Below are 57,170 nucleotides of genomic sequence, written 5' to 3'. Positions count from 1 at the left end.
GTCAGCTTCGTGCTGTCCGCCAGCGGGCAGTTTCTGACGACCGGCGTCGAATTCCTCGGCATCTGGGCCCTGTTCGCACGCTTCGACCAGCTTCAAGCTGGACGCTGCCGGAGATCGCGCTGTTCTACGGCACGCTGAGCGTGGCCTTCGCCTTGGGCGACGCACTGGGGACGGGCTTCGATCGCATGGGCGCGATGGTGCGTGGCTGTGACTTCGACCGCGTGCTCGTGCGACCCCGCGCCACCATCCTCCAGATCATGGGCAAGGAACTCGCGCTGCGACGTGTGGGTCGACTTCTCCAAGGCCTGATCGTGCTCGGCATCGCAATCTATTTACTGGACATCGCCTAGAGCCCCGCCATGGTGGGACTACTGCTGCTGACAATCGCGGGCGGCGTGTGCATGTTCCTCGGGCTGTTCATCCTGCAAGGCACGCTCACGTTCTGGACGATCGAATCCGTGGAAGCGGTCAACGCCTTCAGCTATGGCGGGATGACGGCCGGGCAATACCCCATCACGATCTACGCCGACTGGTTCCGGCGGTTGTCCACCGTTCGATGCACTGGACGCTTCACAACGTATAACAAGCCTCACGATCGCTGCCAGAGGATTGCTTGGTCGCGGAAGGCCGACAGCATTTGCCGACATGCGTACTGACGCCGCCGTCGCTGCCACGATGATTTACGTTCAACAGGCAATGGATGGGCGAACGCGATTTGAACCGGACTTGTCCGTGCGTTGGGACCGACTGATCCGTGCGGCGGGCTTCGAGGAGAGAGGCAGCCTCTGGTGGCGAAGGCAGGGACGCAAAGCGCCAGGTCGGATGGTGCAGCTATTGCGAAGACAATGGACGACGCTTGATTGGCGGTGGGTCGAGCGCTCTACCTCGCCCCGTGAGGCTTGGACGGCTTCGGGCCATTATCTCTTTCTCGACGACCGTTTCGCAAAGACACTGCCTGATTCGTTTTTCTTTTCGCCGCTGCCGGAGACGACGATGCGAGAGAACGAACGGAACTGTTCTTATCTGTTGGCCTTAGCCGGTGGAGGCCGCAGGCGCACACCACGTTGAGTGCCGTCATTAGATGTCAGTGCAGATGCGAGCATTCAGCGTACGCACCGGGTCGCAAGACGTATCGACCTTTGATCATCGCCCGTGGTGTGTTGCGGTTGAAAGTACACAGATGAAAGGGGTCATGAGCCATGACGATGCCTGAAACTCAGCCTCTCGATGACGTAGCAGCGATGGTTGAGACATTATGGTCAGAACCTGACACAACAGCTGGCAGCTTTCGCTGTTGAAGCATCATGGTTCAACGACGAGGTGAGCAAGTCACAAGGCGACGCTTGGCTGCTCCTTTGGCGAAGCGAGTCGCAGGAGTGGAACTGTACGGGCCGGATCGCGAGAAGTAGAAGCTTTGACGATGGTCGGGCAGACGAGTTGCGCCCGCGTCGTCTTGTCGGTAGGCGTTGCCGGCCGGGTCAGGTGCTGACCGAAGGACCGGAGATCGCAAGAGCGGAGGTACTGTCCGACGATATCCGAGGATGCATCGAGGCGGGGCAGGTAGAACTCGCCGGTATGATGCACCTTGCCCTGACGTTGAACCGGGTTGCTGGGCTCGCGGTGAAGGTGGATTCATCGTTTGCCCTGCGGGCTCCCTCCGAGGCAGCAGAACAACCGAAGACGATCCACCTTAATTCATCCAATACGCGCCCAGTTGGCGGGGAGGCGTCCAGTGCGGGGCTTTCGGAACCGCATTTGCCGCACTCGATCTTCGTCGTAGACGAAATCACGCATCTATAAATTCACTGGCAATACTCACTGGCAATTTTGCCGATGTCGTAATTGCTATTTCAGCCGTCCGGCCGGATACATTCTCACGCAGGGCCGGGTTGTACAGCTCACCGGTCGAACTGCGCGTCGAAGGCGATATCGCTTTGTTTGAAGTCCATATCCTGGACGAACGCGCAGGCTTCGGCCGCGCCGTGTTCGCGGTCCATGCGGGAGTCTTCCCATTCGACGCTGAGCGGGCCGGTGTAGCCGATGTCGTTCAATGCGACGATGATCTGCTCGAAGTCGATGTCGCCTCGGCCGGGCGAGCGGAAGTCCCAATATCGGCGGCGGTCGGCGAACTCGCTGTGTCCGCCGAACACACCTACCGTGCCGTCGCCGCGGTTCCACCAGGCGTCTTTAATATGGACGTGGTAGATGCGTGAGGCGAAGTTGTAGATGAACTTCACATAGTCGACGTGCTGATAGCCGAGGTGGCTGGGGTCGTAGTTGAAGCCGAAGCGTTTGTGGTTTTTGATGGCTTTGAGAGCGCGCTCGGCGGTGGCGATGTCGAAGGCGATCTCAGTCGGGTGCACTTCGAGCGCGAAGTTGACGTTGGCTTTGTCGTACGCGTCGAGGATGGGCTTCCATCGCTTGGCGAAGTCGTCGAAGCCGCGTTGCAGATAGTCCTGGCTGGTGGGGGGGAAGGCGTAGAGGGCGTGCCAGATGCTCGAACCGGTGAAGCCGTTGACGACGGCGGTCTTGACGCCCCAGTCTTTTTTCTGCGGCTTGGCGTCCATGAAAGCGCGGGCGGCCTTGCCGGTGTCGATCATGCGCTTGGCGGCGCGCTTGCGGACGCCTTCGGGGTCGCCGTTGCCCCAGATGTCGTCGTCGAGGATGGCCTTGTGGCGGTCGTCGATGTTATCGCAGACGGCTTGGCCGACGAGGTGGTTGGAGATTGAGTGGCAGGTCAGGTCGTGATCAGCGAGGATTTCCCATCGCTGTTTGAGGTATTTCTTATCTTTGACCGCTTGCTTGACGTCGAAGTGATCGCCCCAGCAGGCCAGTTCCAAGCCGTCGTAGCCGAAGGCGGCGGCCTTTTGACAGATGTCTTCGAAGGGCAGGTCAGCCCACTGGCCGGTGAAAAGGGTGACAGGTCGAGCCATGATTTGCGAGCCTCCTTCGTGAGTTCGAAGTTAATTTCCGCCTCGTAGTGTCGGAGCTTTCGCGCATTTGAGCAAGTGGGGGCTTGAGGCCTGAGGCCTGGGGCTTGAGTTTGAGGATGAACGACTTCAGTCGCTTCGCCTGAAGCCTGAGACTTTAACACCAGCTCTGCGGATCATCGGCGTTGTCGGGCGCGGTCGAGCAGGTCGCCGGCGAAGTCGTAGAACTGTGAACGCTCCTCGGCGTTGGTGGTGGCGAGCAAGTCCTGGCGGAATCGTTGCATCTCGCCGGCCATGTGATCTCGGCCGCGGTTGATGCTCTGCTGAATGGGCTGATTGTCTACCCACCGATGAAACTCGCGCTGCATCGGGCTATCACTGAACTCCAGCATCATGATGACACGATCGAGGAACGGCCCGCGGTCCGCCTCCGGCAGGTCGAAGTATCGCGTACTGACACTGCGCAGCACAGTGACCGCCATTTGCGCCTCGACCTGCCGGCGCAGGGCCGTGCTGCCCCGGACGCTTAGCCATTGTTCGTCGAACTCGGCTCGCTGCTCCTTCGTCATGCGCAGATAGCGATTGCTCAGATCGCGCACGTACCGCTCTCGCTGTTGCGAAGAAAGCTGCGTGAACTGATCGCTGGCCATGAACGCAACGACGTCGTTAGCGTCGGCCGAATCCGGTGCGGGCATTGTCGGTGTCAGCATCACACGCGCCACCAGCAGGCAGGCGAGCACAAGCAAGGTGCCACTGGCTACCGCGAGCAAGATCCGTCGACCTCGCGATTGAGGCATCCATTTCACATCGCTGGACCAAACCATCAGTTGACCTCCACCGGAAATGGCAACGCGTCCAGATCAATCAAGCCGCTCACATGGCCATCGTAGTACACGGTCTGGTGAAAATACGGCTCGGCGCTGGTGGGGTGAAATACGGCCGCATCCGACAGCACCGGTGCGAGGTCCGGGTTCTGCTTTGCCCATTGCGCCGCGATCCGTTCGGCGCCGGGTTCCAAGGAAAGTAACGCGAAATGGTACTCGTAGCTCGTCCCCATTGACTCGAAGTAATTGCGGTCGTCACCGGGGCAGCGGAACGCCTGCGGTTCGTCGATGTAATACTCGAGCACTTTGATGATCGTAATATCATCCGGCTGCGCTTCGTCGTGCGGGCGTGGCAGATTCCGCGCCACCGGCAACACATCGGGGAAATCGTCGGTGTACATCACCCAGCCTGCGCCGATCTGCTTCAGCGCCGCCGCGCAACCAACCCGCTGCGCCGAACGGCGGGCCTGCGACAGGGCTGGCATCAGCAAGCCGATGAGCAGGCCGATGATGGCGAGCACCACCAGCAGCTCGATGATGGTGAACCCGCTGCGGGGTCGTCCCGGTCGTTGATCTTTGTCGTTCATATTTCAACCTCCGCCTGAGGCGGTACCCTGTTGCTGTCCCCCGGCCCCTTGGAAGCCCGTGCTGAACGTTTCGCCCACGCCCCCCGGCAACCTCGGGCACCCGGCTTGCCCAGCGGTCTGCGAAACGCCTCGGAAGCTTCTTGAGGAGCTTTGGCTCCCGGGAAAGGTTTCGCCGACGGTCAGGCAAACCCCCCGCGAGCGTTTCAAGTTTTTTTTCGCGAGGGATTTTAGCTGGCCGACGCGAAGATGAAGCAGTAAGAGGAACCGACGCACTTGGGCGAGACCGACGGCTCTCAGCATGACGAGGCGCAGTCGACGTGGCAGGCCGAGCACTGGCCCGACGTCGAAGCGGTGTATCGCGCGCATGTGGTCGACGTCTGGCGGTTCGTCTGCCGTCGGCTGCATGGCAATCGTGATGCCGCGGATGATGTGACCAGTCAGGTGTTCATGGCCATGGTCGAGCACGCCGACCGCTTCGACCCGACCCGGGCGAGCATCGAGAGCTGGCTGTTCGGCATTGCCCGGCACAAGCTGGCGGACCACCTGCGACGGGCCTACCGCGAGCAGAAGCACCACCGCGCGTGGCAGGCCATGCAGCCTGACTTCGAGCCGGGGCCGTTGGAAGCCCTCGGCGGGCCGGACACTGCGGAGATGAACGCCGTGCTCGACAAGCTGCCGACCAACGAGCGCGACGCGCTGGTGTGGAAATATTGCGATCGGCTGAGTACTCGTCGCATCGCCGACCGCATGGGCCGATCGGAGAAGGCCTGCGAAAACCTGCTCTATCGCGCCCGGCATCGATTCCGTTCGCTTTACAACCGCCTCACTGAGGACCAAGACCATGAAGTCCGACGATGAACGACAACTGCAACGCGACCTCGCCGGGCTGGACCAGCCGACGCCCGACGACACGTTCGTCGAGGGGCTGCGGAATCGCCTGCAAGCGGCACACGCCCGCCGTCGGCCGCGCGGGTTGCGCTGGCCCCAGCGGTTGCTGCCGTGGACGGCGGGGGGGGCGCTGGCGGCGGCGGTGCTGCTGACGGCGACGCTCTGGCTCAGCAGCGACATGGGCTTCGCCGACGTGCAGCAAAGCTTGCGCAACGTCACGACCGCGCAGTTCCAGGCCCGGTTCGTCGTTGACCGCACCGACGGCTGGCCGGACGACATGCTGCTGCTGAACGTCTGGTTCGACGTCTACGCCGGCGCACGCTCGCGGGCCGACCTGCTCGGCCAACCCGTGCTGGAAACCATCACACGCTGGGACGACCAGGTCTGGGTCATCAACCACCTCCGCGGGCAGACCACCTCCTGGTCGCACGGCCAAGAGGTCGACCGATGGGTACGCGAGCTCGACCCCGCCACGCTCATCAGGCAACTGCGCGACACGCCAGGCGTCGTCGCCCACGAACGCGAGCCGCAGACCCTCTACGGCCAGCGGACAAGGCATTTCGAGCTCACCGGCGAGGCACTCGACCTCCAGCCCGGCGCAAGCCTCGACCTGTGGGTCGACGCGCGGACAAGCCTGCCGTTGCGCGTCGAGTTCACCTTGCCCGAAGCCCCGCAGGGCAGGCTGCGTCTGGTGGTCGACGATTTTCAGTGGAACGAGTCCATGCCGGTCGAGTGGTTTCTCCCGCCTGCGACGATGGAGCAGGTCGACTCGCTCGAAGCGTTGCTGCCCGAGGTCAACACAGTGAGCGTCATCGACACGCTTCGCCGATTCAGCGACCGCACGGGCGGTTACTACCCCGGCCACGCGATGGCCGAGCCGATGCTCGCCTTGCTGATGATGCAACTGCACGCCGGGCCTCAGACGTCGCGCGAGGACGTGGCGTTGCTGGAAGACCTGCTCGCGGCGGGGGTGTTCCTCGTCGAGCAGGTCCGCCGAGGTGCCGAGCCGGTCTACGCCGGGCGGAGCATCAACGCCCGCGACGCCGACGAGCCGCTGCTGACGTGGACGCCCGCGCCGGGCCAGCAGCGGGTGGTGTACGGCGACCTGCGTGTCGAAACGATCGACGAGGCGGGGGATGAGGGGGCATCGGCAACAGTTCACATCGACTGAAATTTGGGCTTTACCGGGGGTGGCCGTATGATGTCGCGCCATGAGCGAAACTTCCCAAACGTGGCGTCACGTGATCGCGGCGCTGGTGACCAACGAGCCGGGCGTCTTGGCGCAGGTGGCGGGCATGTTCGCCGCCCGCGGGTTCAATATTGACTCGCTGGTGGTCGGACGAACAGATAACCCCGAACTGTCGCGGATGACGATCGTCGTCAGCGGCGACGACGCCGTGCTCGAGCAGGTGCGCAAGCAGTTGCAGAAGCTCGTGCCGGTGGTGAAAGTGGTCGACTACCAGGACACGGCCTTCGTCGAGCGCGATCTTATGCTGGTGCAGGTCGCGGTGGGCGATGCCCACAAACGGCAGGAGATCATCACCATTGCCGACCTGTTCCGCGCGAAGGTGGTGGACGTGGCGTCCGATCGGCTGATGGTCGAACTGGCGGGCACGGAGGGCAAGATCGAGGCGTTTATTGATCTTGTGCAGCCCTATGGCATTGTGGAACTGGCACGGACGGGCATTATCGCCATGCCGCGCGGCCGGGCGACCTCGTCCGACCGCCCCGCCTTGGCTGGCACGGCCCGCCGCGGCAAGCCCAGCGAAGGCCCGGCCGACAGCGGCGTGGACGACGCCGACCTGCCGCCGGGCTGAATTGGGAATTTGGGGATTTCGAATTTCGAATTTCGGATTTGTTTCGAGCTTGGCGGACGGGTTGTTCCCGCATAAGACTTGCTGGCTGAATTGGGACGATACATGAAGAAATCCGAAATCCGAAATTCGAAATCCGACATTCAAAACCCCCTCACCCTCGCCCACGTGACGCACGAGGCGGTGGAGCAGCTTGGCGGCATCGGCACGGTGCTGGAAGGGCTCATCACCTCGCCGGTGTATCAGCAGTCGGTGAAGCGGTCGATCCTCATCGGGCCCACGGCGACGCACATTCAGGCCGACCCCGCCAACCGCCTCGGCGAGCATGGCGAAGTGCTCTACTCGTCCATCGACCAGATCGACAAGGCCGGGCTGGCGGGCAAGTTCCGCCCGGTGGAGTGGGCGTTCAACGTTGCGATCGTCTACGGCAAGCGCTATTACGACCCGCCGGGCCAGGACCGCAAGGGCGAGTCCGAAGTGCTGCTGATCGACGTGTTCCGCGCCAACCCCGACCGCCTGAACGTCTTCAAGCTCCGCCTCTGGGAACGCTTCGGCATCGACAGCGGCCGATATGAAAAAAGCTGGGACTACGAAGAATACGTCCGCCTCGCCGAGCCCGCCTTCTACGCGTTGCAGGGCTTGCTGAGTGAGGAAGACTGGCCTTGCGTGCTGTTCGCCCACGAGTACATGGGCATGCCCGCGGCGCTGCAGGCCATCCTCGACGGCGGCGACAAGTTCCGTACCGTCTTCCACGCCCACGAGTGCGCCACCGCCCGTCGACTCGTCGAAGACAACCCCGGCCACGACACGATGTTCTACAACGTGCTCCGCAAAGCACGCGAGCAGGGGCTCTACGTCGACGACGTCTACGGTAGCCAGGACGCCTTCCTCCGCCACGCCCTCATCAGCCGGGCGCATCTGTGCGACGGCGTGATCGCGGTCGGCGACCACACCCGCGACGAACTGCACTTCCTCAACCAGCCGTTTGATGAGCACCCCGTGCAGCTTGTCTACAACGGCATCCCCGCGCCGGCGATCACGCTGAAGCAGCGGAACGACAGCCGGGCGATGCTCGCCGAGTATTCGAAGAAGCTCGTCGGCTACGAGCCGGACGTGCTCATGACCCACGTCACCCGCCCCGTGGTCAGCAAGGGCCTCTGGCGTGATGTGAAAGTCTGTCACGAACTCGACGCGCAGCTTGGCAAGAAGAAAAAGAAGGGCATCCTCTACATCCTCACCTCCGGCGGCGGCGTGCGGCGGCCGCAGGACGTGGCCCACATGGAGCAGCAGTACGGCTGGCCCCGGCATCACCGCCATGGCTTCCCCGACCTCGTCGGCCCGGAAGTCGACATCCAACACATGATCGAGCCGTTCAACGCGAGCCACGATCATCTGCAGATCGTGCTCGTCAACCAGTTCGGCTGGTCGCGCGATCGCATCGGCAGGCGGCTGCCGAAGGACATGACCATCGCCGACTTCCGCCGGGCGACGGATGTTGAGTTTGGCATGGCGACCTACGAGCCGTTCGGCATCAGCCCGCTTGAGCCGTTGGGCTCGGGGGCGGTGTGTGTGTTTTCGAATGTGTGCGGCTGCCGTGGGTTTGTCGATGCGGTGATCGATGGCGATCGGCCGGACAACGTGATCGTCGCCGACTTCACGCAGATCGACCACGACGGCACGCTGCACGACATGCTCGCGATCGACCAGACGCAGCGCGACATCATCGAGGCCCGCGTCGCCCGCGAGGTGGCGGACGACCTGATGGCTCGTATCCCGTTCAACGACAAGCAGCGGGCCGCCCTGATCAAGTCCGGCCAGGCCTTGGTGAAGAAAATGGGCTGGGACCAGGTCGTCGAGCACCGCCTCGTCCCGCTGCTGCACGGCCTGCGTGGCCTGACGCCTGAAAACGGCAACGGCGTCGGCCCCTACGCTTGACCGCACCCCAAGGCTAAGCGACTTAAGTCGCTCAGCCGAGCGCCTCAGCTGCATCGCCTCGCCCCCAGTCTTCCGCTATAATGGTGGGTCCCGCGGACACGATCCCCGCGAAAGGCTGCTTATGTTGCGCAAGATGTTACGAGGCAAGATTCACCGGGCGACGATCACCCAGTGTGACCCGGACTACGTCGGCTCGATCACGATCGACGCCGACCTGCTGCGCGCCAGCGGCATCCGCCCCAATGAGGCGGTGCTGGTGTTGGACATCGACAACGCCGTGCGTTTCGAGACGTATGTCATCAAGGGCGAGCCCGGCTCGGGCGTCATCGGCGTCAACGGCGCCGCCGCGAAGCTTGTCGAGGCCGGCCACAAGATCATCATCGTCTGCTTCGGCCTGATGCAGGAAGACGCCCTGGACGCGCACAAGGCAAAGGTCATCATCTGCGACGAGCACAACCGCGTCGCCGAGTCGCTCGAATACGGCAGCACCCTCGACGAAACCCTCGCTGCCATCAACTGACGCCCGCCTCTGGCCCATCGTAGAATACCCGCATGATCCAACCGGTTCGCGTGAGCCTTGCGAACAAGTGTCAACTGCTGTTCGGAGCGGCGGTGATCCTCATCCTCACCGCGGCGCTGGCGGTGGTGTGGCTGCGCATGCATACACTGGTCGAGCTCGGGCCACAGAAGCGGGCCGCCGACCTCGCGGAGATGTGGCTGGCGGGCCAACTGCAACTCGGCGGGGCCGCGCTTCGTCCGGACCGGTCGGTGCAGTCCCTGCCACCCGAGGTTCAACTGACGCTCACGCTGGTGGAGCGGTCGGACTTCGATCGCGTCGTTGAGCGTGACCCGTTCCTCGGCCAGGCGATCGAGCGGTTCGAGCTACGTCCGTCTGCAAACGACTGGTTCGGCCGAACGGAAGACATCGCCGGCGACGTCTACTACCGCTATGTCCGTGCCATTCGCGATACGCCGACCGCGGTCGATGCTGACGCCGACGCCGACGACGCTGCTGCCGGTCACGCGCTTCGGCAGGTGCTTGTGATACACCTGCGCGATCGCGACGCTCCGGCGCAGCACATGGTCAACCGCATTTACACCATCGCCGCGGGCACGTTCGCGGGTCTGCTGGCCGTCGGTGTGTTCTGGTTCATTACCACCCGGCTGATCCTCTCCCCCGTCCGCCTGCTGCGCGATGTGACGCGCAAGGTGGCCGACGGCGATCTGAACCTCCGCTCGGATATCAACACCGGCGACGAGTTCCAGGAACTCTCCGACGCGTTCAACACCATGCTCGAACACCTCAACGAGCAGCAGCAGCAGCTCCGCTCGGTGAACAAAAGCCTCGACCTCAAACTCGGCGAGCTGGCGGAGAGCAATGTCGCGCTCTATGAAGCGAACAAGGTGAAGGGGGAGTTTCTCGCCAACGTTTCACACGAATTGCGCACGCCGTTGAATTCGATGATCGGCTTCGCCGAGGTGTTGCAGGAAACGCTTGCCGACCGCGAAGGTCCGATGGATGAGAAGCGCAAGCGATACGTGCAGCACATCATCACCGCCAGCCGACGGTTGCTGGAGTTGATCAACGACCTGCTGGACCTGGCCAAGATCGAGGCCGGCCGTGCTGAGCTGAACATCGCCCCCGTCAGCCTGGCGGACACCTGCGAAGGGCTGATCAACCTCATGCGTCCGCAGTCGAGCAAGCGGAATGTGCTGTTGAAGCAGAAGATCGAGCCGAACCTGCCGCTTGTGCATACTGATGCCGGCAAGTTGCAGCAGATTCTGTTCAACTTCCTCGCGAACGCCGTGAAATTCACCCCGCCCGCAGGGGTGGTGACGTTGTCGGTGAAGCACATTCCGCCGACGCGGCCCGGCGGGCACGCATTCGTCCGCCTCAGCGTCAGCGACACCGGCCCGGGTATCGCGACGGAAGATCAGGAACGCATCTTCGAGAAGTTCACTCAGCTCGATCCATCCGTGACCCGCGAAGTTGGCGGCACGGGCCTGGGCCTGACCATCAGCAAGGAACTTGCCGACCTGCTGCACGGCCGCATCGAGGTTGATAGCGACGTCGGCCAGGGCGCAACGTTCAGCATCACCATCCCCGTCATTTTCGAAAAACGCAGCGCCCCCCTGATGCCCGAAATCGCGTAAGCGTTTGAGTGTGAACGCGGCGATGTGCCTTGGCCTACGAAGAACGTTCCGCGTGACGGCAAAGGTCTCCGCGCCAGTGGCATTCGTCTGCCGGTGACGGAAAGACTCAGCACGGCTTAAAAGCGGTGGCAGCTAAACAAAGTGTATCACTGCTTCATGCTGACTCGACACCGGTGAAATCAGGCGGCATGATATCGATGGTAACCTCATGCCAAACGCTCTTCATCGCGTCAGTGGGGGAGGGGCGGGCTTCGCGGCCGACCATCAGTCGTTGGTGTCCACACGATAAAATGATTGAGCGAATGATCAATGGGCCCGCAATCGCTTAAAGGCGCCTCCGCAGAGCCGATGCTGTATGCACAGCACCAAAGCCCGTGCCTGAACGAGGCATTCGACAACCGGGAGGTAGCGACGCTGCTGGAGCATGTGGCCGCCGACGACCGCATGGACCTGATTCAGGAACTGCCACCCGAGCAGCAGCGGGCCATTCTTGCCGAGATGGCCGAGCCGGAGCGGCGGGAAACCGAGCGGCTGCTCACACATCTGGGACTCGAAGTCGGCGTGACCGCTATCAGTTGGGAGGTCGCGCAGACACACGACGAGGAACTCAGTTCCTCTTGAATTTGAATCGAAGTTTTGTAGTTCATTCACCCTGAACCCTCAACACAACGAGATATTGAAATGACCAACAATCGAATGGCCTATTGGAGCGCCGCCGGGCTGGTGGCGATAGGCCTGACCGCGACCACATGGGCAGACAACGCGTCCAACGGAACCTTTGACCGGTTCGCGTCCAGCCTGTCGCTGACTGCCACTGACACGGAGGACATGCCGGGGCGATCGGGCGTGACATCTGGCGGGCAGTACAACCTGTTCACCAACCCCGCCCCGCGTGATTTCCATCGGCCGTTGGCCCCAGAGCCGCACCCGTACACCACTGAACCGGGCCGGGTGCAGGTCGAGATCGACCCGCTGAGCTACGCGTACGATCGGCACAACCCCGATCGCGAAAACATCCGCGTGCGGGCATGGGAAGTGCCGGTGACCATCAAGCTTGGCGTGCTGCACAACGTCGACTTTCAGGTCGGCGTCGACGCGTTCGTCTGGGAACGCGAAGACGATGTCGACGCCGGCACACGCTCGCGCGAGCGAGGCTTCGGCGACATCACGCTGCGCTCCAAGATCAACCTCTGGGGCAACGATGAAGACATGGATCATGCCTTCGCCGTGATGCCGTTCCTGCAACTGCCCACCGCGCGTCACGACTTGGGCAGCCGGGCGGTGCAGGGCGGTGTGATGCTGCCGTTCGCCTGGGTCTTCGCCGAGGGTTGGGAAGTGGAGTGGACGCCGCACTTCGCCGCCATCCGCGATGGTGACGACGAAAGCTACGAGTTGGAGGCTGGCAGCCTGCTCGTGCTCAACCGTGTGATCGTGGAAAATCTCGAAGCGTTTGTGGAGTTCGAGGCCATCGGCGACACGGAAAGCGGCAGCCCCTGGGCCGGCACGGTTGCCACGGGCCTGACGTACGAGTTGACGCCGGACACGATCCTCGAAGGCGGCGTGGGCTTCGGCGTCACACGTGCTGCCGATGATTTCACGACCTTTATCACGATCGTTCAGCGGTTCTAAACGGCCGCTGGGACGGGTGTCTCGATCAGTCGTCAGGGGCCGAAAGGCTCCTGGCGATCTTTACCATCTCACACTCGCCGGGCGAGACGGCATAAAACGCGTCTGTGAAACACTTTGAATGCCACGGTCTCAGGCCGTACTCTGCGCCACTCAGCACGGCTTGATAGCCGTCGGACCCGATCAACATCGACCATTGCTCAAAATTCGTTGACTTGGGTTGAGCGTCGTGTTACGGTTATGCAACCGGTGGCGTACTGTGCAACCGGTGGCGTAAGGGGATGGCCCCAAATCAGGATTGGCAGCCCATGAAGCCCACGATCTCCGATGTTGCACGTCTGACCAACAAGAACCGTTCGACGGTGTCGCGGGTGCTGCGCAACGACAAGCGGTATACGATCAGCGAGGCCTGTCGTAAGCAGATTATGGAAGCGGCGGCCAAACTGAATTACGTGCCCCAGCATTCGGCGCGGTCGTTGGCGACGGGCAAGAGCTATTGCGTTGGGGCTTTGCTGGGCACGCCGGAGAAGGATCTCGCTTCGCCGGTGGCGTCGCGCATGTTCTTGCAGATGGCTCACACGCTGTTGCGTTCGGGTTACCACTTCACCTTTTTGCCGATGATGCCGGGTCGGTCGGCCCGCCAGCACATACTGGATGTGTTGCAGCAGGGTCGGGTGGACGGACTGTATGTCGGCACGCGCATGATCCAGCCGGACATGCTTGAGGATGTGGCGAAACACCGCATTCCGATGGTGACGACGGATGCGTTTGCGGAAGTGCGTGACTCCGGCCTGCTCACGGTCGTCGACCGCGATCATCGGCCGGGCATGAAGCAGATGGCCGAGGCGCTGGTCCGTCACGGGCATCGGCGTGTGCTTTACGTCATTTCGCAAAGTCAGGTGGACAATGATCGTTGCTTCGCGCATCGTGTCGAACGGTTTCAGGAGGCTGCCGAGCAGGCGGGCATCCGCGAAGTCGACGTGTTTATCTACACGGAAGAGATTCGCGGATTTTTCGCGGACCGGGCCGAGGCAAGGCTTGCAGTTGAGCGGGAGATCGATCGCTTCGCCAGTTACTCGGCCGTCGTTGCCAATTCAGACCTGGTGGCCTACGGGGTGATGGACGCCCTGCGTGCAGCCGGGATCGAGCCGGGCAAAGACATCGCAGTGACCGGCGGGGACAACCTCGAAACCGGGCCGAACTATCCAGTTAAAGAACCGTTCCTGGCCACGATTGAAACGAATATGCCCCTGCGTGGTCAGCGTGTCGCTGAGACGCTGCTGGAGCGGATGCAGAAGCCTGATACGCCCGTTCGCACGGTGCGTGTCCCCACGACCTTTATTGCCAGGCCGAGTTTGACCAGTGCAAAGGGGGCCGCTGCCTTACGGTGATCGAAACTCGTGCAGGCAGTTGTAGCCACCTTGAAATCTTATGTGTTCGAAGGAACTTTATCATGTATGCAAGCACATCACCTACCGTGGGATCGAAAAAAGCATTTACGCTCATCGAGCTGCTCGTGGTTATTTCGATCATTGCGATACTTATTGCATTTCTCATGCCAGCCTTGACTGCCGCCCGGGCGACCGCTCAATCGGCTGGGTGCTTGAGCAACCTGCGTCAGTTTGGCATCGCGGGAACGAGTTATCACGTCGATTCCAATGATATTTTGCCGTTCATCAACGGCCAACCCGCAGGGGCGAGCCCATCCAACCATTGGTATTTTAACCGAGAATTCACGGTATATCGGCTGGGAACTCCTCCCATAAAGGATGATCCGGACCCTGAAGTTACTGAGGCGCCGGGCTTTCAAGTCGTCGTGTGCCCGGCTGATAATGACGAAGAGAGACGCGATCGCAATGGGCATATCAGCTACGCCGGCAACAGCGCAACGGGCTGCCGATGGTTCTCCAATAACGAGTTTCGTCGGTTCCAGGATTTCCCCCGCGCCAGCGCGACCAGTTGGTTCATGGACACCGGTGGGCCGGATATGGTCAACGCGCACCAGCATATTCGTCCGAATCGCGTGGATGGATATGTCGCCTACCGCCACGCGGGTTACACACGGGCGAATGTCCTTTTCCTCGACGGGCATGCCAAAACATATCCGGATGAACTGCCACACCGGAACGTGAATTACGAGTTCTGGTACGGCCGCAACAACTGATCGGGCAGAGATAAACCACGAAAATGTCCGGGGGCTCAGCGTCTAAGAGGAACGCCTTGCGTTAGTGAACCTCTCCCCATCAATGAAGCCTATTTTACGGAGCCTATTGCAGGATGAGCATATTCAACAAATGTAGCCTCGCATTCAGATCACCCTTGCGATTCACCGCGTGCGCCTCTGTCGTCGTGGCAATCTCCGCCAGCGCCCCGGCATGGGCGCTGGCGGAGGAAGACGCACAGATGATTCAAAAGGTGGAGGCGGGGCAGGTCGACACCGCCGATGCGTCGTGGTGGGGGTTTAATGAGGACGACGCGACGGATGCGTTGCAGTCGGCGATCAACTCCGGTGCCGCGCGTGTGATCGTGCCGGACATGGGCACGCCCTGGATGGTGCGTGAGACGATCGAGCTGGCCAGCAACCAGACGGTCGTATTTGAGGAGGGCGTGGTTGTCGAAGCGAAGGAAGGACGCTTTCACGATCGGTACGACTTCCTGTTCGTGGCGGTGGAGACCGAGAACCTGAAACTTGAAGGCTATGGTGCGACGCTTCGCATGCGCAAAAGCGATTACCAGAGCGACGCCTATACCCACAGTGAATGGCGGCACTTGCTGGCGCTTTACAGCGTGAAGGATGTTGAGATTGTCGGGTTGACGTTCGAGGCCAGTGGGGGGGATGGCATTTACATTGGTATTTCGGGCACGCAGGGCACGACGCGGACGAACAGGCCGAATTACTGTGAAAACGTGGTGATTCGTGATGTGGTCTGCCGTGACAACCATCGGCAGGGCATCAGCGTGATCAGCGTCCGGGGATTGCTGATTGAGGACACGGTCTTGGAAACCACGAGCGGCACGCCGCCGCAGGCGGGGATCGATTTCGAGCCCTTCCGCGACGACCAGGTGATTCAGGACGTGGTGATGCGCAACTGCCTGACCCGGAACAACGCGGGCGGCGGTTACATGATCTGGCTGCCGAGCCTGAAGGAACCGGTGTCGATTCGGCTTGAGAATTGTCGATCTGTCGGTGATCGCGATGGGTTGCGTGTTCGCACGAACTCCGCGTCGCAGCGGCATCTGGAAGGTGTGATCGAGGTGGTCGACTGCCGCTTTGAAGACAGCCGCGGCCGGGGCATCGCGATCGAAAAAAGCCATTCGCAGCCGATGCTTCGCATTGTCGACAGCGCGTTGATCAACCCGGTTGTCGATGACGAAAACCGTCGGCCGATCATGTTTCACAGCAGTGCCGGCGCGGTCGATCCGGTGGGGGGCGTGGTTTTTGAAAACCTCGAGATTCACGATCCGCTCGACCGAACGCCAATCGGCTACACCGACTTCGCAGGTGGCCTGCCTTTGGAAGCTGTCACGGGCACGCTGCGTCTCGTGGCCAATGGGAGCGAGCGCGAAGTTGAACTCACGCCAGAACGATTGAGCGAATGGACTGAGGTTGACGAATGGGTCGACCTGCCGCGCTTCACTCTCGATGGATTGGAGCTTGAGCCTGAAAGTGAAAGCGAGTTGGCGGACTACGGCTTTGAGGGGGCGCGCGTCCGCGGTCGATCAACCGACACGCGGTTCGTGCTGTACGCCGAGCAAGGCGACACGGTCACGTTGCGTCTGGATCATGCCCAGCTTGGCAGGCTTGAGTCGCAGGCGTTGCGAGTGCAGGTTCTCGATCCGGCGGGCGACGTGGTGCATGAAGTGGAGGCTCCGTTTCAAGACGAAACCGACGTGCAGTTCAGTGCGGAGACGACGGGCATATACCGGATTCAGACGGATCGCATCCGCAACACGCTCGCGGTGACTGAAAGCAGCCATCGAGTGAACCTGGCGGTGGGTGATGACCGCCTCAACCTGAAACAGGCGCGGGGTGAATTTTACTTCTGGGTGCCGCGCGGCACGGAAGAGTTCACGCTTGACGTTTCAGGTGAAGGATCCTCTGAAGCGATCCAGGCCCGACTGATCAACCCCGATGGCGATGTCGTGTATCACGTTGACGACACGGTGGCGGTGCGTCAGTTCGCGGTCGAGTATCCCGGCCCGGCGCCGAGCCGAGGCGAGGTGTGGACGCTTCAACTCGACCGGCCATCCTCGTCGTCCATGCACTTCGGCGATGTGCATATCGACATTCGCGGCATTCCGCCATTGCTCGCGCCGTCGCGGGAGGCCTTGTTGCGTCCGCGTGATTGACCGCCTGGGTGAGATGGTTTCATTTGTTCGCTTTCTGAGGAAAGCGATTGTGAATCCCCTATTTCAAATTACTGACGACGAAGTAGGAGGATCACATGATGAATATTAAACAGAATTGATCGTAGCAGCTTTCGACGTTTGGCCCGTTGAGGCCGTTTTATCTGACTTCCCGGCAACGATTTTTATGGAGACCTGAAAGATGTTTCATGCACTGAAATCGCTTCTTACCTGCAACTCGGTTCACTTCAAGGCCGGCGCGGTGGCGCTGGTGGCCAGCGGCTGCCTCGCCGGGGCGGTCGATGCCCAGACATTGAACTACTGGTCATGGGAAGGGGAGGACGGCCAGCCCAACTCTTCTGGTACCTGGTGGGAGGACAAGGCGGGCAACAACGCCATGCGAGCAACGGATGGGACGTTGACCCGCCTGGAACTCCCCGCGGAAGGACCAGGGGCTGCCTTCCCCAACCCCATTCCCAATCCGGATGGGAACTTTAACGATAGCGAAGTCAACCAGTGGGGGATCAATGCCAGCGCTGGTCGCATCCGTACATTCAGCAGCGGCACCGCCTTCTCGCGTGACAGCTTTACTATCGAAACGTTTTTCAACGCCAACGACGTCGAGGGGGCGCACCACCTGTTGGCTAGCCGGTGGCATGGTGATCAGTTCCGTGCCGGCGTACGCGACGGCGCCTTAACGATGTCGCTATATCATCCGGAGACGGGCGATTTCGTCAGCGACCATACCATCAACAACTCATCGCTCCAGGTCTCGGCCGATGTCGACTATTACGTGGCGTTTGCGGTAAGCACCGGCGAGAACGAAGAAGATCGCTTTATCGATTTCTATCTTCAGGACCTGACGAACGGCGGTCCGTTGCAGCATGAACGCGTGTCGATCTGGGAGGGGTTTGAAAGTCTGTTCCCCGGCGACCCGAACCTCGCGATGTACGTTGGTTGGGATTATTCCTTCCCCGCGATCGGCGACGTGCGCTATTCCGATGGCGTGCTCGATCAGAGTCAGTTGCTCATCCCCGAACCGGGCTCGAGCGCTCTGCTGCTGGGTGGCCTGGCGCTGATGCTGGGAAGGCGTCGGGCGTAATGACGCTGTGCGAACAGCTTGCCTGGCAAGCCCGATTGCACTGACTCTGTCAAACCGCGCGCCCAGAGCTTCCGCTGGCGGCACGCAGCTAGCGATGCTGTTTTTACGCGGCTTTTCGTCGCCGACAGCGGAAGCAGGGCGGGGCGGTGGTGCTGCCAGACGCTCATGTGATGACGTGACGGCGAGGCAGGATTGACACTAACGATGGGACTCATGCGCGTGTGAAGCATCTTCCACGATCATCAACTTGGATCGCTTGGCGATTCCCAGCCCCTTGGTCGGCGACACGGCTTCGAAGCGGTCGTCATCGCGTCGCTGGATAGGTCGTGCGTTACGTTGGTTCATCTGCTTCGGTCGGTAGTGACATCAGGCGCGGTTGCGTCTGCCGTGTGTAGGTGTCGCAACGCAACCACATCACCGGGCACGAGCTCGCTGGACTCGGCGGTATCGCCGTCGAACGTGCCATCACTCGCGAGCACGGGCACCTGGCTGGCTCGAGCGACGCAGCCGCCCCAGGGCGAGCCGGCCGCCAGGGAGATGCCCGCCGCCAGGGCCAGCGCTTCCTCCGGATGCTGATCTTCCTGAAGGGGAATCTGAATCGTGCTCGTGCCACTGCTTTCGAAGGTCCTCCGCCTCTTCGCGCACGCGCATGCCGCCCCACAGGGCCAACTGCCCCGCCGCTGACATCCAGCCCGAGACCTTGGCCGCCGCCTCATCAACCAGTTCTTCGGCACGGTCCATGCGGCTGTACACGCACAGTATGCCCGGTGACGAGCAGGCGGCGATGGGGCTGTTGCCGGACCTCGACGGCGAGGCGAAGGCACAGCGGACGGCGTAGGGCTGCCGCGGGGGCTGTGTAGGGGGTGGGGGGCGAAAATCGCGAAAAATCGGGTCGGCCGGATACCGACCGTTAAGTATCGCGTGTTTTTGCGGAAGTTTTAGAGCTGTTTTTAGTGGGCGCAAGCCGCGCCCCAAAATGCGCCCCAATGCAATGCCGACGACAGGACTTGAACCTGTAACCTAGGGCTTATGAATCCCTCGCTCTGCCGATTGAGCTACGTCGGCTCCGGAGCACAGCATTCTAGAGAACTTGCAGGAACCTTCAAGCGGGCACCGATCCCGGGGCCGAGCGGGGGTGAAGAAGGCGGAAAAATCTTCACGTTTGGCGGAAGGGGCGGCCGATAACAGTTGATGGAATCCGAACGAGAGGGCAAGACGTATGGCCAGGCTCGGGAATGTCATCGAATCGGCGTGTCCGTATCTCGACAAAGACGATGCGCGATGCAGCGACCGTTTCAGCCTGCGTCGTCTGGAGCAGGCATTTCATGTCTGTGCCAACGGCGGGCATGAATGCTGTTCGATCTACCACCAGTTGTTGCGGGAGCAGCAGCGGCGTGAATCCAACCGCCTCACCATCACCATCACCGTCGAAGGCAGGCAACCGCCGCGCCCGGCCCGTACAGGCCCTGGCAGGGCTGAGCCCACGCGAGAAGGCGGCGAGCCCATCCCCTTCCCCCGCAGCCCCCGCCCGAGCGAGCAGCGGCCCGCCGTCGCGCTTCGAGCCGTCGGTTCGTGAGTTTCTCAGCTACTGCAAGATCGAGTGCGGCTTCGCCAGTGCAACCTTGTCCGCTTATGCGGCAGACCTGCGCGATCTGTGGATCTGGATGGTCGAGCAGGGCTGCGTCGGCTGGCATGAACTGACCCTCGACCGCATCAGCGCCCACGTCAACGCCCTCCAGCAGCAGGGCCTCGCGACCAGCTCCATCGCCCGCCACATGGCGACCATCCGTGTCTTCGGACGCTTTCTTGCCTCCACCGGCCAGCTGCCGGAAGACCCGGCGGAACTGCTCGCCCAGCCCTCGGCGTGGCAGCGGCTGCCCACCGTCATGGGACGCGAACAGGTCAAACGACTGCTCGCCAGCCCGGAACTGGATCACCCGCTGGGGCTGCGCGATGCGGCGATGATGGAACTGCTCTACGCGGCCGGGCTGCGGGCCAGTGAGCTGGCAGCGATGACGGTGGCGGGGGTGCACACGTCGCTGGGCATCGTTCAAGTGGTGGGCAAAGGGAACAAGGAGCGAATCGTGCCCGCAGGTCGGCCGGCGCTGGCGGCGGTGACGCGGTGGGTGGAGGAGGCTCGGCCGACGCTGGTGAAAACGCAGCCGGCGAGCGACGCGTTGTTCGTGTCGCGCACGGGTTCGCCGATCACGCGGGTGGTGGTGTGGCAGGTGGTCAAGCGACACGCCCGGCGGGCAGGCATGGGCAACGTGTATCCGCACATGCTGCGGCATTCGTTCGCGACGCATCTGCTGGCAGGCGGGGCGGACCTGCGCGTGGTGCAGGAGATGCTCGGGCATTCGAATCTACAGACGACGCAGATTTATACGCATGTGGATCGGAGTCGGCTGAAGGAAGTGATCACGCGGTTTCATCCGCGGCCGTAGGCGACCCACGGCCGGGCGGCCGTGGGCGTTCGAAGAGCGATTAACGACTGGCCATGGCCTGGGCGACCTGGTGGACGCGGGGCATGGAGTCGCCGACGAGGTAGTAGGTCAATTCTTCGTGCCGCCAGATGAGCAGGGGGTGTGGTTTTTCATCGTCGACGGCGGTATAGAGTCGGCCGGGCTCAAGATCGAGGTCGGTGTTCTCCGCGGTGATCCAGAGGCTGAGCGAGTCGGATCGGCCGGAGCCGTCGGCGGCGCGGTAGAGCACGTGCACGGACCTGCTGCCGGGGATGAGGCATTCGCCGGCCTGCTGGTACTCGTAGCCGAGCAGTGACAAGTCCAGCGGCGGGCCGGTGAATTTCTTGCCAAGCAACCCTTCAATCGAACGCGGCAGGGCGGTGACCTGATCGGGGAAGCGGTCGGTGTTGAACAGCGGGGTGATGTCGCGCGAGCAGCGGACGTGTCGTCGGCCGAAGCGGTCAGCGGATGCGAGGTTGACGACCGCGGCGGTGTCGCTGCCGTTCATGCCGGCGTACTCGGTAAGGCCCGGGCGGGCCCCGCCGCCGCTGCCGAACTGAACCGTCAGCAAAGCGGTCAGCAGCAGTGCCGCGGCGATCGTGGTAGGTAGCCAGCGTTGTACGAGCGACCAGCGGTTTCGCCGGGCGGCGTTGGCGGCTTGTTGCGGTGAGCTGCTTTGCCGGGCCGACGCCATGATCTGCTGCTTGAGCGCGTCGGGCGTCTTGAGCTTTTCGTTCCCCATCGTCTGGGCCACGCGCTGGCGAAGCTGTTGCTGATGCAACACCCGCCGGGTCATCTGCGGGTCCATGGCCATGCGCTCGAGCACCTGGAGGCTTTGCTCCACGTCGAGTTCCCCGTCGGCGAAAGCCGAGAGGTAACATCGCATCTGCTTGTCATCGAGGGGTTTTTTCATCACGCATACTCATGTCGACTGTCGTTTTCCCATGGCCGACCCGACGCTCGAGGGGGCGCGGGAGCAAATCGAGTCGGTCATGGGAAAACGTCAGTCCAACGGGGTCATCCACAGTTCACCAGTCACTTGCCATCCTCACTTACGCTTTGCAACAGCACGCCCGGCGACGTGTTCATCCACTTTCCACCGCGACGGCGATACCCAGTTCACCTGCCAGATCCGCCAGCTTCGTCGACAAGGTCGCGCGGGCCCGGTATAGCCGACTCATCACCGTGCCCAGGGGCACGCCGAGGACGTCGGCGATTTCGCGATACTTCAGCCCTTCCACCGCCCAGAGCAAAAGCACTTCACGGTAGTGGTCGGGCAACTCGTCGATGGCGTGTTTCAGCCGATCGTCCACCTGTTCCCAGTCCAGGCTTTCCAGGTCCCACGCCGGGGCGGGGTTGTCGATCTCGCTTGGCACGGCCTGGTGTGCGAGATCGTCCGCAATGGTCGGCTCACGCCGCTTCTTACCCACGCGGGTATAGAAGCTGTTGTGCAGGATCTTGAACAGCCACGGCCGAACGCCTTGCGGGCGCAGTTCAAAACTGGCCTCGGCTTTGAAAGCCTTGAGGTACGTCTCCTGCACGAGGTCGGCCGCCTCGTCGGGATGCCGCGCCAGATGCATCGCCATGCGATATAGCGAATCCATCTCGGCCAGCAGCAATTCTCGGAATGCCTGTTGGTCCATGGTCCTGCAGTTGCGTTGCCTCGTCCGGACTCAACGGTATAGCCCCCAGTATGTCAATATTATTCCGCGGCGAGAGATATTCGCTCCGCGAGTGGGGCAGATGGCCCGGGCGTTCGGGGCCGCACGTTCGAAGAGCGCGGTGCAAGCACCGCGGCTAAATGTTGCAAGTGCAGAGGCCGCGTGTACCAATGACTTTCGGCAAAGGGCGTATTGGAGTGTAAGTAATTTGTGAAAAGCAGATTACGAATATGCTTTGTGATCGCTTGCCGTCGCGAAATCTCGACTCGCTGTACGTATGAATGGCGGCACGGTCACTTCGCGGGCGGGTTTTGAAGTGCGGCGCTGCGTCTGCTTTGCCGTGGCGGGGCCGACCCCTATACTGAAAGCATGGTGACCCGCCCCACGCAGATTCGCATGGCGATGATTATGATGGGCCGTCTGTTGTAGACCGGTCGAGGGCGATCTGCATGTGGTAGAGAGCGAGCCCTGCCGGTTGGCGGGGTTTTTTTGTGGCCCCTGCGGGTCGCCGTGAAACAGGGGGCGGGCCGTGATCGCTTGAGCGACGCGGCGAATCGCCTTGATAAAAATAGATGCCTGACCAATCTGAGACACCATGAGCCAGCAAGCTGACAATCGGACGTACAAGAAGACGCTGAACCTGCCGAAGACCGGCTTTTCGATGAAGGCCAACCTCGTGCAGAACGAGCCGGCCTCGTTGAAGCGGTGGGAAGAGGCGGAGCTTTACCGCACGCTGCGCGATAAGCCACATCCGCTGGGGCGGTTCGTCTTTCACGACGGCCCGCCTTACGCGAACGGGTCGATTCACCTGGGGCATCTGCTGAACAAGGTGATGAAGGACTTCGTCGTCCGCTCGCGAACGATGGCGGGCTTCGACTGCCCCTACGTGCCCGGCTGGGACTGTCACGGCCTGCCGATCGAGCACAAGGTTGTGCAGGACCTCGGCGAAAAAGCACGCGAGATGGCGCCGATGCAGATCCGCCAGCGCTGCAAGCAGTACGCGGAGAAGTTCGTGAAGCTGCAGGCGAAGCAGATGCAGCGGCTGCTGACGTTGGCGAATTACGAGCAGCCTTACCTCACGATGAACACGGCGTACGAGGCGGGTGTGCTGGAGGCGTTCGCCGACCTGGTGTCGCGCGGCGTAGTGTATCGCGGACTCAAGCCGGTGCACTGGTCGATCGACAATCAGACGGCGCTGGCGGAGGCGGAACTGGAGTACGAAGACCGCGAAGACACGAGCGTGTTCGTGATGTTCGAGGCGGACCATGACTCGTGGCAGGAAAACCATCTGCCCGTGCCGACCGATGTGCTGCCTGCGGATCGCATTCACCTGATGATCTGGACGACGACGCCTTGGACGCTGCCTGCCAACCTTGCGGTCGCGGTGAACGAGCGGTTTGAGTACGGGCTTTACAACGTCACGTTCAACGGCAAGCTGCAGAGCGTGGTGGTGGCGACCAGCCTGGCGGAGAAGGTGCTCGGGCAGGTGGTGGGTGCGGAGAACGTGGACGAGCCGATCGCGACATTCACCGGCGACCTGATGCTGGGGCTGGAGTATCGCCATCCGTTCGCGCAGGACGAGCACGTGCGCCGCGTGGTTGGTGCGGAGTATGTCACGCTGGAAGACGGTACGGGCATGGTGCACACCGCGCCGGGCCATGGTGTGGAGGACTATCAGACGGGCTTGCGCGAGAAGCTGCCGATCTATTGCCCCGTGCTGCCGGACGGCACGTTTGACGACACGGCTCCGAGTTGGCTGCGCGGGCAGCGGGTGTGGGAAGCGAACGAGACGGTGGTGGAACACTTGCGCGAATCGGGGCATCTGTTCCACGACCACAAGTTCCGCCACAGCTATCCGCACGACTGGCGGGGCAAGACGCCGGTGATCTTCCGCGCGACGGAGCAGTGGTTCATCGCGGTGGACAAGGCGTTCGCGGTGCACGAAAAGGCAGGCAACGGGAAGAATGATACGCAAACATCGCTGCGCGAGCGGGCGCTCAACGTGACAGCGAACGAAGTGGAGTTCATGCCGGCGTGGGGTCGCAACCGGATGCGCGGCATGCTGGAGTCTCGGCCGGACTGGTGCGTGTCGCGCCAGCGGGCGTGGGGGCTGCCGATCCCGGCGTTCTACAACGCAGATGGCGAAGTGCTGCTGACGGCCGCGAGCGTGCGGGCAGTGGCGGAAGTCATCCGGCAAAAAGGCTCGGACGCGTGGTTCCAACTGGAAGCAAACGAACTGCTGGCAACCTATCACCCGGACATCGACCCCGACGCACCGGCGTGGGCCAAATCCGAAATCCGAAATCCGAAATCCGAAATTCGCAAGGGCCACGACATCTTCGACGTCTGGTTCGAGTCGGGCACGTCGTGGCATGCCGTGCTTCGGCAGCGCCATCTCGGATACCCGGCGGACCTGTACCTGGAAGGGTCGGACCAGCATCGCGGCTGGTTCCAAAGCTCGCTGCTGCCGTCGCTGGGGGCGACCGGGCATTCACCGTTCCGCACGGTGTTGACCCATGGGTTCATGGTCGACAAGGACGGCAAGAAGATGAGCAAGAGCCTCGGCAATACGCTGGAGGTGGAGGAACTGCTCAAGACGTATGGCGCGGACGTTTGCCGATGGTGGGTCAGCTCGCTGAACACGGACAACGACATCAAGGTGGACGAGTCGTTCTTCAAGCTCGCGGGCGAGGAGTATCGCAAGGTTCGCAATACGATCCGTTTCCTGTTGAGCAACCTCAGTGATTTCGACCCGAAGACGGACGCTCGGCCGATGACCGATGCGGACGCGACGAGCATTGATGCGTGGGCGTTGGAAGAGCTGGCGAAACTGGTGACGTCAGTGCGCGACAGTTACGAGGGCTACCAGTTCCGGCGCGTGCACGAACGGCTGTTTCACTTCTGCAACGACACGCTCAGTGCGGTGTACCTGACCGCGGTGAAGGATCGACTGTATTGCGACAAGCCCGACGCGCCGCGGCGTCGGCGAACGCAGACGGCGTTGCACCAGATCGCGGACGGGATCGTTCGGCTGCTCGCGCCGCTGATGCCGCACACAGCGGATGAGGCGTGGCATGCGCTGCATGGCGATGACGCGGAGAGCGTGCACCTGGCGAAGCTGCCCGAGCCGCGGCCGGTGGTGGTGAACTCGAACTGGCCGAAGGTGATCGAGGCCCGCGACGGTTGGCTGCGTGCGATGGAAAACGCACGGCAGCGCATGGACATCGACAACCCGCTGGACCTCGGGCTGGCGATCGGCGTGAGCGAGCAGGCCGAGTCGTTTGCCAAGGTGTTCGCGCCGGCGGATCTGGCGGACCTGTGCGGGGTGAGCCGAGTGGAGCTTCGCGAAGACACGGCGGGCGTGGAAGTGCTCGACCTGCGCAGCGAGCCGCGCTGCGAACGGTCGTGGAAGCGCGACGGCTCGGTGAAGCAGCGCAGCGATGGGGGCATGCTCAGCGACCGCGACGCGGAAGCGGTGGGCGTGGCGTAGGGACGTAAAACGCGGTGGTGCGAAAGTAGGACACGCGATCGACCGATGATGAGTCTCAGAGGAGACAGGATCGGCATGGCAGTGTCCATCCGAGAAATTCGACCCCATGACCTGGACGCGGTCATCGCGGCGGTGCAGAAGGCCGGCGGCGAGATCGATCGTTCGCGCGTGGTGACAAGCCTGAGCCTTGTCATATGCGTTGAAGGTGCAGGGGGTGACGAAGCGACGGCCGACCCGCCGGGCGCGGTGCTTTGCGTACGCGGCGATCATGGGGAAATGATTCTCAACGTCGCGTTCGCTGACGATGCGCCGGAGGCGGCGCTGGTGAGTGATCTGGTGGGCAAGGCGATGTCGAAAGTGCGGTCCGCCGCGGTGCACGCCTGCCGGGTGAATATGCTGGGCGAACTGCCCGCAGGCAGCGACCCGTTGTCGACCGGAAGCAATTGGTACGACCGCTTCGTTCGCGACCATGCGGCGTGACGAGTCTTTTTATCGGCCTGTTGTCGTCGAGCATCGTTCGGTGCTCATTGGCGCGGCAGACGTTTCTCAATGACATCATGGTGTTGGTCGATAAACAGTAGGGCGTGTTGCTTTTTGGCGACATGGGTCCGTGACTGTGACTGTGCGGCGGTGCTGTTTGACCATGCCTGAAGTGACGCGCATCTTGATTGTTGACGACGACCCGATCGTGGCCGAGTCGCTGGCGGACTTTCTGCGCGAGCAGGGGCAGGTGGTGGTCACGGCCAACTCGTCGCGCGAGGCGATGGGGCTGCTCGATCAGCCGGGCGAAAGCGGGGCGGTGGGCATCGTCGTGCTCGATCTGGACATGCCCGGCAGCGACGGCATGGCGACGTTGCGCGACCTGCGCGACAAGCACCCGGCTGTCGTGCCGATCGCCATCACCGACTTCGGCAAGATCGAGTCGGCGGTGGAAGCGATCAAACTGGGCGCTGCGGACTATCTCACCAAGCCAATCGTGGACGACGAACTGCACCTCGCGGTGAATCGCGCGCAGACGCAGCATGTGCTGGTCGCGGAGAATCAGACGCTTCGGAGCACGTTAAGCGAGCGTTTCGGGATGGCGAACCTCGTGGGCGCTGACTACCGGATGCAGAAGGTCTACGACCTGATCGAGGCGGTCGCGCCGACGAAGACAACGGTGCTGATCACGGGCAAATCGGGCACGGGCAAGACGATGGTCGCGAAGGCGGTGCACGCGATGAGCCCGCGCAGCGGCGGGCCGTTTGTGAACTTTTCATGCGGGTCGATTCCGGAGACGCTGCTGGAAAGCGAGTTGTTCGGGCATGTGAAGGGAGCTTTTACGGGGGCGGACACGGACAAGCCGGGCAAGTGCCTCGCCGCCGACGGGGGAACGCTGTTTATCGATGAGATCAACTCGGCGACGCCTGCGTTGCAACTGCGGTTGCTTCGCGTGTTGCAGGAGAAAGCGTTCGAGCCGATCGGTTCGACGCAGACGAAGCAGGTGGACGTGCGGTTTATTCTTGCGACGAACCAGCCGTTGGAAGAGCTGGTTGAGGCGGGTTCGTTTCGTGAGGATCTGTATTACCGCATCAATGTGGTGAACCTGCACATGCCGACGTTGCACGAGCGGTCGGGTGACATTCCGTTGCTGGCGGAGCATTTTCTTGAGCGGCATTGCCAGGAGATGGGCAAGGAGCGGAAGCTGTCGGAGTCGGCGATGGATGCGTTGCGGGCGTATGCGTGGCCGGGCAATGTGCGTGAGTTGGAGAACGCGATTGAGCGGGCGGTGGTGTTGAGTCGAGCGACGCTGATCGAGCCTACGGATTTGCCCGAGGCGGTGGGACAGGGTGGCGGTGGCTTGCGGAGTGTTTCGAGCAACGGCCACGCGACGCGCGAAAGTGGGCATATTCAAGTGCCGGCGCTCGCGTCGGGCTGGACGCCGACGCCGCTCGCCGAGGCGATGGAAGCGCCGGAGCGTCAGATTCTGCTCGCGGCGTTGGAAGCCAACGAGTGGAATCGGCAGGAGACAGCGAAGCAGTTGGATATCAATCGAACGACGCTTTACAAGAAGATCCGACATTACCGGTTGGATGAGCCGGGTTTTGATTGCTGATTTCTAATTGCTGATTGCTAATTGCAGAACACCGACACATCGACTGCATCTGCTCTTCCCCCAATTAGAAATCAGCAATTAGCAATTAGAAATTCGTCAAGCCCTTTGGCCGAGGTAGGTGTTCAGGAGGTCGCGTAGTTCGTCGAGGCGAGCCCACTCGTTGTCGCGTTGGGTGTTGATGATTGAGATGGGGCCGGTGAAGTTGGCGGCGACGGCGAGGTTCATGCACTGAAGCAGATCGTCGCGATCGACCTGGCGGACGGCGTCGACGCGCGGCTTGGCGTGGATGGACGTGGCGTGGGGCAGCAGGACTTCGAGGGTGCGGTATTTGTCGCGGCCTTCGCTGTCGGCGTTGCCGAAGTCGACGCAGAGGCCGACGCGGTTGTCACACTGGCGGAGGATTTCCAGCAGCGTTTCGGGCTGGCTGGCGGTCTCGTACCAGTTTTCAGTAATGAGTTTGAGGTTGATCGACTCGGCGTAGTCAGCGAGCACGCGGAGATGGTGCGCGCTGCGGGCGATGATGGCTTCGGCGGGCTCGGCTCGGCCGGCGATGACGCGGGCGTGGCGAGCGCCGAGTTGGCTGGCGGTGTCGAGCCAACTGCTGATCCAGTGCACGTCGCGTTCGAGGGCAGCGCCGTCGTCCTGCGTGATATCGCCGGCGTCGATGAGGATGCTGAACAGTTCGACGTTTGCCTGGTCGAGTGCGGTGCGGAAGGGTTTGAGGTCTTCCGGTTCGCGGGAGGGCAGATGGAAGTGGGAGAGTTCGAGGGTGTTGATGCCATGCTCAGCGAGGTGGGCGGGCAGTTCGAGCAGGGACAGGGCGTCGGCGTCGGGCGTGTTGGTTGGCGTGTCGACGGTGTCGGGCAGGCCGTGCGGGTAGCGGGGGCTGCCGAGGGTTTTGTCGAGGGACCAGCTTGAGGTGGACAGGCGGAGCATGGGGGCCTCGGGTTGGGGGTGAAACGATTGCGCCCGGAACGGGAGGGCGGTGTTTGTTGAATTGTACCGTCTGTGGGAGGGGGCAGAAGGCTGTTGATTGAATATGGGGGAGCAGTGCACCTGAAGGTGCCCTGCCTTTTCAGGGGCGATTGTGTTTCAGGGTGGATTGTGTTTAAGACGGGGTGGGGGCGGCGAGGAAATCGTGGGCGACTTTCCAGACGTCGCCGGCCCCCATGGTGACGACGAGGTCGCCGGGGCGGGCGGTGATGTCGAGCTGTTCGACGATGGCGTCGAAGGGGTAGAGGTGCATGGCCTGGACGTTCTGTTTGCGCAGGCGGTCGACGAGGTCGGCGGCGGTGACGGCGTGGCGTTCCTGGTCGGAATCGCGGACGAAGTAGATGTCGGGGACGATGACGATGTCGGCCTCGGAGAAGCTGGCGGCGAACTGCTGCATAAGGAAGCGCGTTCGGCTGTGCTGGTGGGGTTGGAAGACGCAGATGAGGCGGTTGGGCTGGTAGTGCTGGCGGAGTGCGCGGAGAGTGGTGTCGACTTCGGTGGGGTGGTGGCCGTAGTCGTCGATGATGCGGACGTCGGCTTTCGAACCGATGACCTGCATGCGGCGGTCGAGGCCTTGGAAGGACTCGATGGCGGCGGTGATGGCAGGCCAGGGGGCGCCGAGGCGGTGGGCGGTGATGGCGGCGGCGGCGGCGTTGTAGGCCATGTGCTCGCCGGGGAGGGGGTTGTGCCAGTCGGCGATGATTTTGTCTTTGTGGTGGAGGCGGACGTTGCCGGCCTTGATGCCGACGCGCCAGTCGGCCTGGTACGCGAAGCCGAGCGTTTCGATCTTGCAGTCGAGGCCGGCGGTGATGGTGAGGCGTTCGCTCATCTCGTGATTGATCAGCAGCGAACCGCCATCGGAGGCTGATGGGACTTTGCGGGCGAAGACGGCGAAGGCTTCGACGATCTCGTCCAGCGAGCTGTACATGTCCAGGTGGTCGGCCTCGACGTTGAGGATGACGGCGTGGCGGGGGTTGAAGTTGTGAAACGAGCGGTCGTACTCGCAGGCCTCGGCGATGAGCACGCCGTCGTCGCCGGCCTTGCCCGTGCGTGCGCCGCCGCCGAGTTGGGCGCAGTTGGCTCCGACGATGAAGGAGGGGTCGAGGTCGGCCTGGAGGAGGATGTAGCTGAGGATGCTGGTGGTCGTGCTCTTGCCATGCGTGCCGGCGATGGCGACGCCGCAGCGTTGGCGCATCAGCTCGCCGAGCATTTTCGCATACTTGAGCATGGGAATGTTGCGGCGGCGGGCCTCGGCCAGCTCGGGGTGCTCGGGCTTGATGGCGGCGGAGGCGACGATGAGCTCGCAGTCGGCGGGCAGGGTGTCGGCGGTCTGCTGAAGGGCGACGTCGATGCCGTCGGCGAGCAGGGCGTTGGTGATGTCGCTGGCGGCGAGGTCGGAGCCGGTGCAGACCGCGCCGTGTTGCTTGGCCATGCGAGCGAGGCCGGACATGCCGCAGCCGCCGATGCCGACGAAGTGCACGCGTCGGCCGGTGAGATCGGCGGTGAGGTGGTCGACGGTGGAGCCGTTGTCTTTCGGGGCGCTGGGGGCGGTCATCATGGCGATTGTATCGGCAGGTTGGGGGGTGGGGGATTGCTAATTGCTGATTGTTGATCGCTGATTGGGGGCTCCTCGCCGATTCTGGCAGCGATTAGCAATCAGCAATTCCGACTGATCTGCCCAACTAGAAACTCGAAACCAGGAACCAGAAACTACTCCCTGCCCCGCGGGGAGAGATGGCCGATAGAATACCGGCCATGCCGAAACCGACTTGGCCCAGCGAGCAGCGTGTTTTTGAAGGTGTCCGCTTTGACGTGATGGCAGTGGGGTATCCTCGCCGGGGCGGGGGTGAGCAGCGGCGGGAGGTGGTCGTGCCCGCTGACGCGGTGGTGGTGCTGCCGGTGCTGGACGATGATCGCGTCGTGCTGATCCGCAACGAGCGGTTCGCGGTGGGCGAGACGTTATGGGAGTTGCCTGCGGGCACAGTGGAGGAAGGCGAAGACCCGGACGCCTGTGCCGGGCGGGAGCTGACGGAGGAAACGGGCTACACAGCGGAGCGGATCGTTCGCTTGACGCGGTTTTACAGCTCGCCGGGCTTCTGCACGGAGCAGATGACGTTGTATCTTGCCCAGGGCCTTGCGTTTGAGGGGCAGAATCTGGACGAAACCGAGCGTATCGTGGTTGAGCCGGTGTCGTGGGACGAAGCGATGGCGATGACGGCCGACGGGCGGATCTGCGACGCGAAGACGATTGCCGGGCTGCTTTTTTATGCCCAATTTGTGCGAGGACGCGGCTGATGGGTTGGCAGGAGCGTGAATACGGGCAGGACCCGATGAGTCGCCTTGGCTCGGCCGGCGGTGTCGCGCGGTTCGGGCAGGTGGGGATCATCTACCCAAGGTGGGGGTCGATCAGCCTGTGGATCATTTTGATCAACGCGGCCTTGCTGTTGATCGACGGCTTCGTCACGCGCATCGCAGGCGGGCCGACGCCGAGCGGGCTGAATACGCTGGCACATTTTTTTTCGTTCTCGGTGGTGACGACGTTTCAGCAGTTCCGCCTCTATGAGTTGATCACCTTCCAGTTTCAGCACTACGGCCTTGGCCACTTCTTCGGCAACATGATCTTCATGTTTTTCTTCGGCCCGATGGTCGAAAGCTACTTCGGCTCGCGGCGGTTCCTCGCCTACTACCTGCTCGCGGGCGTCGGCGGCGTGCTGGGCTATCTCGTCCTCTGGGGCTTGCAGATCACCGACATCAGCGCTGCGACCACGCTCGTGGGCGCGTCGGGCGGGGTGTTCGGCGTCATGGTCGCGGCGCTGTTCGTCGCCCCGAACGCGCGTGTGCTGCTGTTTTTCCTGATCCCCGTGCCGCTGAAGGCGATGGTGTTTCTGGCGCTGTTTATCGCGGTGTTCGTGCTGGTCGCCGGCGGGCCGAACCCCGGCGGTGAGGCGGCGCACCTCGGCGGAGCGCTGGCGGGGCTGGTGATGTTCCGCATCAAGGGCAGCCTGGATTGGGCGGATCGGCTGGGCGGCTCGCGCGAAGGCCCGACCCTGGCGGAACGTTGGGCGCAGAAGCGCGAGGCGAAGCGTCGGCAGCAGCAGTTGGATGAAGAGGCGGAGGTGGATCGCATTCTGGAGAAGGTGAAGCAGCAGGGGTTGCAGAGCCTGACGGGTGCGGAGAAGAAAACGCTCAGCAGAGCGACGCAACGCAAGCGTGGGGGGTAGGGGGAGTTTCGAGTTTCAAGTTCCGAGTTTCGAGTTAACGCTCGAAGCGTTACCCGCCTGGTGAACCGGGCCGGGCGAGGGCTTTAAATTCGAAACTCGGAACTTGAAACCCGAAACTGATTAAAAATGCCGATTCAGTTCGCTATTGATCATCGAGATACGACGACGCGTGCCCGCGTGGGGCGGGTGTCGACGCCTCATGGAACGTTTGACACGCCGGCGTTTATGCCGGTGGGCACGCAGGCGGCGATCAAGGGGTTGCTGCCGTGGCAGGTCGAGGGGATCGGGGCCCAGATCATGCTGGCGAACACGTACCACCTGCTGCTTCGGCCGGGGCCGGAGCTGGTCGAGCAGATGGGCGGGTTGCAGCAGTGGATGAACTGGCGTCGGCCGGTGCTGACCGACTCCGGCGGGTTTCAGGTGTTCAGCCTGGCGGACATCAACAAGATCGGCGAAGACGGCGTGACCTTCCGCAGCCATCTCAACGGCCAACTCATCGAGCTGACGCCCGAACGGTCGATGCAGGTGCAGCACGGGCTCGGCGCGGACATCATCATGGCGTTCGACGACTGCCCGCCGGCGGTGCAGCAGCCCGGCGAAGTGCTCACGAACGACCCGCTCGCGGCGAGGCGGCACGCGGTCGCCCCGGCGGATTACCTCGACCGTGTGAAACTGGCCAACGAGCGGACGCTGCGATGGCTCGACCGCTGCGTGCAGACCCACAAAGCCAGCGGCTGCGACGCCCGGCAGGGCTTGTTCGGCATCGTGCAGGGCGGTATCGACCTCGATCAGCGGACGTGGTGTGCCGAGCGCGTCACCCAGTTCGACCTGCCCGGCTACGCGATCGGCGGCGTCGCGGTCGGCGAAGGCTCCGCCCTCATCCGCGAGGTGGTCGAGCACACCGCACCGCTGCTGCCCGAGCATAAGCCACGCTATCTCATGGGCGTCGGCTATGAGCGGGACATCATCGCCGCGGTCCGCGCCGGCGTCGACATGTTCGACTGCGTCCTGCCCACCCGCAACGGCCGAAACGCCAACGCCTTCACCCGCGCCGGCCAGGTCCGCCTGCGCAACGCCAAATTCAAGGACGACCCCCGCCCGCTCGAAGAAGGCTGCGACTGCCCGGCGTGCGCCGGATCGTTTCGAGTTTCGAGTTCCGAGTTTCGAGTTGGGGAAGGGGCGACTGACGGCCGCGGTGCCTCGCCTTTAACTCGAAACTCGAAACCAGAAACTCGAAACCACTTCAGCCGAAGCTACCTCCGTCACCTGTTCCAGGCGGGCGAGATGCTCGGGCCCATCCTTGTAAGCCTGCACAACCTGAGGCACTTCCAGCGCCTCATGCTGGACATACGGCAGGCGATCCGGCAGAATGACTGGTCTTTGATTGCCCGGGCGTGGCCGCATGCGCTAGAATCTCGGCCCTGAATGCCGCACCGCCCGGCCTGTCGATACGTATAAAGACCTTTAACCCCAGACCCCAACATCGCGATCACCATGAACTACCAGCTATTTGTCACGCTTACGCTCGCTCAAAACGACGATCCGGCCCCGTTTACGCCTGAAATGCAGAACCAGGGCGCCCAGACCGGCGAGGGCCAACCCGGCACCGCCCAGGACCCCAACGGCGGCCAACCCACCGGCGGCACGGGCGGCGGCAGCTTCGACCCGATGTTCTTCTTCCTCATGATCGGCCTGTTGGTCGTCATGATGATCTTCTTCAGCTCCAGCCAGCGACGCGAGAAAAAGCGACGCAAGACCATGCTCGAAGCGCTGAAAAAGGGCGACCGCATCCAGAGCGTCGGCGGGATTATCGGCTCGGTAGTCGATATTCGTGAAGACGAGATCGTCGTCAAGGTCGATGAAAACACCAACACTCGCCTTCGCTTCGCTCGTAACGCTGTGCAGAACGTGCTGAACAAGGACGAGTGAGCTCTCACTGAACACGCGCGCATCAGAACGCGCGGCAAGGTTTAAACCTCGCCGCCTGTGTCCCACCCCCCGCATCGGGAACCAACATGACGGTTACTGACATTCTCTTGCTGTTGTACTTCGCTGGCCTGATCGCGAGCATGCTCTTCTGCCTCGCTCGTGGCTATTTCACCTGGAAGCCGGCGTTGATCCTGTTCGTGCTCTCGCTGTGCACGCTGGGCATGTGGTGGCCGGGCCACTATGGGCCTGACACGCGCCTGCGGCCGGGCATCGACCTCGCAGGGGGCACGACGCTGGTCTACGACGTTCGCGTGCCGGAGGAGGAAGACGCCTCCCGCGTGATCGACGAGCTGATCGAAGTGCTCCGCCACCGTGTCGACCCCGGCGGCGTGCGGAACCTGATCTGGCGACAGGCGGCGGGCAATCGTATTGAGATTCAGATGGCGGCCGCGCCGCGCGAGGTGTCGGAATTGCGGCAGACGTTCCAGGCCGAGCAGCAGGAGTTGCTGGCCGAGAACCTGACCCGCCAGCAGCTCGACGCAGCGCTGCGCGCCGAGGGCGACGACCGCTCCGCCCGCTTTGATGAACTGGCGCGTGGCAATCAAACGCTGCGCGATCGGCTGGACAGGCTCGCCGAGGCCAACGACGCACTCGTTCAAGTGACCGAGCCTTACCAGCAAGCCCAGCAGCGTTACCGCGAGGCGGAGCGTGAGCTTGCGGGCATGTCGGATGATGCCGACGGTCGCGAGGACGCCGAGGCCGGGCTGCGCGAGCTGCGAAGCGAGTTGCAGCAGACCACGCGTGATTACCTCCAGGCCCGCCGCAGCTTCGAGCAGGCCCGCGAACGCGTGATGGCGACCAACGTTGATCCCAACGAGCTTCAGCGGGCGCTGGAGTCGTCCACCGATCCACGCAGCGACCGGGAGATGTATCGCGAGTTGGCGCAGGATCTTCAGCCGCAGGGCATTGACCGTCAGCGGTTCGATCGCCTGCTCAACGCCAGCGAGTCGGGACAGCAGGATCTGCTGAACGAGATGGCGGGCAACAACGCCGAACTGCGTCAGATGCTGGAAGAGGCGATCGCGGTGCGCGGCATGAGCCAGCGTGATCGTTTGATCCGCCAGTTGAAGTTGAGGCATCCGGATCGTGAGGCGCAGATCGCGCGTGTCGACGAGGTTGGCCGATCGTATGACCAGGTGCGTGGTCCGCTGGACGACCCGAACGACCTCAAGGCGCTGTTGCGTGGTGCGGGTGTGCTGGAGTTCCGCATTGGTGCGACGCGGAACCTTGTGTCTTCGAGTGACGCGGATCGTTACCGCCAGCAGTTGCAGGAGGCGGGCCCGCGTGCCGGTGCGTCCGAGCCGTGGCGGTGGTTTGCGGTGGATGAGATCAGCCGATTCGCCGAGACGCGCGCCGACCAGGATCGGCTGGCGGAAGACCCGGCGGCGTTCTTCGCGTCGTACGGCAACGGACTGATAGGCGATCGCTACGGCGATCAGTATTACATCCTGTTGGCAAACACACGCGACCGGGCGATCACACGCAATCAGCCGGGTTGGGAGCTGACCGGTGCGCGGATGACCAGCGACCAGCAGGGTCGGCCGGCGGTGGGCTTCAACCTCAACGCGGTGGGCGGCGACCTGATGGGCCGACTCACCGCGGCTCACGTCAACGAGCCGATGGCGATTCTGCTGGACAACAACGTGATCTCCGCGCCCAACCTGATGGGCCAGATCCGCGATCGCGGCCAGATCACCGGCAGCTTCTCCGAGGCCGAGGTCAACTACCTGCTTCGCACGCTCCGCGCCGGCTCGACCGCCGCTGAGTTGAGCGAAGAGCCGATCAGTGAAAACACGACCGGCCCGCAACTCGGACAGGACAACCTCGACGCCGGCGTGCGGGCGGCGATCATTTCGCTGATCGTGGTCGGCGCGTTCATCCTCGTCTACTACCTGTTCGCCGGCTTTGTGGCGAACGTGGCGCTGGCGGCGAACATGCTCATCATCCTGGGCATCATGGCGCTGTTGCAGGCGACGTTCACCTTGCCGGGCATCGCGGGCATCGTGCTGACGATCGGTATGGCGGTCGATGCGAACGTGCTGATTTTCGAGCGTATTCGTGAAGAGCTTGACCGCAAGGCCGACCTCGCCACCGCGGTGCGCCTCGGCTATGAGAAGGCGCTGTCGACGATTCTCGACGCGAACATCACGACGCTGATCACCTGTATCGTGCTCGGCTACACAGCCACCGCCGAGGTGAAGGGCTTCGCCGTGACGCTGGGTGTCGGCATCGTCGCGACGCTGTTTACCGCGTTGTTCCTGACGCGCGTGATCCTCGAAGCGTACCTGAAGTTCGGCAAGATGAAGACGATGCACCAGCTGCCGACGCTGGTCCCCGTGATCGGCCGAGTGCTGACGCCGAACGTGGACTGGATCGGCAAGCGGTTCGCCTTCTTCGCGATCAGCGGCGTGGTGATCGTCGGCGGGCTGACGCTGGTCGCCTCGCGCGGCGCAGACCTGCTCGACATCGAGTTTCGGGCCGGTACGCAGGTAAGCTTCGACCTGGCTGAAGACGAACAACTGCCGATCACCGAAGCACGCGATCGGCTGGCGCTCTATGGCTCGGTCGGCGCGGCCATGCAGGACGCTGCCGAGCGTGGCGAAACGCTCGACCCCGCAACGCTGGAAAGTGATGCGGAGCGCGAAGCCTACCGCAACCTGCAGCGCATCAAAGAAACTGCCGAGCAACGGCGCACTGATGCGATGGAGCGCGGCGACGTCGTTGAAGGCCCCGTCAACTACGCGCTGCTGTCACAGGCGAGTGTCATCACGATCGGCGAAACGCAGCGGACCGACCAGGGCACGCTGGCGGGCGGCTTCAGTATCGCGACGCTGGTGACTGACGCGCGCGTTGTGAGCGATATTGTCACCTCCGCGTTCGGCGATGTGCTCGATCCGGGCCTGACCCGGTCGATCAACTTCGCCAGCCAGAACGTGGACGATATCAACGCGGCCCCGGCGTACCCGGTGACCAGCCGTGACCTTGGCGAGAACATCGACCGCCCCGACCTGACCGCGCACGACGTGCAGGACTTCGTCGGCGGCGTGGCGATCGTGTTGCAGGACCTCGACCCGACGCCGACGGTCGGCGAGATCGAGCGGCGCATCAACCGCATGCGTATGGACCCGATGTTCGAAGGGCTCGGCTATCGCGTGTTCGATGTGGTCGGCATCGACTCGGTGGGCACGGACGACGGTGGCAATGAGCTGTTCAGCTCGGCGGTCATCATCGCCCGCGATGCGGACACGAGCTATGTCGACACGCCGGACGCGTTCGGCGACCAGGGCGGCCTGGCTGCGACGGAATGGCAACTCGCCCGCGAAGCGATGCAACGCGGTACGAGCCTGGCCAGTGTGAACAACTTCTCCAGCCAGGTGTCGGCAACCATGCAGCAGCAGGCGATCGTCGCGATCGTGCTGGCGCTGCTGGCGGTGGTGGCGTATATCTGGTTCCGCTTCGGCAGCATCCGCTACGGCATCGCGGCGATCATCGCCCTGGTGCACGACGTGTGTATCGCGCTGGGCATCCTCGCGCTGACCGGCTATTTCCATGGCGATGTCAACACGCTCGCGGCGTGGCTGCTGATCGATCCGTTCAAGATCGACCTGGCCATCGTCGCGGCGATGCTCACGATTGTGGGTTATTCGCTGAACGACACGATCGTCGTGTTCGACCGTATTCGTGAGAACCGCGGTCGGCTGGCGCGCGAGACGCCGGGCATCATCAACGAGTCGATCAACCAGACGATCAGCCGAACGGTCATCACCTCCGGCACGACGCTGCTGGCGGTGGGTGTGCTTTACGTCTTCGGCGGCGCGGGTGTGCACGGCTTCGCGTTCATGGTGCTGATCGGTGTGGCGATCGGTACCTACAGCTCGATCGCCATCGCTGCCCCGGTGTTGCTGCTGTGGCCTGGCAAGGAAACGAAGCCCGCTTCGAAGCGCGTCGAAGGCGACCGCCGATCGGCTGGCGAGCCGGCACCGACGGCGAGCTGATTTGCAGAACAAGTAAGTGGCTCTGAATCTTCAGCCACAGATGAACGCGGATAAACACGGATCAGAGATTTTTCTCTATCTGTGAGCGTCTGCGTTTATCTGTGGCTTTTTTTTCGCGCGGTGGTTGTATGGATTTTCGTCAGTCTCGGGGGGGCACCCCCGGATGCCATCCGTGGGCTTTGGTGGTTGACTGGTGATTTTGAGATTGACGGGGGAATAGGTGTTATGCGTCGCAGGCCATGAGGCCCTGGTAGAGCGTGACGCCTTTGTGGAGTTGGTCGAGTTCGATCCACTCGCTTGCCTGGTGCGCGACGGCGACGTTGCCGGGGCCGAGCACGATGGCGGGCAGGTTGGCTTGTGAAATGAAGCCGGCGTGCGTGCCGAAAGGCGCGCCGAGGTGGAAGGTGGGCAGGCCCATTTGCTTGAGCACGGCTTTACTCATAGCGAGCAGATCGCCGTTGTGCGTGTCGGGGAGCGGGGGGTGATAGACCAGCGGCGAGGTGGTGAACGGCGGGTCGGGGAGGTTGTCGAGGTAGTTCGTGTCGCCGGGGAGGGTGACGCTGTTGGCGATCTGGAGGAAGGTGTCGACGATGTCGGCGTGGTTTTCGCCGGGCAGGAGTCGGCGGTCGATTTCGACTTCGCAGGCGTCGGGGATGATGTTGGTCGCGGAGCCGCCGCGGATGACGTTGATCGAGCAGGCGGCCCGGCCGGTGAGCAGGTGTTCGTTTTCGGGATTGTTGGTGAGGGGGTTGATGTAGTTTTGTTCGATGGCGTCGACGGCGCGGACCATCATGGTGATGGCGCTTCGACCTTCGTGCGGGACGGAGGAGTGGGCGGCCTTGCCGTGGGCGAGGAGTTTGAAGCGGAGCGTGCCGTTGTGAGCGGGGACGGGGTGCAGTTCGGTGGGTTCGCCGACGATGACGCCGCGGGGGGTGAAGCCGAGGCGTGGCAGATGGTGGTCGAGGAAGTGCTGGATGCCGGTCATGCCGACCTCTTCGTCGACGCTGAACAGCAGGGCGACGTTGTGTGGCTGGTCGGTTGATTGAGCGTACTGGCGTAGTGCCCAGAGCGCTGCGGCGCCGGTGCCTTTGGTATCGCAAGCGCCTCGGCCGAAGAGCTTGCCGTCGCGGATCTCGCCGCTGAACGGGTCGATGGTCATGCCTGCGACGCTGACGGTGTCCATGTGATTGTCGAACAGCAGCCAGGGGCGATCGTCATCTGCGATGTAGGTGATGAGCAGGTTGTCGGCCTGGTTGGCGTGGGGCATGGGCAAGCGGCGGGTGGTGAGGCCCCACTGTCGAGCGAGCCATTCGAGGTACTTGACCAACGGCTGCTCGGGCTGGGGGCGATGGCTGGCGGCGGCGTTGACCGTGTCGTGCTGGACCATCGTCTGGAGCAGTTGCTCGACGTTTTCGGGCAGGTGCGGTGTGGACATGGGGGCAATGGTACCGGATGGGCATGGGGTGTTGGGAGGGGGGGTGTTGTGGTTTGGGGGCGTGGGTGGGGGCGGGAGTGCAGCTTAAGCTGCACTGCCTGAGGGTGTGATAGGATCGGGGCTGTGTCGAACGTGACTGTGTTGCATGATGAGGCGATTGTTGAGCTGGCCCGGTCGCTTGTGGAGCGGGGGCGGGCGGCGGCGGCGCGGCGGGTGATCGTGGGGATCGCGGGCGTGCCGGGGTCGGGCAAGAGCACGCTGGCGGCTCGGCTGAGGGCGGCGGTGGAGGCCGAGGCGGCGGGGCTGGCGGTGGTGGTGGCGATGGATGGTTTTCATATGACGAACGCGGCGTTGCGGTCGGCGGGGTTGGCATCGCGGAAGGGCTCCCCGGAGACGTTCGAGGCGGCGCGGTACGTGGCGTTGCTGCGACGGTGTCGGGATTGCGAGCATGTCGAGCGCGTGCCGATATACGATCGCGCGGTGCACGAGCCGAGGCTGAGCGATGAGCCGGGTTGTGCGGTGACGCGGGCGACGCGAGTGATCATCACGGAGGGCAATTACGTGTTGCTCGATCGGGAGCCATGGTCCGAACTGGCGGACGTGCTGGATGAGGGGTGGTTGCTGGACGTGCCGGCTGCGTGGGCGCGGGCGTGGTTGTTGGAGCGGCATATGCGGACGGGAAGGTCGCGTGCGGAGGCGGAGCGCAAGTGTGAAGGCGATGCGTTGAATGCGGGGCTGGTGCGGTCGGGGTCGCGGGCAGCGGATCGGGTGTTGTGCTGGCCGACGTGAGGGGCTGCTGATTTGGCGTGGAAATGTGAGATGTGTAGGCTCTGGCATTGATCGCGGCGACTAGACTTAGGCAAGCAGGAGGCCGACAGATGGCGGAACCGAAACTGACTGGTGCGGTGCACGTCACCGAAGACGTGGAGACGCTTTATGATGATCTGGGCAAGGCGCTGATGGGCGCGGCGCAGCGGGCGGTGGATGAGCGGGGGGTGTTTCATCTTGCGTTGTCGGGCGGATCGACGCCGGAGCGGTTTTACATGCACCTGGTGATGGAGCCGCCTTACCGGACGATCCCGTGGGATAAGACGCACATCTGGATTGTGGACGAGCGGTGTGTGCCGTTTGATGATGACAAGAGCAACTGGAAGATGATCCAGGAAACGCTGGCGGACCACGTGCCGATGCGTCGGCGGAACAAGCATCCGATGCCGGTGATGGACGCGGAGCCGGCGAAGGCGTACGAGCACGAGCTTTGCGAGGTGTTCGCGTGCAAGCCTGAGAACCCGCGGCTGGACTTCGTGCTGCTGGGGATGGGGGACGACTGTCACACAGCGAGTCTGTTTCCCCACTCGTCCGCGCTGCGAGTGAATGACTGCATGATCTGTGCGAATGAGGGCAAGCATGTCGTGCCGCCGCCGCGGGTGACGATGACGTACGCGCTGCTGAACGCGGCGCGCGAGCTGGCGGTGATGGTGACGGGCGAGAAGAAGGCGGACGCGATCAAGCGGATTGAAGCGGCGTGCGAGCAGGGCGGCGGCGACCCGCGCGAGATGCCCATCGTGGGGATCGATCCGATCGATGGCGAACTGACGTGGTACATGGATAAGGCGGCGGCGGGGGGGTGAATTTGTAATTGCTGATTTTCTTCAGTGGGTGTTTTGGCGGGGTGGGCTGGGGGTGGCTTGCCACATTTCTTTGAAGAGGGCGGCGAGGTCGTTGAGTTGATAGTGAGCGTTGAGGCCTGATGGGTTGGGGAGCACCCAGACGGGGGTGTGGGCGATGGTGTGGTCGGGCTGGGGGCCGAGGGTGGCCTTGGGGCGGTTGAAGGCCTGGCGGTAGGCGGTGACGCCGAGCACAGCGAAGAGGGCGGGGCGGTGCTTGCGGAGCTTGGCGGTGAGGGCCTGGGCGCCGCGGCGAAGCTCGTCGGGGGTGAGTTCGTCGGCCCGGGCGGTGGCGCGGGGGGCGAGGTTGGTGAGGCCGACGTGGTGGGTGAGCAACTCGAACTGCTCGGCGGGGTGGAACTGGCGGGGGGTGATGCCGGCGAGGTGGAGTGTGGGCCAGAAGCGGTTGCCCGGGCGAGCGAAGTGGCAGCCGACGGCGGCGGAGTAGAGGCCGGGGTTGATCCCGCACAGGAGCACGCGCAGGCCGGGGGCGATGACGTCGGGGAGGCGTTTGTTTCGGGCGGCTTGGAGGTCGGGGGTGGGCATGGTGCGTTACCGTCGGCTGGACAGTTGCGGCCGGGTTCACTACATTCGCCGGTCTTTCCACTTGGGAGAATCCAGCATGGCAATTGAGACACTTTATGACAAGGACGGTTCGCTGAATGCCCTTCAGGGCAAGACGGTGGCCGTGATCGGTTATGGTAGCCAGGGTCATGCCCACGCGCAGAACCTGCGTGACTCGGGCGTGAACGTCATCGTCGCGAACCGCAAGGAGTCTGCCAACGGCAAGCTGGCGATCGAGCATGGGTTTGATCCCAAGCCGGTCGCGGACGCGGTGAAGCAGGCGGACGTGTTGATTTTGACGCTGCCTGACGAGGTTCAGCCGGACCTGTACAAGAAGGACATCGAGCCGAACCTGACGCCGGGCATGGTGCTTGGGTTTACGCACGGGTTTAACATTCACTTCAAGACGATCACGCCGCCGCAGGATGTGGACGTGATCATGGTCGCTCCGAAGGGGCCTGGCCATACGGTTCGCACGGAGTTTGAGCGTGGCGGCGGTGTGCCGTGTCTGCTGGCGGTGCACCAGGACGCGTCGGGCAAGGCTGCGGACATCGCGATGGCGTGGGCCATCGGCGTCGGCGGCGGTCGCTCGGGCATCCTCAAGACCACGTTCAAGGACGAGTGTGAGACCGACCTGTTCGGCGAGCAGGCGGTGTTGTGCGGCGGGCTGAGCGAGCTGATCAAGAAGGGCTTCGAGACGCTGACGGAGGCGGGCTATCCGCCGGAGCTGGCGTATTTCGAGGTGGCTCACGAGTTGAAGCTGATCATTGACCTGATCGTTCGCGGCGGGTTGAACTACATGCGTTATTCGATCTCGAACACGGCCGAGTTCGGCGACTATCACACCGGGCCGAAGATCGTGACGGACGATACGAAGAAGGCGATGCAGCAGGTGCTCAAGGATATTCAGGATGGCAAGTTCGCCAACCGGTTCCGCGAGGACTACCAGGATGGGTTCAAGTGGTTCAAGGATCAGCGTGAGACGGACCACAACCACCCGGTGGAGAAGGTTGGCAAGGAGCTGCGGGCGATGATGCCGTGGATCAAGCCGGTGGATGTGGACAAGCTGTGAGGATGTTCGCAGACAACAGATGAAATCTTAAAGCCCACGGATGGCGATCCGTGGGCTTTATTTAAAATGGCGTGCTGTCGTCTGGTCCTGGGCCGGTGGCCCCATGTTTCGCGATGAATCGTTATCATCTAGCCACTCGACTTCTCGCAAGGATTTAACAGGAGTTCGCCATGGCGATTACCGTCACGATGCCCCGGCTTTCGGACACGATGGAAGAGGGCACGCTGGTCAAATGGCATGTGGGTGTGGGCGACGACGTGTCGGCCGGCGACCACGTGGCCGACGTGGAAACCGACAAAGCCACGATGGAACTGCAAGCCTTCGACGACGGCAAGGTCGCTCGGCTTGCGGTGGATGAGGGCGGTACGGTTCCCGTGGGCGACCTGATCCTCGTGCTCGCCGAGTCGGGCGAGTCGGTGGACGACGCAGCGAAGGCGGACGCCGGCTCCGGGGGTGCTTCGGGGGGTGACGAGAAGATGAAGGCCGACGAGAGCCGCGACAAGAAGGAAGGCGAGCAGACGCAGGAGTCCGCGGCGTCGGGGCAGGCGGCGGTCGCTGAGGACGCGGACGTGCGGCGGACGCAGAAGCAGGCCGGGGCCAGCGGCGGCCGGGTTCGCGTCAGCCCGCTGGCTCGAAAGATCGCCGAGGAGAAGGATCTCGACCTGACGCAGATCAAGGGTTCCGGGCCCGACGGCCGCATCATCAAACGCGACGTGCTCAAGGCGGCCGACGGCAAGGACGACGCGGCAGCGCCTTCAGCCGGCGGCGAATCGAAAAAGACCGCAGCGCCCGCGCCGGCGCCCGCGGTCGGGGGTGCGGACCTCGAAGCCCGCAGCGTCTCACTTTCCGGGATGCGGAAGACCATCGCCAAACGGCTGGTCGAGTCGAAGACGACGATCCCGCATTTCACGGTCACCGTGTCGGTGAACATGGACCCGTTGATGGAACTGCGCAAGACGCTGAACGCGCAGCTGGAAAGCCAGGGCGTGAAGCTGTCGGTTAACGACTTCATCACCCGCGCCGCGGCGCTGGCGTGCGTGCAGCATCCGATGGTGAATGCGTCGTGGAATGGTGACACGATCGAGATCGCCGGCACGGTCAACGTCGGCATCGCGGTGGCGCTGCCCGAAGAGCGCGGCGGCGGACTGGTCGTGCCCGTGCTTCGCGATGTGCAGAACCAGGGCTTGCGATCGATCAGCGAGCAGACGCGGAAGCTGGCGAAGAAGGCCCGCGAGACCGGCCTGAGTGCCGACGAGATGGGTGGCGGTACGTTCACGATTTCCAACCTCGGCATGTATGGCGTGGATCACTTCGAAGCGATCATCAACCCGCCGCAGTCGGCCATCCTCGCGGTGGGCGGCGCGATCAAGAAGCCGGTGGTGCGTGATGACCAGATCGTCATCGGCCACGAGATGACCGCGACGCTCAGTGCTGACCATCGCGTGATCGACGGCGCGATTGCGGCCGAGTACCTCAACACGCTCAAGCAGATGATCGAAAACCCGGCGGGCCTGCTGGTGTGACCGACGGTTGCCGATGGTTCGATGAAGTATGACAGAAGCCCACGGCGTCACGCCGTGGGCTTCTTGCTTTGGGTGGTCATGTCGATGGCTGCGATTCACAAATCGCAGTACTCGCTCATCGGCGGGCAGGCGCAGACGAGGTTGCGGTCGCCCCAGGCCTGGTCGATGCGCGATACGGGCGGCCAGTACTTCCACTCGCGCACCCAGTTCAGCGGGTAGGCCGCGAGTTGCCTGCTATACACGTGCGGCCACTCGTCAGCGGTGAGCACCTCGGCCGGGTGGGGGGCGTGTTTGAGCACGTTGTCTTCACGGTCGGCTTCGCCGGTCTCGATTGCACGGATCTCGGCGCGGATGGCGATCAGGGCGTCGCAGAAACGGTCGAGCTCGTCGCGCGATTCGCTCTCGGTCGGCTCGCACATCAGCGTGCCGGCGACGGGCCAACTCATCGTCGGCGAATGGAAACCGAAGTCGATCAGCCGTTTGGCGATGTCTTCCACCGTGATGCCCACCGACTTCTGGAACGGTCGGCAGTCCATGATGAACTCGTGGGCCACGCGGCCGTTGGGCCCGGTGTAGAGGATGTCGTAGTGGCCTTCGAGTCGCTTGGCCATGTAGTTGGCGTTGAGGATCGCCACCTCGGTCGCTTGCCGAAGGCCGGTCTCGCCCATCATGGCGATGTACATCCACGGGATGGGGAGGATCATCGGGCTGCCGTAGGGGGCGGCGGCGATGACGATTTCGGATTTCGGATTTCGGATTTCGGATGTGTCGGAGCCGGCATCAGCCAAATCCGAAATTCCAAATTCCAAATTCGAAATGGGTAGATAGTCACGCAGATGTTCCGCAGCACAAATCGGCCCCATGCCCGGCCCGCCGCCGCCGTGGGGGATGCAGAACGTCTTGTGCAGGTTCAGGTGCACCACGTCCGCGCCGCACTCGGCCGGGCGGGTGAGGCCAACCTGAGCGTTCATGTTCGCACCGTCGAGATATACCTGTCCGCCGTGCTCGTGCACGATGGCGCACACTTCGCGGATGGTGGTTTCGAACACGCCATGCGTGGACGGGTAGGTGACCATCAGCGCGGCGAGGTGGTCGGCGTGTTGCTCGGCCTTCGCGCGGAGGTCGGCGAGGTCGATGTTGCCGGCGTCGTCGCAGCCGACGGGCACGACCTTCATGCCCGCGATGACGGCGCTGGCCGGGTTCGTGCCGTGAGCACTGGTGGGGATGAGGCAGACGTTGCGATCGGGGTTGCCGTTGGCATGGTGATAGCCGCGGATGGCCATGAGGCCGGCGTACTCGCCCTGCGAGCCGGCGTTGGGTTGCAGCGACACGGCCGGCAGGCCGGTGATCTCCGCCAGCCAGCGTTCAAGGTCGGCGAACAACTCGGCATAACCCTGCGTCTGATCGCTTGGGGCGTAGGGATGCAGCGAGGCGAACTCCGGCCAGGTGACGGGCATCATCTCGGCCGCGGCGTTGAGCTTCATCGTGCAAGAGCCCAGCGGAATCATCGACCGGCAAAGCGAAACGTCACGCTCCTGCAACCGCGTGATGTAACGCATCAGGTCGGTCTCGCTGCGGTAGCGATGGAAGATCTCGTGCGTGAGGAAGGGGGAATTTCGGATTTCGAATTTCGGATTTCGATTCGTGTCAACGTTCAGCCGTGCTGCGGCGGGCTTGCCTTTATCGCTGAATGCGGCAATGACCGCTGTCAGGTCGTCGGTTGTGGTTGTTTCGTCGCAGGCAATGCAGACCACGCCGTCGCGCAGCTTGCGGACGTTGACGCCTTGATCGACGGCGGCGGTGAGCACCGCGTCGGCGTCGGCGACGTTGACGGTGATCGTGTCGAAGTACGCATGGTCGACGACATCATGCCCGGCGTCGCGCAACGCCTCGGCGAGCGCGGCGGCGTACGCGTGCGTACGGCGGGCGATGCGCGTCAGGCCCTGCGGCCCGTGCCAGACGGCGTACATGCCGGCGATGATGGCCAAGAGCACCTGCGCGGTGCAGATGTTGCTGGTGGCCTTGTCGCGTTTGATGTGCTGCTCGCGGGTCTGGATGGCGAGGCGGAAGGCGGCCTTGCCGTTGGCGTCTTTGGAGACGCCGACCAGTCGGCCGGGCATCTTGCGGACGTAGGTTTCTTTGACCGACATGAACGCGGCATGCGGCCCGCCGAAGCCCATCGGCACGCCGAAGCGTTGCGAGCTGCCCACGGCGATGTCGGCCCCGGCTTTGCCGAACTCGCCCGGCGGCCGAAGCAGCGTCAGCGCGAGCAGGTCGGTGGCGACGACGACCAAGGCTTTGTCGGCGTGTGCGGCGTCGGTGATGGCGTCGTAGTTTTCGACGCGGCCGTCGGTGGTGGGATATTGCACGAGCACGCCGGAGGCGTTGGCGAAGTCGGGCAGCGTGTCGGCCTGGGGGTCGAAGGTTTGCAGGTCCACGCCCAGCGAGGTGGCGCGGGTGTGCACGACGGCGAGGGTCTGCGGATGGCAGTCTTTTGCGATGTAGAAGGTGGGGCGTTTGCCGCGATGCTGGCCGTGACACATGGCGACGGCTTCGGCGGCGGCGGTGGCTTCGTCGAGCAGCGACGCATTGGCGACCGGCAGGCCGGTGAGGTCGCTGACCATGGTCTGGTAGTTGAGCAGCGCTTCGAGCCGACCCTGGCTGATCTCGGGCTGGTAGGGGGTGTAGGGGGTGTACCAGAGCGGGTTTTCAAGCACGTTCCGCTGGATGACCGGCGGGGTGTGCGTGTCGTAATAGCCCTGCCCGATCATCGAACGCAGCACACGATTCTTCTCGGCGAGCTTGCGCAGCTTCGCGAGCGCGGCGTGCTCGTCGAGGGCGGGATCAAGGTTCAGCGGCTGCTTGAGGCGGATGTCACCCGGCACGGTGACGCCCGCGAGCTCTTCGAGCGAGCTGAGGCCGAGCGTCGCCAGCATTTCGGTGATATCGTGCCAGCGGGGGCCGACGTGTCGGCTGGCAAACACTGATGAGTCAGATGTTTGCGCGGCGTCTTCGTATTCAGCCACCGCCCGGGGGGCCGGCGCGTCGGGGAGGGAGGTCGGTCGGGTCATATCTGTTTCAGCCTTTGATCCGGGTGAACGGATGGAGTGTTCTCGCTCTCAGTTTATGCTCCAATCGCTGCGGGGGCAATCCTCGGTTTGTCGCTATCCTTTCAGGCATGCCTGATGCGACGCGAATTCTCGGGATTGACCCCGGCCTGCAACTCACCGGCTACGGCGTTGTCGTGCTCGATGAGGGGCCCGGCCTGGCCGAACCGCGGCTGGTCGAGGGAGGGGTGATTCGGCTGAAACCCAAGACCAGCGTCGAGCACCGCCTCGTTGAGCTGCATCGCGAGCTGCTGGAGCTGATCGACGAGCATCAGCCCAACGTGCTCGCGATCGAAAAACTATATGCCCACTACAAGCATCCGCGGACCGCGATCGTCATGGCGCACGCACGCGGTGTGATTTTACTGGCGGCGAAGCTGCGCGCGGTGGAGATCGCACACCTGCCATCGACGGAGGTGAAGAAGGCGGTCACCGGCCACGGCCACGCGTCGAAGCAGCAGGTCCAGCGAGCGGTGCAGAGCCAGTACCGGCTTGCCGAGCCGCCGACGCCGTTCGACGTGGCGGACGCGATTGCGATCGCGACCTGCCACGCCCGGCGAATGGCAGTCGAGCGGTTGTGAAGCCTGCATCTCATGCTACCGATGGGTTGCACCTTCTGTGCAGTCGGCGGATGACGACGATGTTGAAGATCGGCGGAAACAGGACCACCGGGACAGCGACAACAGCATGCACAAGCAAGCCGACGTCGACCCCATCTTCCTGGAAGGCCAACACCAGATAGATCAGGGGGAAGACATAGAAAGCCATGATTGCCCAGATGATATTGGCGATGTAAGCGAGTGTGACCATGGTCCGCCTCCACTGAAAATGGATGAGCGCCCGCTACTGAAGTGGGCCGGCCGAAGACGCGGCGTTCAGCCGACTGGCGTGGGGTCGGCGGTGGTGATTTCGACCAGCCGATCCAGGGCCTGCTTCGCAGCGCCGGAATCGATCGACTCGCGGGCCAACTCCAGGCCTTCGGGCAGGTCCTCTGCCAACTCGGCGACGACCAGCGCTGCCGCGGCGTTGAGCATGACGATATCGCGCGGCGGGCCGACTTCGCCTTCGAGCAGCTCGCGGATCACTGCAGCACTCCGCTCGGGGCTGTCGACCTTGAGGGCCTTGGGGTGCGAGTAGCTCAGGCCCAGGTCGTCGGGGTCGATTTCGTAGGTCTTGACCTTGCCGTCGCGGACTTCGCTGATCTGGCTGGGGCCGCAGGTGGACAGTTCGTCGAGGCCGTCGACGTGTTTGCCGTCGTCGTCGGGGATCTGGCCGTGCACGACCATGGCATGATCGGCGCCGAGACGAGCGAGGACGTTGGCGATGGGCTTGGTCATCTGCGTGGCGAAGACGCCGATGACCTGGCGGGTCGCGCCGGCGGGGTTGGTGAGGGGGCCGAGCACGTTGAAGAGTGTGCGGAAGCCCAGTTCGGCGCGGATGGGCGCGGCGTGCTTCATGGCCGGGTGGTGCGAAGGTGCGAAGCAGAAGCACAGGCCAGCCTCTTCGAGGCATCGCGAGAGGGTATCGGGGGTGACTTGCAACTTGACGCCGAGGGTGTCGAGCACCTGGCTTGAGCCGGAGTTTGAGGTGACGGAGCGGTTGCCATGCTTGGCGACGGCAATGCCCTGCGGCTTGCCCGCGCCGGCGGCGACGAGCGCTGCGGCGGTGGAGATATTGAACGTGCCCGCATGGTCGCCGCCCGTGCCGCAGGTGTCGATCACGCGCAGGCCCGCGGGGACGGTGACGCATTTGACCTTGTCGCGCATGACGGTGGCGGCGCCGACGATTTCGTCGATGGTCGCGCCGCGATGTTCGATCATGGCTAGCAACGCCCCGGTCTGCGCGGGCGTGGCCTGGCCGGTCATGATCAACTCGAAGGCTTCGACGGCCTGTTCGGTGGAAAGGGTGTTGCCGGTGACCAGGTGGGCGAGCAGGTGTTTCATGGGCATGGTCGGAAATTTCGGATTTCGGATTTCGGATTTCGGATTCAGGGACTGGGAAGTTTACCCGCGTGTTGCGCGGTGTTGAAATCCGAAATTCGAAATTCCGAAATTCGAAATCGCTTCCATCAGGCCACCTCGACGACAACCCAGATGATCGCCGCGGCGAGGAGCATGAAGACGATGATCTGGGCACTGAGGACGGCGGCCTGGCGGGGGAGGGTGGCCATGTCGTTGAGCTTGATGGTCTTGTAGACGATCGCGACGCCGACGGACAGCGGCAGCAGCAGGATCATCCAGACATTGTCGATCGGCAGCGGATCGAGCAGCGGCCGCCAGGCGAGCAGGGCGGGCGTGAGGCTGTGCAGCAGGGCGGTGAGGGCGGTGAGCGAGCAGAGGGTCATGCCGAGCCCCCTTCGCGTGCGTCGCCGTCGTGGGTGGGGTTGGCGTCGGCGTGACGGGGGTCGTGGGGATCGCGGTAGAGCACGTCGATGATCGCCAGCAGGTTCAGCAGGCCGGCCATGGCGGTGAACAGGACGCCCTGCTCGTTGGCCCGGCCGAAGCTGGGGCTGTACGTGGGCGGGCTGTAGTGGCTGGTGAGCAGGTCGACGACGAGGCTGGGTGCGATGAGCATCTGGCCGAGGAACCATGCCGGGTGCATGGCGCGGTCGATGACGCTGACGCCGCCGACCAGCAGGCCGACGATCCAGAGGCTGATGATGGTGACCGCCAGGACGAGCGCGCGGTCGCGTTGGCCGAGCAGGAGGTGGCCCAAGCCGGGGAAGACCCATGCGGCGACGGCGGCGGTAAAATTCCAGCGGTCGGCGAGTTGGTCGGTGCGGTTGTCGGGCAAGCGAACGTTCCTGGTGGCGTCGGCGTATGAGGACGGTAGGATGCTGGGGCCGACGACAGGGGCATCGTCGGCCGTAAGGGTCGGCGGGCCATTGACAAAACCACGCCGGCCGATAGTGTAACCGCCAGTTTGAGCCGGGCCAATGTATGGGCGGCGTTTCGCCGACGTCGGCGGGCGGGCCCGGCAGGATGTAATTGATCACCCAGGACAATTGAAGAAGGTGGTGGATCATGGTCGAGCAGATGTTGATGGGCAGGTTGACGCCTCCGCAACAGACCGGTGCGCAGGCATTCGCATGGTGGGACGAGGCGCGCTCTGCGCGGCCGCCGCTGCACCTGATCGACGATGAAGACGAAGATGATGTGGAGGAGGACGATTTTTTTGACGATGATGAGGATGACGACTTCGACGACGAGGACGAAGACTTCCTCGACGACGAGGACGAAGAACTCTTCGATGACGACGATGACGAAGAACTCATCGAAGACGACGAAGACGAAGATGTGTAACGGCTGGGCGGCGTGTGCGGCGTGTGACGCCGGTTCGGCTGTTGCCTGACCCCGGCCGAACCCAGGAGTCCGCCATGTCAGATGCTCAGCCCCCGTCCGAGAATCCCACCCCTGCCGAGGGCGGTACGTACCGCGGACCGGATCGGCGTCGGTCGGTCATCGATACGCGCAGCGCCGCCTACACGGGCCTGGAGCGGCGACGCGGCCCCGGCCGACGGCGTAACGATTTCGTCAAAGAGGCCGACGAGGGTGAGATGAGCCCGGAGCAGTTCCTGTTCCTCAAGGCCATCGATGCGTACAAGCGCGTCAACAATCGGCCTTACCCCACCTGGACCGAAGTGCTCGAGGTCATTCGCAAGCTCGGCTACCGCAAGACGCTGCCGATGGAGCTGAACCTCACCGCCGCCGAGGACTGGACCGAAGCCGCGGATGCGCCCGCCTTCGTCAAGCCGACCAGCCAGGCGGACGACGCGGCCTGAGTGGGTGGGGTTGCTGATCGCTGATTTCTGATCGCTGATCGCTGATTTCTGATTGGTGGTTGGGGCGATGGGGGGGCCTGCGGTTTCGCTGCGCGCTATCCGTGGGCTTATGGGTCGCTGACTTTTTTGCTAAGCATCTCTTGATTTTGCTATCACTGATTAACCGTCGCTTGCGGTGAGCCGATCAACATCGGTGGGAGATGATCGGTCTCGATCCAGGAGTTCAAGCGATGGCAGAAAGATGGATAAGCGTCGCGGAAGCGGCCAAAGCGTTGGGCATTAGTGCGACGACCGTCCGCCGACGGGCGCAGCGCGAGCAACTTGATAGCCGAATTGGTGACGAAGGTCGGCTGGAGATCCGCCTCGCGGAGCCCGGCCGTGCAAATGAGCCGACGGCTGCCGAGGCGGATTCGCCCGACGCGCCGACGGCCCACACGGCGGAGCCCGTGGCGGCAGCGGCTGACCAGGAGAACCATGCGGATGACAGCATCGACGTTGACGCTGATGAGGAGGTGTCAGACGTCGACGCGGAGGTTGCGCAAGTCGCCGGGCCGAACCCCGGCAAGTTTGGCAACTACTCGCCGCTGCCCCATAACGATGTGGGGATCACCCCCGGCCAGGCGACCGGCCGACCGACTGCCCGCCTGACGCCAAGCGAATTGCTAGGCCAGGCCGACGATCCCGCCGACAGCGGTCCCGAAGCTGAACTGCGCCGCTATCAGCGACTGGCCGGGGCGAGCATGATCCTCGCTCAGCGTCAGGCCGACGAAGCCCACGAGCAGGTCACGCTCATCCGAGCCGAGTCGCACGCCTGGCGTCGCTGGTGTCAGGGTGCGTGGGCCGGTGTGGCGGTGGTCGTGCTGCTGGCGATGTTTGTCGTCGGCATCGTGGGGCATCGCGCTTCCAGTGCCCAGGCCGCGCTGAATGTTCAGGAGCAGGCGCTGGACACCGCCCGCGAAGCTGCGGTCCGCAACGCTCGCGACCGCGACGACCTTGAGCAACTTGTCCGTCAGCTTCAACGTCAGATCAATGGCAACTCGGACCGTAACGCTTCCGCACGCTGATCGGTCTTCGCTGAGCGAGCGACGTGATCGTTGCAGGTGCGCTACAATGCAGCGCTATGACCAGCACCACCCTCATCACCGGGGCCGCGGGGTTTATCGGTTCGCACTTGACCGATCGTCTGCTTGCGCAGGGTCAGCAAGTCGTGGGCTTGGATAACTTTTGCGATTTCTATGATCCCGCCATCAAGCACGCCAACCTTGCGCAGGCCCGCACGCAGGGTTGCTTCAGCCTCGTCGAAGCCGACCTCCGCGATCGCGACGCCGTCGTCGAGGCGGTCGCTGCGCATCGACCCGATACGGTGGTGCACCTGGCGGCGATGGCAGGCGTTCGGCCGAGCATCGAGAACCCCGCCTACTACACGGCTGTCAACCTCAACGGAACGGTCAACCTGCTCGATGCGGCGGTGGCCCAAGGCTGCAAGCGCTTCATCTTCGCCAGCAGTTCCAGCGTCTACGGCAACAACAAGAAGACACCCTTCAGCGAAGACGATCGCGTCGACCATCCGATCAGCCCCTATGCCGCGACGAAGAAGGCAGGCGAGCTGATCTGCCACAGCTACAGTCACCTGTATCAACTGCCGATCACCTGCCTGCGCTTTTTCACCGTGTTCGGCCCCCGTCAGCGGCCGGACCTGGCGATCAACAAGTTCCTTCGGCTGGTGCGCGATGGCAAGCCAATCCCCATGTTCGGCGACGGCTCGACCAGCCGGGACTACACCTTTGTCGATGACATTGTCGACGGCGTCACCGCCGCGATCGACCGCTGCGGCGAGCCGGATCGCTACCGCATCTACAACCTCGGCGGCCACTCGCCCGTGTCGCTGCGCGAGATGATCGCGACGGTCGAACGTGTCGTCGGCAAGGCGGCGCAGATCGACCGTCAACCCATGCAGCCGGGCGACGTCGACCGCACGTGGGCCGACCTCACCCGCGTCAAAGCCGAGTTGGGTTTCGAGCCCGCCACCTCGCTGGAAGAGGGTATCGCCAGGCAGTGGCAGTGGATGCAGGAGCGCGAAAACGTCGCGACGCAATCGTAGATGGATGGCAAGCCGAGTGTCGCCTGAAAGAGGGTTTGAAACTAGAAACTCGGCATCATTCGAGGTACAACCTCGCCATGCCGCCACTGTTTACCCTCGCTCAGGAAACCGCGACCACACCCGAGCCGTGGTGGCATCTGCTGTTTAACAACATCTTCGGCCTGACGATTCTGTTCATCTTCCTGACCGCGATCATCAGCGTGATCGTCAAGCTTCGTCGCAAGGACAAATGCCTCAAGCTGCTGCACAAGTACCACACCAGCTACCTCACCACGGCGGGCAAAGTTTCATGGGGCGATCTCGTCGTCTACAGCCAGGGCATCGAGCTGCGCTTCGACGCACCGCACACCACCGTCCGCGGGCTGATCAAAAGCAGTGCGATGGTCTACGAAAGCGAAATGGGCAGCTACCTCGCGCTCTGCCGGGTGGAAGAGGGGCTGACGGAGAAGGAAAAACGCAAGCGCCGCCGACAGGTTCGCAGCAGCTTCAGGCCAGGCATGCACCGCCGCTTTTTCCGCTGGCTGCGCAACATTGTCAACACGCTGCGCGATGCGTTCAACCGTTCGCTCACCGCGATCCTCGGCCAGCTCGCGCGGGCGAAGCCGGACTCGGAACTGTTCACAACCCAGCAGGCCAACGTGAACATCATCGGCCAGGACCTGCTGCTCGCGGCGGGCAATGCTTACGAGCCGATCCTTGAAGCGCACATCGGTCGGCCGGTGATTCTGAAAATCGCCAGCACGGTCGAGCCGACCAAACATGTCGTCGAGCTGCCCGGCTATCTGGTGGATTATTCGGATCGATTCATTGCCGTGTTCAATGTGGAGCATCGACCGTTGGATGTGGTGGACCTGACGTTGAACGCCTCGGTGGATCGGCCGAACGTGAAGGTCGAGTTGAACGGGCACGAAGTGCTCGTCACCTGCACCGGGCCGGAGGTGGTGGTGCTGCGGTCGTTCGAAGCGGGCAGCGAGCGGAAGAACCTGGCAGTGCCCTTGCTGCCGGGTTGCACCGTTCGGCTGTGGCGGCCGGGGCCGGAGACAACGGTGTTTCTGACGGTGGAGCTGACGCGGCAGGTGGACGTGATCTGCCCGCGAGCGATCGCGACCGTGCACTTCGGGGCCGACGCGCGCGAGCGACGCCGACGCAGACCCGACTGGTTGGGCATGGCCCCCGATCGCGAAGCGGAGTCGAACACAGGGGTCGCGTGATCAAACGATTGCCGTCTCAAGGCAGTACGTATTCAGGCGCATTGCCTTACGCGTGAAAATCACAAACCGCGATCGAGCAGCCGATACTGGATCGCCTCGGCGACGTGTTGCGGTGCGATCGCATCCGCCGTTTCGAGGTCGGCTATCGTGCGGGCGACGCGGCGGATCTTGTCGTAAGCGCGGGCGCTGAGGTTCAATGAGTCCATCGCCTGGCGAAGCATTTCCTTGCTCGCATCATCCAGCGGCGCGTGTTCGTCAAGCTCTCGGCCGGTCAATGTGCTGTTGGGTTTGAGCGTGCCGCCATTGCGATCACTTTGGCGTTTGCGGGCCGCGAACACCTGCTTGCGCATCGTGGCCGAGTCCGTGCCGGCCCGCTCGCCGGTGAGTTGCTTGTAGGGGACTTTGGGCACTTCGACGTGAATGTCGATGCGGTCGATCAGCGGGCCGGAGAGTCGGTCGAGGTATCGCTGCATCTGCCGATGGCTGACCTCGTCGACGGGCATGTCGCCCTTGGGTGTCGGGTTCATCGCGGCCAGCAGCATGAAGCGAGCCGGGAAGCGGATCGAGCTGTGAGCGCGGGCGATGGTGACGTTGCCGTCTTCGAGCGGTTGGCGAAGCGTGTCGAGCACTTGCCTTGGAAACTCAGGCAACTCATCGAGGAAGAGCACGCCGAGGTGTGCGAGGCTGACTTCGCCGGGGCGGGGGATCGTGCCGCCGCCGATGAGCGCCGCCGGGCTTGCGGTGTGATGCGGGCTGCGCACCGGCCGACGTGTGAGCAGCGATTGGCCCTTGGGGACCTGGCCCACCGCTGAGTAGATGCGCGTCACCTGCAACGCTTCATCGCGCGACAGCGGCGGCAGAATGGAAGGCATCGCCTTCGCCACCATGGTCTTGCCCGAACCTGTGAATGGGCCGAAAATCGGCACGAGTAGCTTTCCACCCCTCTCGTGGTACCAAGAATGCCGTTAAGTACTTCCATTTAAAGCGATTGGCTCGGCTTGCGATGCAAGTTCGATGAGGGTCGCCAAAAAACTTCCGAAAGCATCTTGACACAGATGAAGTATTCGGTAAATTAATTTACAGATGGCCGTCATTGGTCATGCTCTTTGAAATTACGACCCCAGCCTGTGACCGGACCTAGATCCTCCTCCCGCCGAAATCCTACCGGAACGGCGGGCAGTCCTAGGAGATGGAGTCGACTGTCGGCTCCACTAGGGTTGCGACCGTGAGAGAGTGACATGCCGCTCTCTGAAAATCGAATGAAAGGTCCCAAATATACGCATGATTGAAGCGCAGGCTGGTGCCCCCAAGCCTCGCGAGTACCTGACTTGGGCGGAAGGCTTCGCGGTGAAATCCCGCAAGCTTGCTGCCTTTCAGCGAAAGCGTGGTTCGTCGGGGGAATCACGGTCCGTGGCTTCCGCGCTCCAGTTGGCCGAGCTGATCGAGCAGATTGCTCGATTCGGTAAGGCGGCGGACGCAGAAGACGCGATTCGCGCTCGCGACCGGGTTGAACCTTTGGTTCAGGCCCTGCTCGTCGAGTTGCGATCGCTCTAGGAAGTCACCACCCAGCGCGAGGTTGTCGATGCCACGTGCTCTCAGACTGCAACAATCACATGGAGTGTGCATGTGCGTGCTATAGGAGATGCCATTCGGGTTGTCCGCATGGCGAAAGGATTTAAAGTCAAGGAGTTGGCAGAGCGATCACATCTAAGCGCTTCATTTATCAGCTTAGTGGAATCTGGTGATCGAGAACCATCTTTATCTGGTATCCGCGCAATTGCTGACGCGTTGGGCGTACCAAGCGACGTTCTTCTGCTGATGTCAAACCTAAGCAGTTCGTCACTCCGATCAACGGATCGGACAACAGGGGATGTTGTAAGGAGTGTCGACCAAATCCTAAAGGCAGAAGCTGAGTTAGAGCAAAAGCTACGGGAACTCGAAGGAAGCGAGGGGGGCAACGAGGATGCATCCAGGAGACTTGATTCTTGAAAACATTTCTTCATCGCTGCGTATTGCACACGAGACACTACCTGAATTTCTAGAAGTCTACCCCAGCCGTTTTCTGCCAACCCGAAAGGAATGGGATGGACGGAAAGTACGGATTATTGACGAGCCGGAACGTGAGTTGAAGAGGCTACAGCGAACTCGCCTACTTCGATCCTTTCAAAGATGGGGATTCCACCATCCGAGGGCTTACGCAGGCCCACAAGGGCGAAACCATGTCGCAGCCGCAAGGCAGCATCTCGGTGCACAGTGGATCATCAACCGGGATGTTTACAATGCCTTTCCGAGCGTCACGCCCCAGATGATGCACACCGAACTGGTTAGTCGAGGATTCAGGCCAGAGGTGGTCAAGGCACTTGTCACACTTTTTACGCTACGCGGTCGAATTCCCCAAGGGTCGCCACTCAGTAACATCGCACTGAATCTCGCCTTCTACCGGATTGACCATCAGCTTAGTACGCTCTGCGGACGCCTCGGATTGAACTATACACGGTATGCGGACGACATCAATGTGTCCTGCGCGAAATCGCGACGGGGACGTCGAGTTCGTATCCCTGACCTCTGCCAAGAGATCGAGAGCGCTATCCGCTCA

The 57,170-nt window shown here is 62.9% G+C and carries 51 protein-coding genes, 1 tRNA gene and 1 pseudogene (2 of these 53 cut by a window edge); 37 read left to right on the top strand and 16 right to left on the bottom strand.

The genetic code is table 11. From position 1 onward, the window contains the following. A protein-coding gene (locus ACERK3_14110) for a hypothetical protein (protein MFA9479419.1) crosses the window boundary here: on the top strand, positions 1–138 show its end. Its footprint begins 318 nt before the window's first position; only the last 138 of its 456 coding nucleotides appear in the window; its start codon lies beyond the left edge, outside the window; the stop codon is at positions 136–138. A 2-nt stretch (positions 139–140) separates the two neighbouring features. Continuing rightward, a pseudogene (locus tag ACERK3_14105) lies at positions 141–656 on the top strand (ABC-2 family transporter protein). A 1,242-nt stretch (positions 657–1,898) separates the two neighbouring features. On the opposite strand, the gene ACERK3_14100 reads toward ACERK3_14105, so the two are convergent. The 3 genes from ACERK3_14100 to ACERK3_14090 all read right to left on the bottom strand — a co-directional run bounded on the left by ACERK3_14100 (position 1,899) and on the right by ACERK3_14090 (position 4,341). After that, on the bottom strand, positions 1,899–2,933 hold the full coding sequence (locus ACERK3_14100) for a sugar phosphate isomerase/epimerase family protein (GenBank protein ID MFA9479418.1): 1,035 nt from the start codon (positions 2,931–2,933) through the stop codon (positions 1,899–1,901). A gap of 173 nt (positions 2,934–3,106) precedes the next feature. Then, on the bottom strand, positions 3,107–3,727 hold the full coding sequence (locus ACERK3_14095; GenBank protein ID MFA9479417.1) for a hypothetical protein: 621 nt from the start codon (positions 3,725–3,727) through the stop codon (positions 3,107–3,109). 26 nt (positions 3,728–3,753) lie between these two features. Further along, positions 3,754–4,341, bottom strand: coding sequence for a type II secretion system protein (locus tag ACERK3_14090; GenBank protein ID MFA9479416.1), 588 nt, complete (start codon positions 4,339–4,341; stop codon positions 3,754–3,756). A gap of 273 nt (positions 4,342–4,614) precedes the next feature. Between ACERK3_14090 and ACERK3_14085 the strand changes: the two genes are divergently transcribed. From ACERK3_14085 to ACERK3_14030, 12 genes are all read left to right on the top strand, one after another. Then, positions 4,615–5,199, top strand: a complete 585-nt coding sequence (locus ACERK3_14085; GenBank protein ID MFA9479415.1) for an RNA polymerase sigma factor — start codon at positions 4,615–4,617, stop codon at positions 5,197–5,199. Beyond that, positions 5,183–6,400, top strand: a complete 1,218-nt coding sequence (locus ACERK3_14080; protein ID MFA9479414.1) for a hypothetical protein — start codon at positions 5,183–5,185, stop codon at positions 6,398–6,400. Before ACERK3_14085 ends, ACERK3_14080 begins: the two co-directional genes overlap by 17 nt. A 40-nt stretch (positions 6,401–6,440) precedes the next feature. Beyond that, entirely contained in the window at positions 6,441–7,046 is a 606-nt protein-coding gene (gene ilvN / locus ACERK3_14075) for an acetolactate synthase small subunit (protein MFA9479413.1), read from the top strand. Positions 7,047–7,148: 102 nt separating this feature from the next. Continuing rightward, a complete protein-coding gene (locus tag ACERK3_14070; GenBank protein MFA9479412.1) occupies positions 7,149–8,978 on the top strand; it encodes a hypothetical protein in 1,830 nt (609 codons plus the stop codon). 133 nt (positions 8,979–9,111) lie between these two features. Further along, positions 9,112–9,498 (top strand): aspartate 1-decarboxylase, encoded by a 387-nt coding sequence (panD, locus tag ACERK3_14065; GenBank protein ID MFA9479411.1) that lies wholly within the window; start codon positions 9,112–9,114, stop codon positions 9,496–9,498. Between the two features lie 32 nt (positions 9,499–9,530). After that, complete coding sequence (locus ACERK3_14060; protein ID MFA9479410.1) at positions 9,531–11,132, top strand: ATP-binding protein; 1,602 nt, start codon at positions 9,531–9,533, stop codon at positions 11,130–11,132. A gap of 309 nt (positions 11,133–11,441) precedes the next feature. After that, a complete protein-coding gene (locus ACERK3_14055; GenBank protein ID MFA9479409.1) occupies positions 11,442–11,753 on the top strand; it encodes a magnesium transporter MgtE N-terminal domain-containing protein in 312 nt (103 codons plus the stop codon). A gap of 60 nt (positions 11,754–11,813) precedes the next feature. Then, positions 11,814–12,761: a transporter gene (locus ACERK3_14050; GenBank protein MFA9479408.1), complete on the top strand. Its 948-nt coding sequence runs from the start codon at positions 11,814–11,816 to the stop codon at positions 12,759–12,761. A gap of 305 nt (positions 12,762–13,066) precedes the next feature. Further along, entirely contained in the window at positions 13,067–14,149 is a 1,083-nt protein-coding gene (locus ACERK3_14045; protein MFA9479407.1) for a LacI family DNA-binding transcriptional regulator, read from the top strand. A 62-nt stretch (positions 14,150–14,211) separates the two neighbouring features. Further along, entirely contained in the window at positions 14,212–14,922 is a 711-nt protein-coding gene (locus ACERK3_14040) for a type II secretion system protein (protein ID MFA9479406.1), read from the top strand. Positions 14,923–15,077: 155 nt separating this feature from the next. After that, positions 15,078–17,108 carry a hypothetical protein gene (locus tag ACERK3_14035; protein MFA9479405.1) on the top strand — a complete coding sequence of 677 codons (2,031 nt, stop codon included), beginning with the start codon at positions 15,078–15,080 and terminating at the stop codon, positions 17,106–17,108. Positions 17,109–17,307: 199 nt separating this feature from the next. Then, the gene (locus ACERK3_14030) at positions 17,308–18,207 is read left to right on the top strand and encodes a PEP-CTERM sorting domain-containing protein (GenBank protein ID MFA9479404.1); all 900 of its coding nucleotides are present in this window, start codon (positions 17,308–17,310) and stop codon (positions 18,205–18,207) included. Between the two features lie 992 nt (positions 18,208–19,199). Here ACERK3_14030 and ACERK3_14025 read toward each other — a convergent pair. Next, positions 19,200–19,272: transfer RNA gene (locus ACERK3_14025), tRNA-Met, on the bottom strand. Between the two features lie 154 nt (positions 19,273–19,426). Between ACERK3_14025 and ACERK3_14020 the strand changes: the two genes are divergently transcribed. Beyond that, positions 19,427–19,783 carry a hypothetical protein gene (locus tag ACERK3_14020; protein MFA9479403.1) on the top strand — a complete coding sequence of 119 codons (357 nt, stop codon included), beginning with the start codon at positions 19,427–19,429 and terminating at the stop codon, positions 19,781–19,783. Positions 19,784–19,829: 46 nt separating this feature from the next. Then, on the top strand, positions 19,830–20,651 hold the full coding sequence (locus ACERK3_14015; GenBank protein ID MFA9479402.1) for a site-specific tyrosine recombinase: 822 nt from the start codon (positions 19,830–19,832) through the stop codon (positions 20,649–20,651). A gap of 40 nt (positions 20,652–20,691) precedes the next feature. On the opposite strand, the gene ACERK3_14010 is transcribed toward ACERK3_14015, so the two are convergent. Next, complete coding sequence (locus tag ACERK3_14010; protein MFA9479401.1) at positions 20,692–21,582, bottom strand: anti-sigma factor; 891 nt, start codon at positions 21,580–21,582, stop codon at positions 20,692–20,694. A 172-nt stretch (positions 21,583–21,754) separates the two neighbouring features. Continuing rightward, positions 21,755–22,312: a sigma-70 family RNA polymerase sigma factor gene (locus ACERK3_14005; GenBank protein ID MFA9479400.1), complete on the bottom strand. Its 558-nt coding sequence runs from the start codon at positions 22,310–22,312 to the stop codon at positions 21,755–21,757. 613 nt (positions 22,313–22,925) lie between these two features. Here ACERK3_14005 and ileS point away from each other — a divergent pair. The 3 genes from ileS to ACERK3_13990 all read left to right on the top strand — a co-directional run bounded on the left by ileS (position 22,926) and on the right by ACERK3_13990 (position 27,915). After that, positions 22,926–25,820 (top strand): isoleucine--tRNA ligase, encoded by a 2,895-nt coding sequence (ileS, locus tag ACERK3_14000; GenBank protein ID MFA9479399.1) that lies wholly within the window; start codon positions 22,926–22,928, stop codon positions 25,818–25,820. 75 nt (positions 25,821–25,895) lie between these two features. Beyond that, entirely contained in the window at positions 25,896–26,300 is a 405-nt protein-coding gene (locus tag ACERK3_13995; protein MFA9479398.1) for a hypothetical protein, read from the top strand. Positions 26,301–26,463: 163 nt separating this feature from the next. Further along, positions 26,464–27,915, top strand: coding sequence for a sigma-54-dependent transcriptional regulator (locus ACERK3_13990; GenBank protein MFA9479397.1), 1,452 nt, complete (start codon positions 26,464–26,466; stop codon positions 27,913–27,915). 96 nt (positions 27,916–28,011) lie between these two features. Here ACERK3_13990 and ACERK3_13985 read toward each other — a convergent pair whose 3' ends face one another. Both ACERK3_13985 and murC read right to left on the bottom strand, forming a co-directional pair. Continuing rightward, positions 28,012–28,851 carry a sugar phosphate isomerase/epimerase family protein gene (locus ACERK3_13985; GenBank protein MFA9479396.1) on the bottom strand — a complete coding sequence of 280 codons (840 nt, stop codon included), beginning with the start codon at positions 28,849–28,851 and terminating at the stop codon, positions 28,012–28,014. Between the two features lie 172 nt (positions 28,852–29,023). Further along, entirely contained in the window at positions 29,024–30,466 is a 1,443-nt protein-coding gene (gene murC, locus ACERK3_13980) for a UDP-N-acetylmuramate--L-alanine ligase (protein ID MFA9479395.1), read from the bottom strand. A gap of 197 nt (positions 30,467–30,663) precedes the next feature. On the opposite strand from murC, the gene ACERK3_13975 reads away from it, so the two are divergent. The 5 genes from ACERK3_13975 (at position 30,664) to secD (ending at position 38,113) form a co-directional block, all read left to right on the top strand. Then, a complete protein-coding gene (locus ACERK3_13975; protein MFA9479394.1) occupies positions 30,664–31,203 on the top strand; it encodes an NUDIX hydrolase in 540 nt (179 codons plus the stop codon). Then, entirely contained in the window at positions 31,203–32,129 is a 927-nt protein-coding gene (locus ACERK3_13970) for a rhomboid family intramembrane serine protease (GenBank protein ID MFA9479393.1), read from the top strand. The genes ACERK3_13975 and ACERK3_13970 overlap by 1 nt, the downstream gene beginning before the upstream one ends. Before the next feature lie 126 nt (positions 32,130–32,255). Beyond that, positions 32,256–33,554: a tRNA guanosine(34) transglycosylase Tgt gene (tgt, locus tag ACERK3_13965; protein MFA9479392.1), complete on the top strand. Its 1,299-nt coding sequence runs from the start codon at positions 32,256–32,258 to the stop codon at positions 33,552–33,554. 69 nt (positions 33,555–33,623) lie between these two features. Then, positions 33,624–34,058: a preprotein translocase subunit YajC gene (gene yajC, locus ACERK3_13960; GenBank protein MFA9479391.1), complete on the top strand. Its 435-nt coding sequence runs from the start codon at positions 33,624–33,626 to the stop codon at positions 34,056–34,058. 86 nt (positions 34,059–34,144) lie between these two features. After that, complete coding sequence (gene secD / locus ACERK3_13955; GenBank protein MFA9479390.1) at positions 34,145–38,113, top strand: protein translocase subunit SecD; 3,969 nt, start codon at positions 34,145–34,147, stop codon at positions 38,111–38,113. Between the two features lie 223 nt (positions 38,114–38,336). On the opposite strand, the gene ACERK3_13950 is transcribed toward secD, so the two are convergent. Further along, positions 38,337–39,548, bottom strand: a complete 1,212-nt coding sequence (locus tag ACERK3_13950; GenBank protein MFA9479389.1) for a M20 family metallopeptidase — start codon at positions 39,546–39,548, stop codon at positions 38,337–38,339. Between the two features lie 123 nt (positions 39,549–39,671). Between ACERK3_13950 and ACERK3_13945 the strand changes: the two genes are divergently transcribed. Then, positions 39,672–40,337, top strand: a complete 666-nt coding sequence (locus ACERK3_13945; protein ID MFA9479388.1) for a hypothetical protein — start codon at positions 39,672–39,674, stop codon at positions 40,335–40,337. 89 nt (positions 40,338–40,426) lie between these two features. Next, positions 40,427–41,179 carry a 6-phosphogluconolactonase gene (gene pgl, locus ACERK3_13940; GenBank protein MFA9479387.1) on the top strand — a complete coding sequence of 251 codons (753 nt, stop codon included), beginning with the start codon at positions 40,427–40,429 and terminating at the stop codon, positions 41,177–41,179. A 21-nt stretch (positions 41,180–41,200) separates the two neighbouring features. Here pgl and mug read toward each other — a convergent pair whose 3' ends face one another. Beyond that, positions 41,201–41,761: a G/U mismatch-specific DNA glycosylase gene (gene mug, locus ACERK3_13935; protein MFA9479386.1), complete on the bottom strand. Its 561-nt coding sequence runs from the start codon at positions 41,759–41,761 to the stop codon at positions 41,201–41,203. Positions 41,762–41,837: 76 nt separating this feature from the next. On the opposite strand from mug, the gene ilvC reads away from it, so the two are divergent. Both ilvC and ACERK3_13925 read left to right on the top strand, forming a co-directional pair. After that, positions 41,838–42,851 carry a ketol-acid reductoisomerase gene (gene ilvC, locus ACERK3_13930; GenBank protein ID MFA9479385.1) on the top strand — a complete coding sequence of 338 codons (1,014 nt, stop codon included), beginning with the start codon at positions 41,838–41,840 and terminating at the stop codon, positions 42,849–42,851. Between the two features lie 170 nt (positions 42,852–43,021). Continuing rightward, on the top strand, positions 43,022–44,374 hold the full coding sequence (locus ACERK3_13925) for a pyruvate dehydrogenase complex dihydrolipoamide acetyltransferase (protein ID MFA9479384.1): 1,353 nt from the start codon (positions 43,022–43,024) through the stop codon (positions 44,372–44,374). A gap of 95 nt (positions 44,375–44,469) precedes the next feature. On the opposite strand, the gene gcvP is transcribed toward ACERK3_13925, so the two are convergent. Continuing rightward, a complete protein-coding gene (gcvP, locus tag ACERK3_13920; GenBank protein ID MFA9479383.1) occupies positions 44,470–47,445 on the bottom strand; it encodes an aminomethyl-transferring glycine dehydrogenase in 2,976 nt (991 codons plus the stop codon). A 107-nt stretch (positions 47,446–47,552) separates the two neighbouring features. Here gcvP and ACERK3_13915 point away from each other — a divergent pair, with 107 nt between their 5' ends. Continuing rightward, entirely contained in the window at positions 47,553–48,062 is a 510-nt protein-coding gene (locus ACERK3_13915; protein MFA9479382.1) for a crossover junction endodeoxyribonuclease RuvC, read from the top strand. Positions 48,063–48,072: 10 nt separating this feature from the next. On the opposite strand, the gene ACERK3_13910 is transcribed toward ACERK3_13915, so the two are convergent. The 4 genes from ACERK3_13910 to ACERK3_13895 all read right to left on the bottom strand — a co-directional run bounded on the left by ACERK3_13910 (position 48,073) and on the right by ACERK3_13895 (position 50,274). Beyond that, positions 48,073–48,291, bottom strand: a complete 219-nt coding sequence (locus ACERK3_13910; protein ID MFA9479381.1) for a hypothetical protein — start codon at positions 48,289–48,291, stop codon at positions 48,073–48,075. A 65-nt stretch (positions 48,292–48,356) separates the two neighbouring features. After that, positions 48,357–49,430, bottom strand: a complete 1,074-nt coding sequence (gene trpD / locus ACERK3_13905) for an anthranilate phosphoribosyltransferase (GenBank protein ID MFA9479380.1) — start codon at positions 49,428–49,430, stop codon at positions 48,357–48,359. A gap of 119 nt (positions 49,431–49,549) precedes the next feature. Continuing rightward, positions 49,550–49,825, bottom strand: a complete 276-nt coding sequence (locus ACERK3_13900) for a hypothetical protein (GenBank protein ID MFA9479379.1) — start codon at positions 49,823–49,825, stop codon at positions 49,550–49,552. After that, on the bottom strand, positions 49,822–50,274 hold the full coding sequence (locus tag ACERK3_13895; protein ID MFA9479378.1) for a DUF6677 family protein: 453 nt from the start codon (positions 50,272–50,274) through the stop codon (positions 49,822–49,824). Before ACERK3_13895 ends, ACERK3_13900 begins: the two co-directional genes overlap by 4 nt. A gap of 230 nt (positions 50,275–50,504) precedes the next feature. Between ACERK3_13895 and ACERK3_13890 the strand changes: the two genes are divergently transcribed. The 5 genes from ACERK3_13890 to ACERK3_13870 all read left to right on the top strand — a co-directional run bounded on the left by ACERK3_13890 (position 50,505) and on the right by ACERK3_13870 (position 54,574). After that, complete coding sequence (locus tag ACERK3_13890; protein MFA9479377.1) at positions 50,505–50,783, top strand: hypothetical protein; 279 nt, start codon at positions 50,505–50,507, stop codon at positions 50,781–50,783. A gap of 74 nt (positions 50,784–50,857) precedes the next feature. Continuing rightward, positions 50,858–51,262 (top strand): hypothetical protein, encoded by a 405-nt coding sequence (locus ACERK3_13885; protein ID MFA9479376.1) that lies wholly within the window; start codon positions 50,858–50,860, stop codon positions 51,260–51,262. Between the two features lie 230 nt (positions 51,263–51,492). Further along, positions 51,493–52,326 (top strand): hypothetical protein, encoded by an 834-nt coding sequence (locus ACERK3_13880; protein ID MFA9479375.1) that lies wholly within the window; start codon positions 51,493–51,495, stop codon positions 52,324–52,326. A 56-nt stretch (positions 52,327–52,382) separates the two neighbouring features. Next, positions 52,383–53,363, top strand: a complete 981-nt coding sequence (locus tag ACERK3_13875) for a GDP-mannose 4,6-dehydratase (GenBank protein ID MFA9479374.1) — start codon at positions 52,383–52,385, stop codon at positions 53,361–53,363. A 77-nt stretch (positions 53,364–53,440) separates the two neighbouring features. After that, entirely contained in the window at positions 53,441–54,574 is a 1,134-nt protein-coding gene (locus ACERK3_13870; protein ID MFA9479373.1) for a hypothetical protein, read from the top strand. A 59-nt stretch (positions 54,575–54,633) separates the two neighbouring features. Here the strand turns inward: ACERK3_13870 and ACERK3_13865 are convergent, their stop codons facing one another. Then, a complete protein-coding gene (locus ACERK3_13865; GenBank protein MFA9479372.1) occupies positions 54,634–55,500 on the bottom strand; it encodes a YifB family Mg chelatase-like AAA ATPase in 867 nt (288 codons plus the stop codon). A gap of 484 nt (positions 55,501–55,984) precedes the next feature. Here ACERK3_13865 and ACERK3_13860 point away from each other — a divergent pair, with 484 nt between their 5' ends. The 3 genes from ACERK3_13860 to ACERK3_13850 form a co-directional block, all read left to right on the top strand. Further along, the gene (locus ACERK3_13860; protein ID MFA9479371.1) at positions 55,985–56,128 is read left to right on the top strand and encodes a hypothetical protein; all 144 of its coding nucleotides are present in this window, start codon (positions 55,985–55,987) and stop codon (positions 56,126–56,128) included. A 66-nt stretch (positions 56,129–56,194) separates the two neighbouring features. After that, entirely contained in the window at positions 56,195–56,563 is a 369-nt protein-coding gene (locus tag ACERK3_13855; GenBank protein ID MFA9479370.1) for a helix-turn-helix domain-containing protein, read from the top strand. Then, positions 56,553–57,170, top strand: the 5' portion of a protein-coding gene (locus tag ACERK3_13850; protein ID MFA9479369.1) for a reverse transcriptase domain-containing protein. It continues 453 nt past the right edge of the window; the window shows 618 of its 1,071 coding nt (coding positions 1–618); its start codon is at positions 56,553–56,555; the stop codon falls past the right edge of the window. The genes ACERK3_13855 and ACERK3_13850 overlap by 11 nt, the downstream gene beginning before the upstream one ends.

The organism is Phycisphaerales bacterium AB-hyl4, from assembly GCA_041821185.1.
Lineage (GTDB): Bacteria > Planctomycetota > Phycisphaerae > Phycisphaerales > Phycisphaeraceae > Natronomicrosphaera > Natronomicrosphaera hydrolytica.
Note: the sequence above shows the minus strand (reverse complement) of the source record. Positions and strands in the feature narration are given on the sequence as shown.

What these genes read in the sequence shown, in the direction of transcription:
- ACERK3_14100 (MFA9479418.1), bottom strand. Translation starts at nt 2,933, where the DNA reads ATGGCTCGACCTGTCACCCTTTTCACCGGCCAGTGGGCTGACCTGCCC.
- ACERK3_14095 (MFA9479417.1), bottom strand. Translation starts at nt 3,727, where the DNA reads ATGCCTCAATCGCGAGGTCGACGGATCTTGCTCGCGGTAGCCAGTGGC.
- ACERK3_14090 (MFA9479416.1), bottom strand. Translation starts at nt 4,341, where the DNA reads ATGAACGACAAAGATCAACGACCGGGACGACCCCGCAGCGGGTTCACC.
- ACERK3_14080 (MFA9479414.1), top strand. Translation starts at nt 5,183, where the DNA reads ATGAAGTCCGACGATGAACGACAACTGCAACGCGACCTCGCCGGGCTG.
- ilvN (MFA9479413.1), top strand. Translation starts at nt 6,441, where the DNA reads ATGAGCGAAACTTCCCAAACGTGGCGTCACGTGATCGCGGCGCTGGTG.
- ACERK3_14070 (MFA9479412.1), top strand. Translation starts at nt 7,149, where the DNA reads ATGAAGAAATCCGAAATCCGAAATTCGAAATCCGACATTCAAAACCCC.
- panD (MFA9479411.1), top strand. Translation starts at nt 9,112, where the DNA reads ATGTTACGAGGCAAGATTCACCGGGCGACGATCACCCAGTGTGACCCG.
- ACERK3_14060 (MFA9479410.1), top strand. Translation starts at nt 9,531, where the DNA reads ATGATCCAACCGGTTCGCGTGAGCCTTGCGAACAAGTGTCAACTGCTG.
- ACERK3_14055 (MFA9479409.1), top strand. Translation starts at nt 11,442, where the DNA reads ATGGGCCCGCAATCGCTTAAAGGCGCCTCCGCAGAGCCGATGCTGTAT.
- ACERK3_14050 (MFA9479408.1), top strand. Translation starts at nt 11,814, where the DNA reads ATGACCAACAATCGAATGGCCTATTGGAGCGCCGCCGGGCTGGTGGCG.
- ACERK3_14045 (MFA9479407.1), top strand. Translation starts at nt 13,067, where the DNA reads ATGAAGCCCACGATCTCCGATGTTGCACGTCTGACCAACAAGAACCGT.
- ACERK3_14040 (MFA9479406.1), top strand. Translation starts at nt 14,212, where the DNA reads ATGTATGCAAGCACATCACCTACCGTGGGATCGAAAAAAGCATTTACG.
- ACERK3_14030 (MFA9479404.1), top strand. Translation starts at nt 17,308, where the DNA reads ATGTTTCATGCACTGAAATCGCTTCTTACCTGCAACTCGGTTCACTTC.
- ACERK3_14020 (MFA9479403.1), top strand. Translation starts at nt 19,427, where the DNA reads ATGGCCAGGCTCGGGAATGTCATCGAATCGGCGTGTCCGTATCTCGAC.
- ACERK3_14010 (MFA9479401.1), bottom strand. Translation starts at nt 21,582, where the DNA reads ATGAAAAAACCCCTCGATGACAAGCAGATGCGATGTTACCTCTCGGCT.
- ACERK3_14005 (MFA9479400.1), bottom strand. Translation starts at nt 22,312, where the DNA reads ATGGACCAACAGGCATTCCGAGAATTGCTGCTGGCCGAGATGGATTCG.
- ileS (MFA9479399.1), top strand. Translation starts at nt 22,926, where the DNA reads ATGAGCCAGCAAGCTGACAATCGGACGTACAAGAAGACGCTGAACCTG.
- ACERK3_13995 (MFA9479398.1), top strand. Translation starts at nt 25,896, where the DNA reads ATGGCAGTGTCCATCCGAGAAATTCGACCCCATGACCTGGACGCGGTC.
- ACERK3_13990 (MFA9479397.1), top strand. Translation starts at nt 26,464, where the DNA reads ATGCCTGAAGTGACGCGCATCTTGATTGTTGACGACGACCCGATCGTG.
- ACERK3_13985 (MFA9479396.1), bottom strand. Translation starts at nt 28,851, where the DNA reads ATGCTCCGCCTGTCCACCTCAAGCTGGTCCCTCGACAAAACCCTCGGC.
- murC (MFA9479395.1), bottom strand. Translation starts at nt 30,466, where the DNA reads ATGATGACCGCCCCCAGCGCCCCGAAAGACAACGGCTCCACCGTCGAC.
- ACERK3_13975 (MFA9479394.1), top strand. Translation starts at nt 30,664, where the DNA reads ATGCCGAAACCGACTTGGCCCAGCGAGCAGCGTGTTTTTGAAGGTGTC.
- ACERK3_13970 (MFA9479393.1), top strand. Translation starts at nt 31,203, where the DNA reads ATGGGTTGGCAGGAGCGTGAATACGGGCAGGACCCGATGAGTCGCCTT.
- tgt (MFA9479392.1), top strand. Translation starts at nt 32,256, where the DNA reads ATGCCGATTCAGTTCGCTATTGATCATCGAGATACGACGACGCGTGCC.
- yajC (MFA9479391.1), top strand. Translation starts at nt 33,624, where the DNA reads ATGAACTACCAGCTATTTGTCACGCTTACGCTCGCTCAAAACGACGAT.
- secD (MFA9479390.1), top strand. Translation starts at nt 34,145, where the DNA reads ATGACGGTTACTGACATTCTCTTGCTGTTGTACTTCGCTGGCCTGATC.
- ACERK3_13950 (MFA9479389.1), bottom strand. Translation starts at nt 39,548, where the DNA reads ATGTCCACACCGCACCTGCCCGAAAACGTCGAGCAACTGCTCCAGACG.
- pgl (MFA9479387.1), top strand. Translation starts at nt 40,427, where the DNA reads ATGGCGGAACCGAAACTGACTGGTGCGGTGCACGTCACCGAAGACGTG.
- mug (MFA9479386.1), bottom strand. Translation starts at nt 41,761, where the DNA reads ATGCCCACCCCCGACCTCCAAGCCGCCCGAAACAAACGCCTCCCCGAC.
- ilvC (MFA9479385.1), top strand. Translation starts at nt 41,838, where the DNA reads ATGGCAATTGAGACACTTTATGACAAGGACGGTTCGCTGAATGCCCTT.
- ACERK3_13925 (MFA9479384.1), top strand. Translation starts at nt 43,022, where the DNA reads ATGGCGATTACCGTCACGATGCCCCGGCTTTCGGACACGATGGAAGAG.
- gcvP (MFA9479383.1), bottom strand. Translation starts at nt 47,445, where the DNA reads ATGACCCGACCGACCTCCCTCCCCGACGCGCCGGCCCCCCGGGCGGTG.
- ACERK3_13915 (MFA9479382.1), top strand. Translation starts at nt 47,553, where the DNA reads ATGCCTGATGCGACGCGAATTCTCGGGATTGACCCCGGCCTGCAACTC.
- ACERK3_13910 (MFA9479381.1), bottom strand. Translation starts at nt 48,291, where the DNA reads ATGGTCACACTCGCTTACATCGCCAATATCATCTGGGCAATCATGGCT.
- trpD (MFA9479380.1), bottom strand. Translation starts at nt 49,430, where the DNA reads ATGCCCATGAAACACCTGCTCGCCCACCTGGTCACCGGCAACACCCTT.
- ACERK3_13900 (MFA9479379.1), bottom strand. Translation starts at nt 49,825, where the DNA reads ATGACCCTCTGCTCGCTCACCGCCCTCACCGCCCTGCTGCACAGCCTC.
- ACERK3_13890 (MFA9479377.1), top strand. Translation starts at nt 50,505, where the DNA reads ATGGTCGAGCAGATGTTGATGGGCAGGTTGACGCCTCCGCAACAGACC.
- ACERK3_13885 (MFA9479376.1), top strand. Translation starts at nt 50,858, where the DNA reads ATGTCAGATGCTCAGCCCCCGTCCGAGAATCCCACCCCTGCCGAGGGC.
- ACERK3_13880 (MFA9479375.1), top strand. Translation starts at nt 51,493, where the DNA reads ATGGCAGAAAGATGGATAAGCGTCGCGGAAGCGGCCAAAGCGTTGGGC.
- ACERK3_13875 (MFA9479374.1), top strand. Translation starts at nt 52,383, where the DNA reads ATGACCAGCACCACCCTCATCACCGGGGCCGCGGGGTTTATCGGTTCG.
- ACERK3_13870 (MFA9479373.1), top strand. Translation starts at nt 53,441, where the DNA reads ATGCCGCCACTGTTTACCCTCGCTCAGGAAACCGCGACCACACCCGAG.